The following is a 57,671-nucleotide window of genomic DNA, read 5'->3' as shown; positions in this document are numbered from 1 at the left end:
CGCGCAATTGTTGCGTCAATTGTGATGCAAAACTACCACCGCCTAAGCGGTAATTCATGATTTGAACAGGATAGAAATCCGTATCAGTAGCAGCAAGAGCAGGATATCCAATTCGGATTACGGATTGTTTTGCACCTGGAACATCATAAAAATAAATTTTTGAGGAAGCTATCGTATTTGTAGTTAATGCTTTAGGAACCATAATTTTTTTAGCCTCCCAATTTTTATTTAAATCTGCTAATGAATTTGTCACATCTGCTTTTGAAATAGCACCCACAATTTGAAAATTAGTAACTGATGGAGTAGTGTTTTTAGTATAGTAATTTTTCAAATCGGCAATTGTAATGCTATTTACTGAATTTTCAGTACCAATGCGGTTGTTCGCTAAAATAGATCCGTTTCCATAAATTAATTTTTTAAATTCATTTCTGGCAATACTATTTGGATCTGCTTTCTGTTGTGTGATTTGGCTTAACGTACTTTGTTTAATCAAATCAAATTCGGTACTATCCCAGCGTGGTTGTAAAATTATTTCCTGAACTAATGCCATAGTTGCAGCGTAATTTTTGGCTAAGGTATTTCCTGAAATAAATATAGATTCATCACTTGCATAAGCTCTTATGGTTGCTCCCAGACTTTCAATCGCATTTTCAAGTAGCTCAGGAGTTTTGTTTTTAGTTCCTTTTGTCATCAGTTCCGCCAGCATATTCGAAACTCCTATTTTATTTGCTTCTTCAAGCAACATTCCGCCTTTTATTTGCAATTGAAATTGAACAAGCGGCACTTCGTGGTTTTCAATTCCTAATGCGTTTAAACCGGATGACAACTTGCTTTTCCAAACTGTTGGTAATTTTACATCGGGGTTTTCTCCATAAGCGGGTTCAACGCTTCGGTCAAATTTAGAAGGTGTTTTGTCATACGTTGCCACAATGCTGGCATCAAACGCATCTTCTTTACCTTCAATGATTTTTTCCTCCACAACTGCGGCTAATGTTGAACCATTCAAAATTAAATTGGCCTCTCCTTTTGGAACAAAACTGGTGGCTACAAAATGTTTTCCTTTGATGTATTTTTGATAAACACGCATTACATCTCCGGTAGTTACGGCAAGAATATTTTTGACATCTTGATTGATATAATCCGGAGTTCCAGCGAAAATTTCATATTGCGCCAGCTGAAATCCTTTTCCTAACACACTCGATAAATTGGTGTAAAAAGCAGTTTCTTGTCCAGCCTTAATACGATTTAAATCACTTTGAGAAATTCCTTCGGCTTCAAAGTTTTTAAAAGCTTCGTTTACGCCATTCATTACGTCATTCAAATTTGTTTTTTCAAAAGCGGTTACGCTCAACATATACTGACCTGCTATTTCTGAATTGTATTGGAAAACGTCTGTTGCATCCGTTACTTTTTTGTCTTCTACCAAGGTTTTGTACAAAGGTGCTTTTTTACCTTTGGAAAGATAACTAGCCAAAACTTCTAAAGCATAACTGTCAGGATGGTATTCGTAAACTGATGGCCATGTTAGCGTGAGTTGAGGCAACTTAGCAAAATTATCCTCGTAATACAGTTTTTTAGTTTCGGACAATATCACAGACTGCTTTTCCATTTTTGGAATTGCTTCTCCGCGTTTGATCTCTCCAAAATATTTTTGGACCCAGGCTTTAGTTTGTTTTACATCAAAATCTCCAGCAATTGTCAGCGTAACATTGTTTGGTACATACCAGCGGTTATAGAAACTTTTTACATCTTCAAGCGTAGCATTTTGTAAATCTTCCAAAGAACCAATAACGTCCCAGTTATACGGATGCGTTGCCGGATATAAATTTTTAGAAATTACTGAAAAATTATGACCATACGGTCTGTTGTCATAACTCTGTCTTTTTTCATTTTTAACAACCTGTTTTTCTTTGGCTAAAACTGGTTCAGTAACCGTATTGATGAAATAACCTAATTTATCGGCTTCGGCCCAAATCATTTTTTCTAATGCATCTTTAGGAACGGTCTGAAAATAATTAGTGCGATCTCTGCTTGTAGAACCATTTGCACCTTCACCACCAATACGTGCACTCATTTTATCCAAGCCTCCTTTTCCTAAATTTTCTGATTCCAAGAAAAGTAAATGCTCGAACAAATGTGCAAATCCTGTACGGCCTTCTTTTTCTCTGGCGGAACCTACATGACTCGTCAAAGCAACCGCAACTACAGGGTCTGAGCGGTCAATATGCAAAATAACTTGTAACCCATTTTCGAGTGTGAATTTTTCAAATTCTACTTTGAATTCTTTTGATTTTTGATTTTGAGAGTTGGAGGAAAAAGTACTAAAAAGTAGTAAACAGAACGCTAATAACTGGATTGGTTTCATTTTTTTAATTTAGGTTCAACGATATTTTTAACAATAAATGAAGTTTTTGCTTTAGACATTAAAAGTAAGAAAAAATAAAATAGTAAAACAGTAGAAAGCACGCAATTGAATTTAGGTTTATGGCTATCTTCCAGTTAACATGGCAATTGGTAGATTTTAATTTGAGCGTAAAATATTTTTCAGTACTAATCTAATATCGTTTATATTTGGTTGTCTTTAGTTTACAACACTAAAATGAATGCAATATGGATTTAAACTTTTCACATACGCTGGTTCTGGAGGACGAAACCGTTTTGTTGCGTTCCTTACAAGAATCAGATTTCGAAAATTTATTGGAAATTTCCATTAATGAACCCGAGACTTGGGAATATTCTTTGGTACGCGCCAATGGCAGAGAAAATCTGGAAAAATACATTCAGATTGCGTTAAAAGCCAGAGAAATGAATACCGAATTTCCCTTTATTGTTTTCGATAAAAAATCTGGAAAATATGCCGGGAGTACTCGTTTTTATGATATCAATCTTCAGTTTAAAACCTTGCAATTGGGCTACACTTGGTATGGAAAATCATTTCGAGGAACAGGACTGAACAAGCATTGTAAATATTTACTTTTACAATATGCATTTGAAACGCTTGGAATGGAGCGTGTTGAATTTCGTGCTGACAATAATAACGAGCGAAGTATTGCAGCTATGAAAAGCATAGGTTGCAAAGTAGAAGGTATATTGCGCAATCATATGCCCACTTTAGGAAGTGACGCTCGGAGGGATAGTATTATTTTAAGTATTTTAAAAAATGAATGGTTTGATGAAGTGAAAGAGAATCTTAAAACGAGATTATAGCATAAATAATCCTTTGCAAATATGGCTTTCAAGTTTAAAGCATTGTATCAGTATTTCCTTTTCGGAAACCTATTAATTGTCGGTATTTTGATTCAGATTCTTTCAAATCTTCCTCCATTTGTTTGTATTTACTGATGTCTTTTATGGTTACAACAGCTGCAACTACTGTGTTGTTTTGATCTACTAACGGGCGGCCGCTAATTAGTACTCTTTTCTTTTCCTGCGCTACGGGATTCCAAAGAATGATTTCGACATCAGTTGTGACTTCTCCGCTTAGAGCACGTTCCATAGGTAAATTTTGAGATGGAAAAATAGTTTTTTCATCCGGAAAATACAGCTCGAAATGATTGCTTAAATTCGTTGAAATTTTGTCGTCTTCTTCGATTCCAAAGATCTCGTTGGCCATGTTATTGGCCATTATTATCTTTTTATCGGCATTAGCCACAATAATTCCTTCGCTGATATTTTCGACTATTAATCGTAATTTTTCCTCATTTTCATAGAGATTGTCTATGGCTGTTTGTTGTTCGTTTTCTAACTCCACTAGCTCCGTAACATTTCGGGCAACGGAATAAAACACACCGTTTTTAACATCAATGTTACTATTCCAATCCAGCCATTTAAACGAGCCGTCTTTACATAGAAACCGTGTTCTGAAATTGACAACGGATTCTCCTTTTAAATGTCTTTGCAATATTTCGCCAGCAGTTTGTTTGTCATCAGGATGAATTAAATCTATGAATTTAATGCGGTTCATGTCGTCTTGATTGTAACCAAGCGTTTTTGTAAAAGCGGGATTTATTTTAATGAAATGCTCCTCTTTGGCCACTGTTAAAATATCGAAAGCCATGTCAAAAAACATATTTGCTATTTTCAACGATTCTTCATTTGCAATCAATACGGATACATCGCGTGCAACAGCGTAAATAATTCCGGTTTGAATATCGATTGTGCTGGTCCAGTCAAACCATTTATAGGAGCCATCTTTCAAGCGTTCCCGAACTCTATGGGTAACCACAGAATCACTGATTCTTAATTTTTTGACACCATCCATAAAGATTGCAGTATCATCAGGATGTATGAAACTTAAAAACGGTTTGTTTATTATCTCTTGCTGATCATATCCTAAAATTCGGGTAAATGCAGGATTTACTTTTACAAAATTCTCGTCTTTAATCACGACAAACATATCAAATGACATGTAAAAAAATGTGTTGGCAACATTTAGAGCGTTTTCAATTTCTTTTTTGTCGGTGATATCACTAGCTACGGCATATAGTAATCCGCTTTTCACATCTGGGAATACGGACCAGACGAGCCATTTGATAGATCCGTCTTTACAAATATATCGGTTTTCGAATTTAATAGACGCAGCTCCGGTTTGAAGTTTTTGAACTTCTTTTTTAGTGATTTCTATATCATCTGGATGCGTAAATTCCAAGAAATTTTTGCGTAAGAGTTCTTCCTCTGGATATCCTAAAATTTTACTTACAGCCGGATTTACTTTCACAAATCTTTCCATGGATGAGATAATCATCATATCAACTGACATGGTAAAGAATTTTTCAGCGGCCGTGAACGACTCTTCCAGTTTTTTTCTTTCGGAAATATCAGTGAAAATTCCACCTATCGCATAAATCCTATTAAATGAGTCGTATAGAGGAAACTTCACGGCAATGTAGGTATGTTTCCCGTCAGGTTGTTCTATAACTTCCTCTGTTTTTAATTCTTTCAAAACCTTAACAACCTCAAAATCGGTATTGCGATAAGCATCTGCTACGTTTGGAGGTAGAAAGTCATGATCGGTTTTGCCTATAATTTCCTGATTTGTAATTTTAAATAGAGATTCAAATTCCTTATTTATAAGCAAATATTCTCCATTTATTTTTTTTATGAAAATTGGACTCGAAGTATTGTCAATAATAGATTGTAGTAATTGTTTGTTTTCTAAAAGTAAATTCTGAGAGCGATTTTTTGCTCGAAGTTGGGAACGAATAATAAAATAAACAACGGTCAGCAAAATAAGGGATAGAAAAATCAAAGAAATTTCAATCCAATTCAATGAATTATCTAACTCTTGATTTCTTTCTTTATTAATTCGTAAAATAAAAACCCCAGCTATCGCAAAAACAACAAACAGGTTGAGGATGAATCCAATGATTATTTTTTTTTCTAATGAAATTTTCATATTCGTGCGGTATAAAAATTAAAAGAAGTTCGTTCGATATACTGAATCTATGATTCGGTATAAGTACATGAAAGTTAGTGAATTAAATTGAATTAACAAGTGCTTTAATAAGAATTGTTACCGAGTATCTTATAAGTTTATGGAAGTAAAATACTGTTTATAGGCAAGATATTCACACTCGTTTCAGTGGGTGTGATGTCTTATTACTTGGTAACTTTTGGGAGTTCAAATAAAACAATGTTTGGAATCACAAAAAAGCTTTTTGTGTTGTTAACTCAATATTTTGTATACAATTCACGATATTAATTGTAGATTTTTAGCAAGTTTGGGGAATAAAGTAGTTCGTAACTACTTAGATTTAATTATTAAAAATCATTTATTTGTACGAATGAGTTGGATAAAAACTATCAAAAAAAAGACAAAAAATAGCCAATCATTGATGCCATAAATTGCATAATATATACCTGCCATTTTATCTTTCGCAAAAACTTCCGAAAGCGTATTGTTTAACATCCAGTTTGTCCAATGCGTTGCATAAATCAATTTCTCGATAGCAAACACGCCGATTAGCCATTTTACTTTGTAATATATTTTGGAAACCGATATAAAAACACATCCCCAAACTACAATCATTAACAGCCCAAAATTCGACATGGCTTGGGTATCATATTCTGGAATAACAGCATTGCTGAAAAACTGCGAAAAAACTAGTACTCCAATAATGTTCATCAATCCAGAGAGTATAAAACCTTTTGTTATAAGTCCGTCTTTTATATTCATTTATAATTGATTTTAAGATGTATAATGTTATAAAATAGTATTTAACTACGGTCCCCCGAAGGATCGGGATAAAAATCTATACATGAAACCTATTTGGTTGATCAATAAGTAAATATATGTGATTTAAACTACAATAAAAATTATTTAAGGAAAGAAAGTTAAAAGTTGGTATTGAATGAAAAAGAGAAAAATGGACATAAATTACTCCAAAAAAAGAGGACAGTAAATCATCTTGAATTTCACTCAAAACTTTACGATAACTCCATAGTTCCTTCCAGTGACCGGTTCCGTTCAACCTGAGTTTCATTGTTCGTGCTGCGCACGCAACGAATCTCTAGCTGTTGTGTGAAGCTGTTATTATTCAATTTTTGTTACCATAAAACTTTCAGCAATTATATATGGTTGAAATAAATTATAGTCATTTGGACAAACTTCTTCATTCCCAAAAATTAATAATTTAGCATTTGGTCGGTTTGTATATCCTTTTTTATGATTTTTTTTGATGTTTTCAATATTAAATTCTACTTTATGTTTAAGACAAACTTTTTCAAAAATATCTTTTACAGATTTAGGAATAGAAATAGTTGTTGAATTATTCATTTTGTAGTATTCTTTTATGTTATGTATAAATTCATTTAAGTTTAACCAATTACCTGTTAAGTTTTCAAATTCAAAATGTAAATCACCTATAAACTCATTTGGTTTTTCAGGAAAACCATTTAAAACACATTCATAGTTATCTTCGTGAAAATTCCATAATAAAGGATGATTTTCTATGATTTTAATTTTTACATAAGGTAATAAATTTGAGTTGTGAAAATTTTTAAATTCAATTGTACGGTTAGAAATTATTTTCCACAAAGTTGATTTTGCCATATTTCCATAAATATCTCTTTCTTCAATAATAAAAGTAAATTCAGCAACATTATGTTCTCCAATTTCACTTTTTGTATTTATTAAGTAAATATTATCATTTTGATAAAACTCTTCTTTGTTCGTTTTTTCGATAAGTTCATTAATCATTTTTCTTACGGAAGATTAAGTTTGTTTTTTTAAATAATTTTTCTGCGAAATTTTGAAATACAGTTTCACACAACTTGTCTATAGGTCTAATAAAATGAGACCTATCCCCCTAATTAGGTCGCTTTGTCTCATAAAGTCAATGTTTGTTTATTTTCAACTATATTTAAATTTAGTATTTTGTTTAAATTTTTTAAAGTATTTTCTTTAAAAAATAAACACAAAAAAAGCCGCAATCAAGGGACTAATAAAAAATGAAATTATTTTTTCAATTTTTCCTTAAAAAAATCAATGGTTCGTGTCCACGATAAAGTGGCGGCTTTTTCATCGTATCTGGGGGTCGTATTGTTGTGGAAACCATGGTTCACACCTTCGTAGAAATAAGCGACATGTTCTACTTTGTTCTTTTTGAGAATAGCTTCAAAGGCAGGCCAACCTTCATTTACACGGGTGTCTAAACTGGCATATTGTGCCATGATCGGCGTTTTTATTTTTTCAGCTTCGGCTGCAGTGGGTTGACCGCCATAATACGGCACTGCGGCACACAATTTTGGTATTTTTACGGCCATCATATTAGCAATCCAACCGCCAAAACAAAATCCCACCACACCAATATGTCCATTGCAATCTTTGTGAGATTTTAGGTATTCGTATGCCGCAATGAAGTCTTCGAGCATTTCCTCACGGGTGCGTTTTTTTTGTAATTCTCTTCCATCATCATCATTTCCGGGATAACCGCCCAGTGGGGACAAGGCATCGGGTGCCAAAGTGATAAATCCTTCAACGGCGGCTCTTCGTCCTACATCTTCAATATACGGATTTAGTCCTCGGTTTTCATGTACAACAATGATTCCGGGTAATTTCTTTTTGGTTCCAGTGGGTTGTGACAAAAGTCCTTTTATTGTTCCGCCACCTTTTGGAGATTCATAAGTGATGAATGCTGATTTTAGCCTTGGATCTCCGGGTTTTATCAAGATAGAATCGATATAATTTGGTGTCATAAAACTCAGAAGTGACGGAAGTGTCAGCGTTCCTATTGCAAAAAGCGATAGTTTCTCGACAAATTGTCTTCTTTCAATTTTGTTATGGGCGTAATCATCGTACAAGTCAAATACTTCCTGACTGATATCTTCTTTGGTTAGTTTTTTCATAGCATTTTTTTGATTCAACTAATTTAGGAAAAAAAGCGATTGTTTTTAGTATTGGTCTAGCTTTCCTTTTTTTAATAGATTAATTTCCAAAAAGGAAGCCACTAATTACCCGAATTAATGAGTGTAAATTCGTAAAATCTGTGGCTAAGTATGCTATTCACTATTTGCGTGGTACTTATTTTATTTGTCTTCTACCAAATCAAAATTCACCATCCAATTGATGCCAAATTTATCAACGAAGGTTCCAAAATAGGCATTCCAAAAAGTGTTTTCCATCGGCATGATAATTTTTCCGCCGGCTGAAAGTGCATTGAAGAACTTATCTGCTTCTTCCTTGCTTTCGGTATTAAGTGAAAGCGAAAAGTTATTGCCGTAAATAGTTTCATTTCCAAAGGATTCGAAACTATCACTCCCCATAATCGACGTTTCAGCACTGATAGGAAGCGAAACGTGCATGATTTTCTCGGCTTCTCCTGGAGGACAGTTTTGGCCTTCGGGTATTGGCATGTCTTTAAATCTTCCAAAATAAGAGAATTCACCACCAAAAACGGATTTGTAAAAAAGAAAAGCTTCTTCGCAAAAACCATTAAAGGTGATGTAGGTGTTTACTGTTGCCATGATTCTAGTTTTAATGTGATTAATCAATTAACTTTTTAATTTAAAGGAAATAAATCAGACTTGAAATCTAAGATCTAATTTAGTTAGCGAATGCCAGATTACTATTTCGTCAGATACTTTTTGTACCAATCGATGGCTAAATCTGCGACTTGCTGCAATTTTCCAGGTTCTTCAAAGAGATGGGTTGCCGCTTCAACGATTTTCATTTCTTTTGGCGCTTCTAATGTGTCATAAGCCATTTTATTCATGCTGATGACCGGAGTGTCAAGGCTGCCCACAATCAGCAGCGTAGGAGCGGTTACTTGAGGCAGATCTGATATTGCTAAATCTGGACGACCGCCACGGGAAACCACCGCTTTTATTTTTTGCTTAAAATGCGCAGCGGCCCGCAATGCAGATGCAGCACCGGTACTTGCCCCAAAATATCCTATTGGCAGTTCTTTGGTACTTTCTTGTTCCATCAACCATTGCGTCGTTGCTATCAATCGGTCACTCAGCAAATCAATATTGAATCGATTTTCATTTATTTCATCTTCTTCCTCCGTAAGCAAGTCAAAAAGGAACGTACCTATGTGGTGTTGCTGAATCAGTTCTGCTACCATTTTGTTTCGGGAACTGAATCTGCTGCTGCCGCTTCCGTGCGAAAAAATGACTATTCCAGTAGCATTTTCTGGCACAATCAAATCTCCTTTCAAGGTAACTGACGCTAACGGAATATCTAAATCTAATTTTTCCATGATTTCTAATTTTAGTATGTTTAAAACTTTAAAATTGATTACTCAGTTGTATTTATAACGCTCAGCATCTTAATTACTTCCTCGTCGTCCACCTGATCGAATTCTTCATATAAACTTCCCACTCCTCGGAAATAAGAGGACGCAATCAAATAAATAAATTCATCGGCATTTTTCTCAATTATCGACACGGTATCATACGGCAATACAGGAACTGCAACAATTATTTTTGCAGGATTTTTTTTTCGGAGCATCGCAATACTGGCAAGCAAGGTGTTTCCTGTCGCAATGCCGTCATCTACGAGAATCACATTTTTATTCTCAATATCAATTGGTTTCCGGTTGCCATTATAGAGTTCGTATTTCTCTTGGAGGAGTTGCCGGAGTCGGTTAATTTCATGGTCGATGTACTTTTTTGGGACTTCAGGATGCTCGTCAAGAATCATGGAATCCATGGAAACAGCGCCTATTGCAAATTCCTTGTTGTTGGGATGTCCAATCTTTTTAGAGAGTACAATATCTAAAGGAAGGTGTAAGGTTTTCGAAATTACAAATCCCACAGGAACTCCGCCTCGGGGAACGGCAAGAATTACGCTATTAGTATTTTGGTATTTTTTTAATTTCTCGGATAATAAAAAGCCCGCTTCTGTTCTATCTTTTAATTGCTGCTTGTACATAACGGTTGATTTTATAAAATTTCAAAAAATAATTTATGTAAAAATACTGATTTTCAATAATATAGACTAAATTTATGCTGTTTTACAATTCGAAAATTTTAGTTGTAAAATTAGAAAGTCACTATTTGTTTAGTATACAGGGACTATTTCATTTTTTTAATATTGTGGCAGAATACGCATTACTTTTTTACTCGTTCCTTACTATTAATTATCCTTAACTCCAAAAAAGGAAATTCGCATTTCAATTCTTTTCATTGAAAAAGTGCAAATCGTAAGTCACTGCGAGTCATACATATAAATCAAAAATTTTAATGATATATTAGTAATTAATTTATTTCATAAATAATTGATTATCAGTATTTTATGTTTATTTTTTTATTAAATTTATACTTTAATTTAACAAGAAATCAAATCATGAAAAAATTGTACATTACTCGGCTTACTGCAATTTCAAAACTTATTTTGTTAATTGTAATGATTACTTCTTATTCCGTTACGGCGCAAACTTTTACGGATAGTAATCTCCCTATTGTTATTATCACCACTGATAATGACCCGAACACAGGTTTACCTCTTGAGATTGTCGATGATCCCAAAATTTTGGCAACCATGAAAATCATCAAGCGACCGGACGGAACCAGAAATTATCTGACGGATCAGAACACGACTGGGTTTTTAAACTACACCGGCAGAATTGGCATCGAGATTAGAGGTTCTTCCACACAAACGCTGCCCAAAAAACAGTATAGTTTAACCACTTTAAAAGCAGATAATACTTCTAATAACAACGTAAGTATTTTTGGGATGCCAAGTGAAAATGACTGGATTTTAAACGGATTAGGCTTTGATCCTTCTTTAGTTAGGGATTATTTAGCCTATTACATGTCCAGAGAATTAGGGAATTATGCCTCTAAAACAGAATACTGTGAGGTAGTGATTAACGGGGATTATAAGGGACTGTACGTTTTTCAGGAAAAAATAAAATCCAATGAAAACAGGGTTAACGTTTTAAAGATTGAAGTAACTGATAATGCGCTACCAAATATCACTGGCGGATATATTACAAAAGCTGATAAAACCACCGGTGGCGATCCCGTAGCGTTCTGGATGGACGAAACTAAATTTGTGCATGATTTACCTAAGCCTGAAAATGCGACACCTGAACAAACTCAATACATTGAAGCTGAGTTCAACAGAATGCAAGATCACGCCTACGATGATGATTTGGAAGACGGATATAGAACGATTATTGATGTGCCTTCCTTTGTAGATTTTATGTTAGTAAATGAGTTGTGCTCAAATGCAGATGTGTATCAATCCAGCACTTTTTTCCACAAAGACCGTGGGGGGAAATTGAGAGCAGGTCCAGTTTGGGATTTTAACCAAAGTTTTGGGAGTACATTTACAAATAGCAGTCACGTAGATAAATGGCAATTTAATAACGGGAATAGAATAGGGCCACCATTTTGGAGCTATTTATTCGATAATAGCGATTTTAAATGTTACCTCTCCAAACGATGGAATGAAGTAAAAGCGCCAGGCAAGCCGTTGAACAAAGATGTGCTGATTACTTATATGGATAATGCCTTAAGCTACATTAGTGAAGCTATACCGCGGGAACAACAAAGATGGGGAACACTAAACGATCATGATGTTGATGTAAACCGAATTAGAACTTTTATTGTTGACAGAACCACTTGGATTACAAATAATATAGGATCTTTTACAAACTGTGCTAATGTTTCGTTGCCACCTTTGGTAATCACTAAAATCAATTATAATCCTAAAACGTCAACCAGTTTTCCGGTTAGTAATGATTTAGAGTTTATAGCTTTGCAAAACATTAGTGATCGATCCGTAAATCTTTCCGGGGTTTATTTTAGACAATTAGGATTGACGTATCAGTTTCCGTTCAATTCGACTATTGGAGCAAATGAAACCATCTTTTTGACCAGTAATAATACTACTTTTCAAAGTAAATATGGAATAGTTCCTTTTGGTCAGTTTGTCCGAAACTTATCTAATAAATCTCAGAAAATTGTTTTGGCTGATGCCGATGGAAATATAATAGATTCAGTAGAATATTTTGATGCGGCGCCTTGGCCAACAACACCGGATGGCGGAGGTACGTATCTGGACTTGATAAGCACTACTTTAGACAATAATTTAGCGTCAAGCTGGGTAGCAACTAATAATGATACTTTAGCAAACCGTTCGTTTTTAGCTTCTTCAACGCTTACTATTTATCCAAATCCAGTTTCAAATACACTACGAATCCAAGCAAGTAAACCGATGACTGGTGTTAAAATGTTTAATATTTTGGGTGCTTTAGTGCATGAAATTAAAACAGATTCCGAAAATATAAATATGGATTTGAGCGCGTATTCCAGTGGTATTTATTTTTTAACGATTTATAATGATGAAGGTTTTACCAGCAGAAAAATAATCAAAAAATAATTTAAAGATCCTGTTTTACAAATAGGGAAACAGATAAGTAATAGTGTGAACTGTTACTTATCTGTTTTTTTGTGAGTAACTGTCAGTATATTTAGTTGTAATTATTTCTGTAAATTATTGTTTTAGAATAATTTTATTACAAGATGCTTTCTAATTGTAAAGGACTATTATTTAAACATGAAACAAACGTTAATTAATAATGTAATGATTCAAAGGTCAAATTATATTTCAATTTAGTGGTTTTAAAATATTGTTAATGAAGTTTTTAGAAAGTAGTGACTGAAAAAAAACATACATGAAATCAGTATTTAACATTTGTGTAAGTGTCGTTTTAACTTATTTTGTGTGTAAGTGAATTAGAAGTATTTGTATAATTAAAAAAAGTTTAAGGCTGATTATAAGCGTTTATAATAAAATTTATTTTACATTTGTTTATTAAATTTAGATAAACGATGAACAATATAAAAAGTGTGTTTAGTATAAAAGATCTTGAAAACCTTTCCGGGATCAAAGCGCATACGATACGAATTTGGGAGAAAAGATATGATATTCTTCAACCGATGCGTACGGATACTAACATTCGTTTGTACGATTTAGCCAGTTTGCAAAAACTGTTAAATATCACATTGTTAAACGATTACGGCTATAAAATTTCGAAAATAGCGACTTATCCGCAAGAAAAAATACCGTCTTTAGTGCGAGAAATAATTTCGAGCAAAACAGCCAAAAGTCACGCTATTAGTGAGTTCAAAATGGCGATGATGAACTTTGACCAAGAGCTTTTCTTTAATACTTACAATTGGTTAATCGCGGAAAAATCATTCAAAGAAGTATTTCATCAAGTTTTCATTCCCTTGATGAACGAATTGGGATTATTGTGGCAATCCGATACTATAACGCCCGCTCACGAACATTTCATCAGTTATTTAATTAAACAAAAATTACTGATAAATACTGAAAAGCTTCAAATTCTAAAGCAAACCAAACTTGATAAAGTTTTTGTATTGTCTTTGCCCATGAATGAAATTCACGAATTGGGCTTGATGTATCTCAACTATGAAATTTTATTGCATGGATATAAAACCATTTATTTAGGGGAAAGTATGCCGATTGAAAATCTAAAAGATTTGAAAAAGCATTTTGATTCCATTGTTTTTGTGTCGTACCTAACAGTTCAGCCTGAAAGAGATATATTAGACAGTTACATCCAAAAAATGTCTGATGAGTTATTGGATGATACTACTGAATTATGGTATCTTGGTAGAATGGTTGAGTTTATTAAAAAAGAAGAACTTTCGGATCGAATTTCAATTTTTAATTCAATCACGGAATTAGTCGACTGGATTTAATTGTTTTTGTTTAAACAATTAGTATATTTGCTAAACAAATGAAGAAAATAAAAAAAATTACAATTATAGGTTCTGGGTTCTCCGCATTGGCAGCTTCGGCGTATTTAGCGCAAAGCGGTCATGATGTTACTGTTTATGAAAAAAACGCAACAATTGGAGGACGAGCACGACAGTTAAAACGAGAAGGTTTCACTTTTGATATGGGACCAAGTTGGTACTGGATGCCAGATGTTTTCGAACGTTTCTTTGCTGATTTTGGAAAGAAAACAACTGATTATTATGAACTCATCAAACTGTCTCCTGCCTACCGCGTGTATTACGGAATCGACGATTTCATATCAATAGCAGATAATTTGCCTGATATTATATTCGCTTTTGAAGCTATCGAAAAAGGAAGCGGTAAAATCCTGAATGACTTTATGGCTGAGGCCAAAAGTAATTACGACATCGCCATCAAAGATTTGGTTTACCGTCCGGGAGTTTCTCCGCTCGAATTGATAACAGTGGAAACAGCGTTGAAAGTGGGACAATTTTTTAGCAATATCAGTAAAGATGTTCGCAAAAAATTTAAAAATGAAAGGCTGATTCAAATATTGGAATTTCCGGTATTGTTTCTTGGCGCAAAGCCATCAGACACGCCTTCGTTTTATAGTTTTATGAACTATGCTGATTTTGGTCTTGGAACTTGGCATCCTAAAACAGGAATGTTTGATGTTGTTCGTGGAATGGAAAGTCTAGCGCGCGAGTTGGGAGTGAAATTTCAAACTAATTCGAACATCGAGAAAATAATCGTCGAAAATAAAACTGCGGTAGCCCTTCAGGTCAACGGCGAAATTATTTTTTCAGATTTAATTTTGAGTGGTGCTGATTATCATCACACTGAAACTTTGTTGGATCAAGAACATAGAGCGTATTCTGAAAAATATTGGGACAGCAGAGTTTTTGCACCATCGTCATTATTATTTTATGTAGGTTTTAATAAAAAAATTGAAAATATTTCGCATCATGCATTGTTTTTTGATGTTGATTTTTACCAACATGCTAAAGATATTTACGATGAACCCCAGTGGCCAAAAGAGCCATTGTTTTACGCTAATTTCCCATCGGTAACAGACAAAACTGCTGCTCCGGAAGGAATGGAATCAGGCTTTTTTCTTGTGCCGTTGGCGCCTGGAATCAATGATACTGAAGCGTTGCGAGAAGAATATTTTGATAAAATAATGGATCGTTTTGAAACATTAACAAAGCAAAGTGTAAAAAATAATATTATATTTAAGCAATCATTCTGTAAAAATGACTTTGTGTCGGAGTACAATTCATACAAAGGGAATGCTTACGGAATGGCAAATACATTATTGCAAACGGCATTTTTGAGACCAAAATTAAAAAGTAAAAAAGTTAAGAATTTATATTTCACCGGTCAATTGACCGTTCCGGGACCAGGAGTTCCGCCAGCATTAATTTCTGGAAAATTAGTGTCGGAATTAATTAATAAGCAATTTTCAGAACAATAGTATGAAGCAATTATTTGATGATGTATCTTTTAAATGTAGCAAGTTAGTTACAAAAAACTATAGCACCTCTTTCTCGCTGGCAGTTTACATGCTGTCGCCAAGTATTAGGGATGCCATATATAGTATCTATGGTTTTGTCCGTTTTGCAGATGAAATCGTGGATTCGTTCCATGGTTTCGATAAAGAGAGTTTGATCACAGAGTTTGAGGATGAATACTACAAAGCCTTTGATAGAGGAATAAGTTTAAATCCCATATTGAATTCTTTTCAACAAACAGTAAAGCAAAACAACATATCTGATGATCTTATTCAGGCTTTTCTTAAAAGTATGAAATTAGATTTGATAAAATCAGATTATCACAGCAAAGCAGAGTACGATGATTACATTTACGGTTCTGCGGATGTTGTAGGTTTAATGTGTCTTAAGGTTTTTGTAGCCGGTGACAATAAACGTTATGAGCAACTGAAAGATGAAGCTATGCGATTGGGTTCTGCGTTCCAGAAAGTGAATTTTCTTCGGGATTTAAAGGATGATAATTTGGTTTTGAATCGTAATTATTTTCCTGGAGTCGATTTGAATTCGTTCGATGAAAATGCAAAAACCGCAATCATCAATGAAATCGAAGAAGATTTCAGAGTTGCTTATGAAGGAATTGTAAAACTTCCTATCGAAGCTAAGTTTGGCGTGTACACAGCTTTTGTGTACTACAAAAAACTATTAAAAAAATTAGAAAACACACCTTGCCACGAAATAGGAAACGCAAGAATCCGAGTTTCTAATTACACTAAAGCTGGTCTGCTGGCAAAATCTTTTGTGTCTTATAAATTAAAGCTAGTGTAATTGCAGCTTGTTTTTAAAGGATTGTTATACTTAAATACAGAATAAAATGATATTTTTTTTGATTTTTCTAGGAACTTTTTTAATAATGGAATGCGTCACATGGCTTACGCACAAGTATGTAATGCACGGTTCAATGTGGTATTTTCACGCTGATCATCACCAACCCAAATACGCGAATGTTTTCGAACGAAACGATATCTTTTTCGTCATTTTCGCCATACCAAGCATCGTTCTTTTTTATTACGGTGTCGAAGGCGGTTTAAACTATAAATTCTTCATCGGACTTGGAATTATGTTTTACGGTATGTGTTATTTCATGATTCATGACGTCTTAATCCATCAGCGTTTCAAGTGGTTCAAAAACACCAATAACAAGTATTTAATAGGCTTGCGAAAAGCTCACAAAGTACATCACAAACATTTGGGCAAAGAACACGGAGAGTGTTTCGGAATGCTTTTCGTACCTTTCAAATACTATAAAATATAAAGTTAAATTTGGGCGTGACCCAACTTTCACTAGCGTTACAGCGGGGTCGGGCTATCCGTTCCCGCTTTTTTATAACTGGTCTCGTTCTGAAAAAAACGAGACCAATTATAAAAAGAGCTCCACTTTTATCCCTCACGCGAACTTAGTGTTCCATGACGTTATTTGTTCTTAAAACACAACCATGAAAATATACAAACAAGAAACCGTTCAGCATGTAAATGCAACTGTTGAAGAATGCTGGTCCTTTTTTTCGAATCCAAAAAATCTTCAGAAAATCACACCGGAAGGAATGGGTTTTCAAATCACCGATTTTGATCAAAAATCCATGTATCCGGGACAAATTATTCAATATAAAGTAACACCCCTTTTTGGAATTACTTTATCATGGATGACCGTAATCACACAAGTAAAAGAAAATAGTTATTTCATAGACGAACAGCGTTTTGGTCCATACAGTTTTTGGCATCACAAACATTTTTTTGAAGCAACACCAAACGGAATTAAAATGACGGATGTCGTGCATTACGGATTACCGCTTGGTTTTCTGGGCCGAATCATGAATACTTTAGTTGTTAAAAATAAATTGAAATCCATTTTTGAATACCGTGTAAAAAAGGTGGACGAAATGTTTAATGCAAAGTAATGAGCAAGCAAGAAGTTTCTATTTTTTGGTTCAGACGTGATTTGCGTCTGGAAGATAATGTTGGTTTATTTCAAGCGTTACAGTCCAAATATTCAGTAGTTCCATTGTTTATTTTTGATGATTCTATTTTGGATAGTTTACCAAAAAATGATGCCCGAGTAGGTTTTATCCATGATTCACTTTCGAAAATAAATACGCGATTACAGGAAATTGGAAGTTCACTTTTGGTCAAAAAAGGAAAAACTTTTGATGTTTGGCAATCACTTTTAAATGAATATGATGTCAAAGAAGTATTCTTTAACAAAGATTATGAACCGTACGCAATACAACGTGACACAGCAATTTGTGAACTTTTGGAAACAAAAAAAACCATTGCTTATTCTTTTAAAGATCAAGTGATTTTCGAGGAAAAAGAAATCACAAAAGCAGATGGATTGCCATATACGGTGTACACTCCTTTTAAAAATAAATGGCTGGAAAAATACAAATCAATGGCGCCGGTTCAGGAATACGATACGGAATCGCATTTTTCTAATTTCCATAAAAATAGTTTTGCTTTTCCTTCTTTGTCGCAAATAGGTTTCGAAGAAAGTCCTATAAAAGTAAAACCACACAATTTAAAATTCATTGTAAATTATCAAGATATTAGAGATTTTCCAGCCTTGGATAAAACCTCTTATTTGTCGCCACATTTGCGTTTTGGAACTGTAAGCGTACGGAAATTAGTCAATTGGGCATTTCATAAAAACGATGTCTTTTTGAGTGAATTGATTTGGAGAGAATTCTTTATGCAAATCTTATTCAGTTTTCCAAAAGTCGTTACCCAAAACTTTAAATCGGCTTATGATGGGATTCAGTGGCGCAATAATGAAGAAGATTTCAAGCGTTGGTGCTCGGGAACAACTGGTTATCCTATGGTTGATGCCGGAATGCGCCAACTTAATGAAACGGGTTACATGCACAACAGAGTCCGCATGGTGGTAGCGAGTTTTCTCTGCAAGCATTTATTGATTCAATGGCAATGGGGTGAAGCCTATTTTGCCGAAAAATTATTGGATTACGAGATGTCTGCCAATGTTGGAAACTGGCAATGGGCAGCTGGAACCGGCTGTGATGCTGCGCCTTATTTCCGCGTTTTCAATCCGGAGATTCAGCAAAAGAAATTCGATGAAAAAGGAATCTACATCCGAAAATGGATAAAAGAATTCGATTTAGGATATGGTAAACCAATGGTGGATCACGCTATGGCAAGAGATAGAGCTATTGCCACGTACAAAGCCGGAATTTTAAAATAAAAGATACAAATTGAACAGATTTAAAATCTGTTCAATTTGTATTCTCCTTTTTCCAGTAGGTACAGAAAAGGATATTTGTTTACTATTTAATCAATTTCTTCAGCATTCCTTCGAAAATAAATCCATGAAATGGCAAAACGGAATACCAGTATAGTTTCCCCCAAATTCCTTTTGGTCTAAAAGTCGCCGCTTGATACAAAGTATTTCCGATAATTTTAAATTCTAACCAAGCTTCACCTGGCAATTTCATTTCGGCAAATAAGATTAATTTTCCCTCTTCTTTATTGGCATACAAAACGCGCCAAAAATCCAAAGCATCACCAGAATGGATATCATGTCGGTTTGTTCGTCCTCTTCTGGAACCTACGCCACCGTATAATTTGTCTATAAAACCGCGTAAATCCCAAAGCCAATCCCCATAATACCAACCCGTGTCACCACCGATGGACCAAATTCTACTAATGGTAAAATCTCGGTCTATGATTTCCATTTTACGTCGGTCGATGTAGCAATTCTTTTTTGGAACTTTCAAATATTCCGACATATTGCTGCTAAAACGTCCGCTGATTAAGGAATCTTTCCAGCTCGAAGCTACTTTGTCTTCGTCTACTTTTATCAAAGCACGGGAAAGCGCCTGTTTGTAAGACATAGGCGTAACATTCAATAAAGCATTGATTCTGTTGTCACTGCAAACGACTTCGACTTTCATGCTGCTAACCAGAGCTGACGCGAGTCTATACGATGTTGAGGTTACAAAATACAACCAATACGAAGATAATTTTGGTGTCATCATTGGGACAGTAAAAATCCGTCTCTTTAGTTTCTTGGCTTCCGCAAAACCCAAAAGCATTTCTTTATACGTCAAAATATCCGGTCCGCCAATGTCAAAACTCTGATTGTACGTAGGGGGATTTAATAATGATTTGGATAAAAAATCAAGAACATCCGGAATTGCAATTGGCTGGCATTTGGTATTGAGCCACTTTGGAGCAATCATAATGGGAAGTTTATTCACTAAATCCCTAATGATTTCGAATGATGCGCTTCCAGAACCCACAATGATTCCTGCTCTTAAAGTTGTCGTAGCAAAAGTTCCAATATTTAAAATTTCTTCTACTTTTTTTCTCGAAGATAAATGTTTCGATAATGATTTGTCATTGATAATTCCGCTTAAATAAATAACTTGTTTTGCTTTGGTTTCATTCAAGCGTTGTACAAAATTTAGTGCCGATACGCTTTCTAATTCATCAAAATTAGCAGCAGATCCTGACATGGAATGCATCAGGTAATAAGCCGCATCGATATCAGTCGGAATGGCTGCTATTGTTTCTTGTTTTAGAAAATTAACTTCAATTGTCGTAACACTTTTTTGAAATTCTATGGGACAATAAAACCTGTTTTTATCTCTCACACAACAGATTATTTCATGTCCTTGTGCCACCAACAAAGGCAAAAGTCGCTTTCCAATATAACCTGTTGCGCCTGTTAAGAGAATTTTCATGGTTTTGTATTTAAATGATAAAAATTAACTCAGTTTATTAGAAACTAAACTGATAAATTCTTTTCTGGTTTTGTCTTTTTCGAAAGCTCCTGTAAAGGAAGAAGTCGTGGTAACCGAGTTTTGTTTTTGAATGCCTCGCATTTGCATACACATGTGTTGCGCTTCAATTACAACTGCTACACCTAATGGATTCAAAGCGTCCTGAATACAATTTTTAATCTGGTCTGTCAATCGTTCCTGTACTTGCATTCTTCTTGCAAAAGCATCTACCACTCTTGGGATTTTACTTAAACCTACAATTTTTCCATTTGGAATATAAGCCACGTGTGCTTTTCCAAAAAACGGTAACATGTGGTGTTCACACATAGAGTATACTTCGATATCTTTTACCACAATCATTTGTTGGTGATCTTCGGTAAACATTGCTGATTTTAGTATTTCCAAAGGATCTAATCCGTAACCGTGTGTTAAATATTGCATGGCTTTGGCCACGCGTTCTGGTGTTTTTTCTAGTCCTTCACGAGTAACATCTTCTCCTAAATTCTCAATGATTACTTTGTAATTATCCGCTAATGCATCTGTAATTTCCGTATCGTATTGTTCAATTTTCTCGTAACTTTTCATTTCTTTTATCATGGTATGCAGTATTTCAATTTTAAGTTTGCTAATTATTTTTTTAGATTTTAAATGTCACTATTCCGTAATCCATTTCGAATATCTGACCTGAGATTGATTTGGCATTTTCTGAAATCAGGAAGTTTGCCATATTAGCGACTTCTTCGGGTTTTAGATATCCTTTCATCGGGTGGCGTTCCACCATGTTTTCTTTCATTCGATCATTTCTTAAAATACCTGCCGAAAGTGATGTTTCGGTAATCGTGGGAGCAATGGCGTTGATGCGTACTACCGAAGCCAATTCCGCTCCCAGCGATTTCACTAATCCTTCAATTCCAGCTTTTGCGGTAGCAATACTAGCATGAAACGGCATTCCTAATTTTGCGGCTACGGTGCTAAACAAAACAATCGATGGATTAGTCCCCTTTTTTAAAACAGGTAAATATTTCTGAATGGCCTTTACAGCGCCAATTACATTAATTTCGAAATCATTTCTGAAATCATCAGCACTAAGACTTCCGATGGGTTTCAAATTGATGGAACCTGGACAATAAATCAAGGTGTCAATAGTTTCAATTTCCGGAAGCGAATCCTGCAATACATCTACAGAAAAGTGTTTCAGGTTGGGATGTGTTAAGTCTGGAGCATTTCGGCTAATGTTGTACACCAAATTGGTTTCTAATTGTTGCAACAAAATGGCACTACCAATTCCTTTACTACCACCAATGATTACTATGTTTTTCATTTTTTATATGTTGTTATTTTAACAGATTACTGTTCACTGAATACTAATTCTATCGCTTGGAAATTTTGTTATTATTGATTTGTCTTTGCATGGTACATTTAAAACGGCCTTCTCTAAAATCCCTTAATTTCTCATGCTTTGTTTTTCGGCCTTGCACTCTTTCGCGCCACATTCTAAAACTCGAAGGTTTCATTTCGGTACGCATCAGGTCGATCACTTCTTGTTCTTTTAACCCAAATTGCATTAAAATCGCATCAAACGTGGTACGGTCTTCCCAAGCCATTTCTATGATTCGGTCTTTGTCTAAATCAGTAAGTTCTTTTTTTTCAGTCACGAGATTCTATTTTTTTGAAATTGCTATTGATTTTTTTTGAAATTGATGTTGAAAATTATTCGCTATCGCCAATATCTGCCATAGTATGAAGTTTTAATATCCGCGAACTTTCTTCTTTTACCAAGGGATTTTTCTTCATTTTCCATAAAAAATCACTTGCAAATTTTCTTGTTCTTTCCATGTTTACAATTGGTTTTGGATAATTAACTCCAACTTCAAAATCGCTAAATTTTTGATCCAAATAAGTCATTTTATAGGGTTCATGTACAAAAGCTCGAGGTAAATCGCGTAATTCAGGAACCCATTTTTTTATAAATTCTCCATCGGCATCGTGTTCGTAACTATTCTTTATTGGATTGTATATACGTAACATATTGATTCCGGTTTCGCCAGCCTGCATTTGCAACTGCGGAAAATGTATTCCAGGTTCAAAATCAAGAAACATTTGTGATAAATGCTGCGTTGCTTCCTGCCAGGGTTGCCACAAATTATGGGTGAAAAATGAGACCAACATGGCACGCATTCTAAAATTCAAATAACCAGTTTCATTGAGGCAACGCATGCATGCATCAATCAATGGAAAGCCGGTTTGTCCCTTTTTCCAAGCTTCAATGTAATTTTCATTGACTTTCTTTTTCAACGAATGGAATCCTTTATTGACACTTTCAAACTCCATGACTTCTTCCATTTCAAATTTTTGAATGAAATGAGCTTGCCATGTCAGTCGCGATACAAAGGAATCAATTTGTTTTTTGTTATTGCAGGTCAATCGGAACGTAGCTGCTTTTTGCAGCACTTGTCTGGAAGATAAATTTCCCCAAGCGATGTAGGGTGATAATCTGCTGCAGCTTTTTCGAGCCAATAAAGGTTTCGAAATATGTGAATTATAATTGTGATACCGTTCGTCAAAAAATGTTTGTAAATATTTCCCGGCCATAGTACTGCCTCCCTTTTGGAAAATAGCATCCGGAACAGTTTCTAAATTGGTTTTTTCTAAAGCTTTTTCGAGTTGCAATATTGCTTCTGTATTTAGAAAATTTTCTGGTTTACCATCAAAAATAAATTGCGGTTGATTCATGTAGTCTTCCCATTTTGCAACCCAATTTGTTCTATTTCGTAATGCTCTGAAAATTCCGTTGTTGGTATTTTCAACCCAATTGATTTGATTGTTTTTGCAAAAGCGTTTGAAGGTTTTATCTCTTTCGTAAGTTATTTTTAAACCAGTTTCCTGATGTGAGTACACGGTTTCAATTTTGTACGTTTCTTCAAGAATATTGAAAACTTGAAGCACCTCTGAAGATACCGCTAACACCTGTGTGTTCGATTGTTCCAGTTGTTTATTGATGTCTACAAGAGACTGTTTGATAAAATTCCAATGTCTTGGGCTGTAATGCGAATCATTTTCTAAAGATTTTTCGAATACATAAAGCAACAATGTGGGTATGCCAGTTTTTGTTGCATTAAAAATCGCCTCGTTATCCTGTAAACGAAGATCCCTTTTGAACCAAACTACATTAATATGTTTTTTATTAGTATTCATTTATCTTTTTAAAATAATTGTTGTTGCAACCATAATTTCTGGAATTTTGATTGTCCATCGTAATTGGATGCTTGTAACTTAATGTTGAATTTTCGGTCTCTTGGATCGTTACCAACACCGGAAACATACATCCAATTGCCGTAATTGCTATGCACATCGTAATCAATTAGCATCGCTTCAAAATAGGCAGCTCCAATGCGCCAGTCTATCAGCAACTCTTTTGCAAAAAATGATGCTACATTTTGTCTGCCGCGATTGCTCATCCATCCTGTTTGTTGCAATTCCATCCTGTTTGCATTTACAAATGGTTCGTCTGTAGTGCCGTTAATCCAATTGTTTATGTCTGATGGACTGGTTTTCCAAACGTATTTTTTGTCTAAAATCCCTCCAATTTTAAAAATCGAATTCCCGTTTTTCAACGATACATATTTAAAATAATCCCTCCAAATCAGTTCAAAAATCAACCAATAGGTGGATTCATTTTTCCCGATTTGTTGTTCGTATTTTATAATTTCCCAATAAATAGTCTTTGCCGAAATAGAACCGTTTGCCAACCAAGGTGAGAATTTCGAACTAAAATCAGTACCTATTAATCCGTTTCGAGTCAATTTATAAACACTTAGTTTTTTGGTTCCCCAAAAATAATTTTGCAATCGTTTTATTGCCTCATCTTCACCACCGCGAAAAGGAAACGCCGTTCTGGAATCCATTTCAAAATCAGCAAAACCTAATGTTTCCATGCTGGGAATCACAGTTTCGTTTGTAATTAAATTGTCTTCCAGCAGTGGTTCAGTCGTAAATTCAGAACGGATTTTTGTTGATTTTTCGCACTTATTTCTAAATTGTGTAAAAACATTAGGAATCGATGCAATGTCAAACGGAATATCTTCAGGATGAAATAAGAACTGATTGTAGGTGCTTTTAAAAGCTACTGAATCTGAATTTTTCGATTTTACATTCTCTAAAACTTCCATTTCTTCAGTCGTCCATTCTTCTTGAAAGTAAATAGAGTCAATTTCGTTTTTAATAATAATTTCAGGAATCGAATCTTCCGGTGTTTGGTGATAAACCAAAAGCGGAATATTCAATTTTTCCAGATTTTGTTTCAATGCCGTTACCGATTCAATTAGAAATTTAGCCCGAAACTTTTCTGTTTTTTTAAATCCAAAATTAGTATTCTCAAAATGCCTTGGATCAAAAAAATATACTGCAATTACAGTTTCATTTTCTTGAATAGCATTTGTCAACGATTCATTGTCATGCACTCTCAAATCATTTCTAAACCAAACTAACCCTTTTTGTTTCTTTTGCATTTTTCGCTACAATATTTGACTTCGTCCCAAACTTTTTCCCATTTTTTCCGCCAGCTAAAAGGTCGGTTGCAAACCAAACACATTTTTGAAGGCAGGTTTTCCTTCTTCACTATTTGTATTTTTCAAATGCATTAACCACAATCGTCGCTTTTAAATCATACATCAAATTGTACAAACCAAAAAACGTTCGGTTCATGTAGATAAAATGTTTTGAACCTCGATTTCCATTCATTTTTCTCAAATTGGTATCTTTTGAAAAACGCTCTCCTAATTGTGCGATGCTTTCAAAAAAAGATTCATCCGAAAAATCGAACGTTTCTGCTTGAAACGGTTTTGTAAACAAGGACAGTAAATCATGGAACATTTCGGTGAAATAAGCTATTTCCTCTTGTGAATCATCCACACGTAAAATTTCTAATTCAAATAATTTATCGTTGAAAATTTTCGGATCGTTAATGACTTTTTTGTCAATCAATTCAAAATATGGGGTGTAAAAATCATTTGGAATTTGTTTCATACAACCAAAATCGAGTGCTACCAATTGGTTTTGATCATTCACCAAGAAATTTCCCGGATGCGGATCAGCATGTACTTTTTTCAAAATATGAATTTGGTACATATAGAAATCCCACAAAGCCTGACCAATTTTATTAGCCACTTCCGGATTAGTATTTATTTTGGTAAATTCCGAAAGGTGCTTTCCTGTCATCCAATCCATCGTGATGATTTTTTCCGATGAGAATTCAGAATAATAATTTGGAAAAACTAAATTTTCAATTTTTTCGCAAGCCGCAACTACTTCCTGACTTTGTTGTAGCTCCAATAAATAATTGGTTTCCTCAATCAATTTGTCCTCAACTTCTTTGAAATATTTATCCGAATCTTTTCCTTGAAGGTTAAACATTCTGATGGCAATAGGTTTTACCATTGCTAAATCTGATGAAATGCTGTTCGCAACGCCTGGATATTGGATTTTTACCGCTAGTTTTTTACCGTTTTTTACCGCAACATGAACTTGCCCGATACTGGCGGCATTTACGGAAGTGGCGTTGAATTCATCAAAAATTTCATAGGGTGTTTTTCCAAAATTTGTTTTGAATGTTTTCAATACCAATGGAGCCGAAAGTGGCGGTACTGAGAACTGAGATAATGAAAATTTTTCAACGTAAGCTTGTGGCAAAAAACTTTTGTCCATGCTTAACATTTGAGCAACTTTCAATGCACTTCCTTTCAAACTTTTCAACCCGTCATAAATATCTTCAGCATTGTCTTCATTTAGTTTATCACGGGTCAAATCAGAATTGACCATTTTCTCTCCGTAATATTTCAAGTAGTTCACGCCAACTTTTGCACCAGTTTGTACCAGTTTTGTAGCCCTTTCAATTTTTGAAGTAGGGATGTAGTCTATCGTTTTCATTACTTATTGTATATTTTTTCTTTGAAAATAAATTTTCCAAAATCGATTAAGCTGTCTATAGGAGCAATATTCATTAATTCAAAAGTCACTTTTACTGATTTTTCAATATAAATATCTGTTTTCTCAAAAGAAGGTGACGAATCATCTAGCCAGAATTTCAGTGTCAATAAAAGTTGAATCCAAGACGTTTCCTGAAATGTTTTCTCTTGAAAATTTTGTAATTTTTCCTGTTGTGTTCTAAATTCATCAGAAATGATTTCAGTAAGGAAATTTTTGAAACTGTTTCTTAGCCCGGAAAGCTGCATCAATTTTTTCAACTGATTGTTGTGCTCTTGCAATACAAGTACAACGTAACTTCTGTTGGCAGTTAATATTTCAAAGAAAGTGAAGTAAAAACTTAACATTTTGCTTTTCATGTCATACATCTCGTATTCCTTGTTTTTGTTCAGCAAATCGATAGTTTTCTCTACAAACATTTTGAAAATTTCTTTTTCAATACTTTCTATAGTTCCAAAAAATGCATAAAATTCCGTTTCTGTAAAATCATTGATTTTTGTAAAATGATATACTGATTTTGGTTTTTCACTATGATCTAGTACATAATTCATGTACATCGAAACTATTTTGTCTTTTGTTATTGGGGTTTTTTTAGTAGCCATTTTTGATGTGTTTCAAATTAGAGTATAAAGGTAGTGAATGTTTAACTATATATTAATAAAGTTAAACAAAATTTAATATAATTTTATATCGTTATAAATGATTAGCTTTACACTATTATGAAAAAGAATGTTTTAATAAGCGGCGGTTCGGGATTTATCGGAAGAAATTTGACTACTTTGTTGTTAGCCAAAGGATACTCTGTTTCCATCTTAAGTAGGAGTGAAAAACAGAATAAAGGAGATGTTTTCTATTACAAATGGGATGTTGCAAAGCAGACTATTGATGAAGAAGCAATTTTGAAAGCAGATTATATTATTCATCTGGCAGGTGAAAATATAGCAGAGAAAAGATGGACTGCGAAGAGAAAAGCAGTTATAATTGATAGTCGGGAAAAATCCACTCAATTATTGTATTCCGTTTTAAAAAAGCATTATAAAAAATTAGATGCCTTTGTTTCTGCTTCGGCGGTGGGGATTTATGGTGCTGTAAATGGGGAGGAAATTTGTACGGAAGATATGAAACCAGCAAATGATTTCTTGGGCTATACGTGTCAAAAATGGGAAGATTCTATTGACTTCATTGAGAATTTGAATATTCGAACAGTTAAAATTCGTACCGGATTAGTATTAGGGAAGAATGACGGTTTTTTAAAGAAGCTAATTCCTTTGTTTAAATATAGATTGGGTTCAGCATTGGGTTCCGGGAAGCAATATATGCCGTGGATTCATGTAGATGATTTGTGCGCTATTTATTTGCAAGCTATTTCAGATGCAAGTATGGAAGGACCTTATAATGCAGCTATTTGTGATAATACGACCAATACTGTTTTTTCAAAAACATTGGCTCGTGTTTTTGGCTATTCTATTTGGTTGCCTAATGTGCCTGCTTTTGTATTAAAATTAGTAATGGGCGAAATGGCTAAAATTGTATTAACGGGAAGGAGAGTTTCCTCAGATAAAATTGAACAAACTGGTTTCAAATTTAAATTTAACAATTTGGAAGAAGCATTAAGGAATTGTTTAACAAAATAGAGCTATTCTAAGACACAAATAATTTGAGTGTTCACGTTTTTTGATATTTTGCTGCGGACAATAAAAGGAATTTCTATATTAAAATCATCTGTGTTTAAAGGAAAGGCGGAATAAAGTTCTATTCCTTTATCCACTTTTTTAAGAGTTCCGTTGATTACAATTTTTTTAGTTCGTCCACGAATCGTGATTTTTCCTGTAATTTGATACTGATTGTTGGTTGTGGTAAGTTTTTGAAAATCAAATTTATCGATTTTTCCTTTAAAAACTGCTCTTGGATAACGGTTGCTTTCCATATAGTTTTTATTGAAATGCTCTTGCATCAAATCTCTTTTAAATTTAAAATCTTTAATGTTGATCCAACAAGCGATTTCTCCCGTTTTTGTTATTAAAATACAGGTGGTTTTTTCATTTATTGCTTTTACTTCTTCAAACAAGGGAATTGAAGCCTCAAAATTTGTGATTCCCATGTATGACACCATTTTTTCTTGGGCTGTAACTGCAATTGCAATGAAAAGCAGTACTATTTGGGTAATTTTTTTCATAACTATTTATGAATTAAATTACTTAAAGTTACAAAAAAAATAGTTGAAATAAAAGTAGTGAACTAATGAAAAATCATGGGTTTTAGTTAATTTTTGAGTACATTTTTAATCAGAAATTCCAATGAAATTATACTTCTAAAAAATTATAATACTGCTTTTCTCTGATTAGAAATTTAGTTGCATTTATAGTTCTAACTTGACATTATATTTTTTTAAACTTTCTAATGATTCTTCCGAAGTATAATCAAAAACTTCTTCATGAATGTTTTGTTCCTTTTTCAAGGAAACTTGCTTGATGCAATTGAAATAACGACGTACATCTTTCATATTAGAAAGAATTAAACCGGGAACTGGCGTGCTTTTGCCTTCGCTATCTTTTGCCACCATTGTAAAATACGAAGAGTTGCAATGTTTGATTTTTCCAGTCTGAATATTTTCTGCTTCCACTCGGATACCCACAATCATGGAACTGTTTCCTACATAATTAACACTGGCTTTCATCGTTACCAATTCCCCGACTTCAATAGGTTTTAAGAAATTCACAGTGTCTACGGAGGCAGTTACACAATAGTTGCCGGAAAATTTTGAGGCACAAGCAAATGCGATTTGATCCAGTAAAGATAAAATATATCCGCCATGGATTTTACCACTAAAATTCGTATTAGAAGGCAACATTAACTCGGAAATACTAATGTCTGAGGAAGCTACGGTTTTAAAAGTGCGATTCATCTATTTTATTTTAAATGGAGAATTTACTTTTTTGACTTCCGTAATAAAATAACGAGTATCGCCCCACCATGGAAACGTTCGGTAACGCTCAACATAATTTACCTGCACGTATTGCCCTTCGAATTCTTGAAGGTCCGCAATTACTTTTTCTTCGCTATCTAGTACCGAAAAAGAAAAGATTTGCGCACCAGAAATTCCCTGACTTATTTCGCCTTCCCATGTTTTGAAAGCCACACCTTTATTACTCACCTTAATCAATTCGCCGGAACGAACTCCTTCGCTGTACGTGGCGTTGTATAAAAAAGTAAAATAACCTACAATAGACAATACTACTATTACAGTGGTAACCATTAAAAATTTTCTCATTTTCTGTTTAATTTAAAAGTTGATTTTCGTCTTTTTCAGCTCTGTTTAATATGCTTTCCGGAAGTGCTTTCTTGGCTTTAGCTCCCATTTTTTTCAATTTTTCAACACTCACAATCAGGTTTCCTTTTCCTTCTACGAGTTTATTCATTGCGCCGCTGTATTCTGTTTTACTTTCGTCAATTTTTTTACCAATTTTGATTAAATCTGCCACAAAACCTTCAAATTTATCATACAAAGCACCCGCTTGTCGCGCAATTTCGAGTGCGTTTTCTTGTTGTTTTTGATTAGTCCACATACTATCAATCGTTCGCAAAGTCGCTAATAAAGTCGCAGGTGTAACAATGACAATGTTTTTCTCAAATGCTTTGTTGTACAAACTTGTATCTTCATTCAGCGCCATTGCAAAAGCGGGTTCTATAGGGATAAACAACAATACAAAATCCGGGCTTTCTATTTGGTACAAATCATGATAATTTTTATTTCCTAATTGCTCTACGTGACGTTTGATGGAATTGACATGTTCTTTTAAATAACTTATTTTTAAAATATCATCTTCTTCATTAATGTATTTTTCGTAAGCCGTCAAAGAAACTTTAGAATCGACAATCATCTTTTTTCCATCAGGCAGATTAATGACAACATCAGGAAAAACACGGTTTCCATCTTCAGTTGTGAAGGCTTGTTGCACTTCGTATTCACGACCTTTCTCTAATCCTGATTTTTCAAGAACGCGTTCCAAAACTAGTTCGCCCCAATTTCCTTGCATCTTGCTGTCACCTTTCAAAGCCTTGGTCAGGTTGATGGTTTCTTTACTCATCTGGATATTCATTTCTCGTAAACCCAGAATCTGTTGGCGCAAAGCCGCATGATAATCAATACTTTCTTTGTGAGTATCTTCTACTTTCTTTTCGAACAGTTGAATTTTATCTTGTAAAGGAGTCAGAATATTCTTCATATTTTCCTTGTTCTGCTCCGTAAATTTATTGGATTTTTCGTCTAATATTTTGTTGGCCAGATTCTCAAATTCTTTGGTGAATTTTTCCTGTAATTTCTCGACTTCTTCCTTTTGTTCTTTGTTTCGTTCCCAAAGATTTTCAAAATCAACTTCCTTTTTCGAAAGCTGAATGGCCAAACTGTCTTTTTCGCTTCGAATGTTTTCTTTTTCTGTATTGGTATTTTCTAATTGCTTTTCGAAAGTGGTTTTGTCAGTAATAATCTGCTCTTTCAGTTGATTGAATTGAGAATTTAAAGCGATTAATTTCTCTTCTAAACTGATTTTTTCGGATTGGAATCTAGCAGAGAAAATGAGTTTGCCAATAAAAACACCAATAGCGAGTGCAACGATGAAAATCAATAAAAACGGAAGCATATTTGACATAGAATTTCTTTTTGTAAGATTGTAAAAATAAACAAAAGTTTTTTGGTTTCCTTTTAGAAAGCAAAATAGTAACGGAAGTTTTTTAATAGAAAGGTATTACTTGAGATTATTCAAAACGTTTGTGTTTAAAAAAAAATTAAATAAAAAGAGCCAGATTTCATTTTGAAATCTGGCTCTTTTTTAATGCTAAAATCGATATTTTATTTTTTAACTATTTTGTCTTTGAAAACTACTTTATTTCCATTGGAAAGCGTGTAGATATATATTCCTACTGGCAATTTAGCAATGTCTATTCGAGTTGCATTTTGGCTGTTAGCACCTTTTAGTTTAATTGGAGCTGCCATTGATCTTCCTAAAATATCGTAAATGTTAAGCTTTAAGTCTTGTGCATTTTCTGAATTGATTACCACGTTGAATGATTCTGAAGTTGGATTTGGATACGCAACTACTGATAATCCGTTTGTTGCAATCAAGTCATTTGTTGATAAAGTAGCATCTGCTTTAAGCTCAAAACGTGCAATCACCGGACCATGATCTGAAGTAGTATTAACATAATTTGCTACATCTAATCGAGGGTCGTAAACAAAAGTTGAATTTGGTACATAATCCGGAGTCAACTCATTTGAAATTGTAATATGATCTAAGAAACCACCTGAAGATAAATAGCTGAAAGCTCCCGCTTTACTAATTTCTAGGGTTAAAGGGTTATAACGTGCGGTATCTTCAACCATTTTTTGGAACGATGAAGGACTTCCTGCAATCACAGATTCATCTACATCATCATTGTAGTCTCCTAAAATTATTAAATTGGCATCAGGATAATTAACATCTAAACTATCTTTCAACAATTCAGCATCATATTTTCTCATGTTGTATCTTGCGATATCGCTTCCACTATTTGCTCTGGCGTGAACGTTAATAATTTTTATATCTTTTTTTACACCGCCAATATTCGTTTCAATTTCAACCATTTGCGGTAAGCGACCAGAGGAATAAAAACTTTCACTATTACCGCCCGGGTAATTAGGTAAAGTTATGTTTCCTGCGCGAATATCATCATACAATTTACTAAACATTACGCGACTCTTTTTTACTGTAGTCGTTTGAGTGTTGTATAGAACTACTAATTTTTGAGCAGGGAAATCAGCTTCCGGAGCATTGAACGAGTAGGACCAAGCTGGAGAAATTACTTTGTCAAAAGTTTTTCCGTTAATGCTTATTTTTTGAATTAATGTTTCTAATGAAGCATCGTCAGAAACTTCCTGAACGGAATAAACATCAGCATTTAATGTATTCATTACTTTCGCTACATTTTCAATTTGTAATGCATCATCAGTTGGACCAAATTCAGTTCCCGTTGAACCGATTACATTGCTTCCAAAAAATTCTAAATTGTATGTTACGATATCAAATGTTTCTGTTTTAGGTAATGAAGAGCCCTTAAATGAACCTATTTCTTGGTTCAATCCTGTTCCAACAACTGTCAAAGGACCTGAAATACTCAATGCTTTTGAGGAAGGAGAAAAACGAGCATAAATTATTTTACCCGCAACGCCATCAGCTGCTGAAATTACTAAACTGGATTGGAAATTACTATTGTCAACAGACAACTGATAATCAACAGGAGCCGTAACTGTAATATCGCCGTAACCGCCTGCCATGAAATTAAAAGACTGACTCGTTGATGTTGTATTTGGTGCTACTTCTCCAAAATTTAAAGTAGGATTTGAAGCTAAAAATGTTCCTTCATTAGAGATTTTTACGTCATCAACTGTCCATTCGGCAGTGTCAGTACCACCAGAAACAGTAGATTCATATACCCAAGCAACGTAAGTATGATTGGTTTTATACCCTTCCAGATTAATGTATTGTGACTGTTTGAATGTTCCAGTAGTTGTTGGAAAATCTCCTTCAAGAGCCGCCCAAGTTGCTGTTTCAGGGTTGCTTTTTCCATCGTAATCAACTGAAACCATTAATTTAAGTGCTGCTCCTGCGAAGAATTTACGGGAATAAAAAGACAATAATGGGAATTTGTCAAAAGTATCCAAACGTAAATTAGGAGAAATTAACCAGTCCTTACTAGCTCCAGTTTCTGAATATCCATTCATTTGTACTGCCGCAGGTGAACTGTTAAAACGCGTATTGGTGCTCACCCATTTAATCTTGTCACCGGCTACACTATATTCTGTCCAACCACTGTTTGTAAGAACATTTGCGTCATTGAAATCCTGAATGTACGGATTAATTCCCGTTCCTGATAAAACTACTGTTTTAGTAGAAGCGCCAGTAGATTCATGCGTGATTTGTCCTGAAAAAACACCAGTTGCAGTAGGTGTAAATCGTACATAAACAGCAGGAGTTGTATTATTAGTGAAATCTTCTGATGGGAAAACCAATGTATTTTGGAAATCAGTAGTTTCATTCTTCGAAATTGTAAAGTTCCCGGATGCTGTAAGGGTTACCGCTCCAGTAAGATTAAGCGCCTCAACTTTATAGTTTAATACAGTTGAATTGAAATTTTGCTCTGTAAAACTAAAATCTAAAGCAGTTTTATTAGTTGATAAAGAAGGAACTACAACGCTTGAAGTTGTTACATCCAGTTTGTTGCTTTCCCCTTGAATGTTACCGGTTGCATCTTCAGATATAGAATATACGACATAAGCAGTTCCCAATGTTAATCCCGTAATGTTTTTTACATAGACAACATTAGCTTCTGTAATTTCGATTACACCCGCTTGTAAAGCCGCTGTATCGGTAGCATTTGTTCCTGCTTTTATCTGCGCTGCGCTTGGGGTTGCACTTCCTGAAGGCAATACAACATAATAGGTTTTTCCAGTTTCATTCAGTTGCGTAGAAAAATCAAATCCATCAGATAGGATGTTGCTAATTTTTGGAAACCCATCCGCATTTACAGGAGGCGTAACATCATTATTCACACTGATGTTGTCAACGGCAAAAGAAGGACGAGAACCACCACCTGAAACTTGTCTTGAAATCCATCGGATCTGAATGACTTCTTTATTGTCACATTCAGTTGGCAGAACAACTTTGATTTTTTGAATATTTTGTCCTGTTGTACCCGAAGTTTGTCCTGTTACACCGCTCGAATATGCAGTTGGTAATAAAGTAATAAAAGCATCAGTAGTACCAACTCTATATTGTAGCACTAACTCGTTGATTCGATTATTTGTACCTCCGTTATAAGGATTGCGAATCACCATGGCATCATATTCTACTGCAATTCCTGATTTACCAACTGTTTTGAAAGCAAATCCTAAGGCTAAATCTAACGAACCAGTATTCAGAAAACCAATTTTCCCGTTGTAGTTATGGATGTTTCCACTAGTTGTAGCAGCTGTACTACTGGCAACTAATGCTCTGTCTGCAACTAATGTAGCTGTTGTATTGAATGCACTTCCAGGAGCTGTACTTGCTGTCCAACCTTGAAATCCAGCAGGATATGTAGCAGAGGCCACATCTAGAGTTGAAAAATCCTGAGAGAAAGGTAAATCTTGTGCTGTTGGCGCCGTTCCTTGGGCAAAAATGGTGGCCGAAAAGCAGCAAATAAAACTTAAAAAAGCCATTAAATGGCGCAAATGGTAATTGTGTTTCATAGGTTTACAATTGAATTAAGTCGCAAAAATAATATTTCTAACGTTAAGAGAATATTATAAATTCAACTAATTTAGACTGTAAATGAAACTGTATTCATATTTAAGATTTGTTTATTAATTCTTAATTATAAAGCTATATTGAAATAATTTCAAAAAAAAAAGCCAATAAGAATTTACATTCCTATTGGCTTTTTAAAAACAAAATCAATTGTTATTCATCCAGTTTAATATTTCCTCTGTCTTCCTTATTATCAGGATGCTCATTAGGATATCGGTTTGGAATGATGTCTGAGTTATGATCTTTATTTTCAATCATTTTTTTAGCTTGTTCTTCAGAAACATTCGCGGTATCAGAACTTAAATTTATAGGAGTGCTATCTTCATTTTGTTCTAAAGTTCCTTCTATATTTCGTGCTCTTTGTACAATTTTTTGATTCCCATGTGCATCAGTTTCTACTTCTGATTTCAAATGGGAAACCTCAGGATTTGTATTTTGGGCTAGATTCTGACCGCTAAATCCTTCGTTTGTATTTTGTTTATTATTTGTTTTCTTTGAACCTAAATCGTTGCTTTCCATATGCTGTAATTTTAAAAATTAATTCTGATAACTTTTATAATAGTACGTCATTATTGCGATATAATCGAATTTTTTAACATAGCTTTTGGTTTAAACCAATAAATGTATGGCATCACTATTTTAAAACCAGCGAAAACAGAACTATCTTTGCGCGCACAATTAACTCAATACAATGTCTCATTCGCATTTCATTATTCACAAACCCTATGGGTATTTAAGTCAGTTTATTTACGAGTTAAAAAGAAAAAAGAAACTGCTGGGTGAGTTGTATGATTTTCCGAAAGGAACCATGGCAATTGGTCGTCTTGATGAAGATTCCGAAGGATTATTGTTGCTCACAACGGACGGAATGATGAGCGAAATCATTCGAAGCAAGAAAGTAGACAAGGAATATTATGTTCAAGTCGATGGCATTATCCATCAGAACGCGATTGATGAATTGCAAAAAGGAGTTGAAATAGGTTTTAACGGAACCAAGTATATCACAAAACCATGCAATGCTTCTTTAATACATGAAATTCCGGCTTTTGGTGCCAGAGGTAAAAAAATTCGTGATGAACGTCACGGTCCAACCTCTTGGGCTTCGATTACGGTGAATGAAGGGAAGTTTCGTCAAGTCCGAAAAATGACCGCTGCTGTTGGTTTTCCTACATTGCGCTTGGTTCGTGTTCGAATAGGAAACGTACATCTCAATGATTTACAGGCTGGAGAAGTAATTGAAGTAGAAAATTTTCAAATAGAAATTTAAAGGATTATATGAATTTTTTAATCTTTTAATTTTTCAATCTTCTAATAAAGTATAAAATGTTAAACATCGTTTTAGTAGAACCCGAAATACCAAATAATACTGGAAATATTGGCCGACTGTGTGTAGGTACGGAAAGTCGTTTGCACTTGATTCATCCTTTTGGATTTGTCATTAATGATAAAAACCTAAAACGTTCCGGTTTGGATTATTGGGTGCATCTTGATGTGACCGAGTATCAAAATGTAGCCGAATGGAAATCGCAAATTCCTGATTTATCTCGTGTTTTTCTAATGAGTTCACATGCCAAAAAATCATATCTGGAGACTAATTTTCAAGATGGAGATTGGTTAGTTTTTGGAAAAGAAAGTAAGGGTTTGAGCGAAGCTGTTTTAAATGAATTTCCCAATCATCTTACCATTCCAATGTCACCGTTGATAAGAAGTTTCAATATCGCTAATTCGGTAGCGTTTGTCATTGGCGAAGCAAAAAGACAAATAGGATTGAAGCTTTAAGAAATAACAAATTTCCCTTTGGACGCATCAAAAATAATATGCTCGTCTTTGAAAAGCGTATTAAAAGTTCCTTTTAGAATCAAATTACACGGTTGATCTTGCACTATGTTTTCTGGAGTCATAATGATCATTTCATCACTCAATTGTATCGCCATGTCGATATCGTGAGTGGAGAATAAAATACATTTTTGAGTTTCTTGAGTGAGTTTTTTTAATAGTTTAAACAATACCACTTTATGCAGCAAATCCAAGTGAGTTGTGGGTTCATCCAAAATAATTAACGGTGTGTCTTGCGCCAAAGCTCGTGCAATTAAGACTATTTGTAATTGTCCGTCGCTGATTTCGTAGTGTCTTTTAGCAGCTAGATGACTAATTTGAGTCAATTCTATCGCTTCATTCACTTTTGTGATATCTTCAATAGTTAATTTTCCAATCCAGTTTGTGTACGGTTGTCTTCCCAAAGCAATGAGTTCAAAAACAGTCAAGTTGCTTGGAGGCAATTTTTCGGTGAGAACTACACTTAGATTTTGTGCCAATGTTAAAGCGCCTATTTCTTGAATGTTTTGACCATTGAGTAAAACAGTTCCTGAAATTGGTTTTTGAATGCCTGTTATGGTTCGCAAAAGCGTCGATTTACCAATACCGTTGGCACCGATTAAAGCAATAAGTTTTCCTTTTTCTAAACAAATATCAATGTTAGAAGCAATAATGGTTTTTTCTTTTTTATGAGAATAACCAATGCTGATTTGTGAACCCTGTAAGATGATTTTATTTTCCATTATCCCATCATTTTGCGTTTTCGGATTAGCAGCCAAATAACAATAGGTGCTCCAAAAATAGAAGTTACGGCATTAATTGGTAACGTCAAATCACTGCCAGGAAGTTGCGAAATACTGTCGCATATGAGCATGATAATCGCCCCAAAAAGTATGGTACTCCAAAATAAAATTGTGTGATTGCTTGTCTGAAAAACTAGCTTTGCAATATGAGGAACTGCTAATCCAATAAAAGCAATTGGACCTGCAAAAGCAGTGATGCTTCCGGCCAAAATACTGGTGGCAAAAATGATAATCAGTCGTGATTTTTTATAATTTAACCCCAAACTTTTGGCATAATTTTCACCCAGAAGCAATGAGTTCAACGGCTTGATGCTAAATACACTGAGCAATAATCCAATAGCTACGCATATGGTTAAAAGTGAAATAGAGGTCCAAGATAAATTACCAAGATTTCCAAGTGACCAGAATGTGAATTTCTGTAATTGTTCGGCGGTGCTGAAATACGTTAGCGTTCCAACGATGGCACTAGTCAAACTCCCAAACATAAGTCCAACAATTAAGATGGCCATAGTATCCCGTAATCGATGGGAAACTGCCAATACAGCCAGTAAAACGGTGAAGCTTCCTAAACTGGAGGCCAAAATAATTCCGTAAGAAGAAAGTAAAAGTGTTGCTAGGAATGGCGGTAACAGCGCTGCACCTAAAATAACGGTTGCAACACCTAAACTGGCTCCAGAACTCAAACCTAATACATAAGGTCCTGCCAGCGGATTTCTAAACAGTGTTTGCATTAATAAGCCGCTTATGGATAACCCCATTCCAACAAGAATAGCAGCAATAGCTTTCGGTAAGCGATAGTTGATAAGGATGTATTCCCAGGTTTCTTTACTTGCAATTCCGCCAGTTAGACTTCTGAAAACTTCTTTCATAGGAATGGAAACAGAACCTAAACTGATATTTATGACAAACAAAAATAGCATCCCAAAGGTTAGGATGATGAAAAGCACTGTATTTCGGTTAGTTTTAGTCAATTTATTCTAATTTCTGAAAGAAAAAAAGTTTGTGATCTGGCAATAATTCAGGATGAAAAATTGTAATTAAATCTTTTAAAACCCAGTCGGGGCGGGTAGGAGACCATTCGAAATATAAAATCCCACCTTTTGCCCCCTTGTTTATGCCGTACGAATATACTTTTTTATTTTTAAAAGAGGCAAATTCACTATAATGCGGATTGCTGTCACTCATTTGTTTCAACGAAGAAAAATCTCCGGGAGCAATCCAATATTCAGCATTTTGCGCTTTCTCTAGAATTTTTTCAAATGGTAAAGGTAAACTACCTGTTCCCTTCGTGTCAGCCCATAAATAATTAGATTGTGCATCTTTTAGAAACAGCGAAGCCCAACTCTCTCCTTGCGGCACATACCATTGATCTTGAAACATTGCACCGCTTAGAACAGTAGGTTTTGATGTTGCTTTTTTGGCTAAAGCCAAAGTGTTTGTATATTCTTTTTCGATTTCAGAGAAGATGGTATTTGCTTTGGAATCCAATCCATATAAGGCCCCAAAAAACTTAATCCATTCCGCTTTTCCAAGTGGGGATTGTTCAGCCCAATCGCCATTCAAAAGTACTTTTAAACCACTTTTTTGAAGATTATCAAGCGTTGGATTACTATCATTCAAACCAAAACTGACAATGACATTTGGAGCCATATCAATCAGAACCTCGGTATTTAGAGTTTCGTTCGTTCCTACTTCTCTAATATTTCCGGAATCAATGCGTTTTCTGGTTTTCTCAGAGGAAATGTAATCAGTGTTTGGGAAACCAACTAAAGTGTTTTCGACACCTAACATTTCAAGAGCCGGAATATGCGTGGTTGAGGTAACAACAATGGATTGTATTGGAACGGGAATGATGGAAAACTGCTTCAAACTGTCGGGAATAATGCTGTTTTTTTCTTGTAAAACATAAGTGAAACTTTCTTTGGCTTCAGGCCAAGGTCGGGTAATTTTTACGATAGAATACCCTTGATATTTGTAAATTTCTAATCCCTCGGCATATTGAATTTCATTAGCAGAGGCTGTATTTCCGGTAGTAGGATTCTTGTCATTTTGTTTGCATCCACCAATGGAAATGACAAATAAAAAGAGCGTAAATGGTAATAAAAAAGATTTCATAACATGTTTTTCAAGAACTGCAAAGGTATATTTAATCCGTTTTAAAAATCAAATTTTATTTTTTATTCCAATCATAAAGCTATATTTGCACCCGTAATGAGGTTGTTGTTTTGTTTTTTCAAACCAGCATTAAAAGGGAAGAGAGTGATTGAAGATTGTTGATTGACGATTTTTGATTTCAGATTTAAAATCTGCAATCAATTTTCATAAATCCAAATTCAAAAATCTCACGCTGTACCCGCAACTGTAAGCTATCAAGCTTGTTGTTATCTACAAAACCACTGTTCGTCAAGACGAATGGGAAGGTAAACAACAAGACGCAAGCCAGGAGACCTGCCTATTACATCGAGTATCAAACTTTCGGGAAAAAAGGTTTGGGTATGGGTAATTCTATGCTTTTCTCCCCATTTTTAGTCATGTAACAGAAAATTACTGTTACTAAATGTTTAATTAAAATGAACAAAAAAATCGTTCGTATTAGTGCGTTATGCGTACTAATGACAAGCTGTGCTTTTGCGCAACAAAATGAAACTATTTCCTCTCAAGATGAATTGAAAGAAGTGGTAGTTTCCGACTCCAAATTTGCTTTGGCAAAAGAAAAATCAGGAAAAGTAATCACTAAAATTACTGCTGAGGATTTGAAAAACAAAGCCGGACAAAGCCTTGCAAATGTCTTAAGTTCTGTTGCAGGTGTAGAAATTAACGGGAACCAAAGCGCTGCCGGAAAAAATTTAGGGTACTACATTCGGGGTGGAAAAAACAATCAAGTGCTGATTCTTATTGATGGAATTCCGATGAATGATGCTTCAGGAATTAGTTTTGAGTATGATTTGCGTTTGCTTCCGGTGGAGCAGGTAGAAAGCGTTGAAATTATGAAAGGAGCATCGAGTACGTTGTATGGTTCAGGTGCCGGAACAGGAGTAATTAATATTACTTTGAAAAAATCAGGCAAGAAAGCTATTGAAGGGAATGCATATGTAAATATGGGAACCAATAATACTGCAAATACTGACAAAACTAGCGCTCAGAATTATAATCAAGGTTTTTCGGTAAATGGAAATGCGAATAAAGTGAATTATTTTGCGTCGTTGAACAGTACTGAAATAAGCGGAATGTCACAGATTGCTCCTGTTAATCCTACGGATAATTATGAAGAAGATCGTTTTTCCAGAATCAATTATCTGGCGAAGTTAGGGTATAAAGCAACGGATAAGTTGACACTAGATTTCTTTGGTAATTATGATAAAATAAGTTCCGATTATGATGCATCGTTTGATAATACCGGTGCAAATGATACCAATTTAAATTCAACTGAATCAGAACAATTTCGTTTTGGCTTTTTGCCAAAATACAAATATTCTAAAGGGGAATTTGTTTTGAATTCCAGCTTTAACAAAATTGTACGAACGTATAATGATTTCGATTTTTATTCCAATAAACCAGGGTTTTCAGAGTATGAATCCCGAAGTGTCAACGTTGATGGTTTTAATAAATACGAATTTTCAGAATCGTTTTTTCTTGTTGCCGGAGCACAATATCAGTTTCATGATATGAACAGTATAACTCCTTTTGGTGGAATATTGAAGGAAGCGACTAAATTCAATATGATTGATCCTTACATTACTGGAGTTCTTTCCACGGATTTTGGATTGAATCTTAATGCTGGTGCGCGATTGAATATTCACAGTCAATATGGAAATCAATTGGTTTATAATGTGAATCCTTCTTATGATTTTAAATCGGTTCCATTGAAGATTTTGGCTTCTTACAGCACCGCTTTTGTAACGCCAAGTTTGTACCAATTGTATTCTGAATATGGAAATGCGGATTTAACACCGGAAAAAAATAGAACTGTGGAAGCAGGTTTTGAGACGCATTTTTTAGATAAAAAAATCAAACTGAATGCCGTTGCTTTTTATCGTGAGCAAACTAATTTCATTGGATTTTATTTCAATCCGGTAACTTTCGATTCGAACTACATAAATATAGATGGAATGAATAAAGCAAAAGGAGTAGAAACCGAATTCTCTTTTGCCTTGAGCGAAAAAATCAAATGGAATTCAAATTATACGTTTACGCAAGTAGATAAAGCGCTGGATCGATTGATTCCGAAACATAAGGTGAATTCAGCTTTGGACTTTCAAATCAATGAAAGATTGTTTTTCAATGTAGACTATAAATATGTTGACAGTAGAAATGATGCTTTTTTTGACGGAGCTACTTTTGCTACACAGAATATTGTTTTAGACTCATATCAGTTAGTAAATTCGTCCGTTCGTTATGAATTAGTGAAAAATAGATTGTCCGTTTTTGGAGCGGTTAGTAATATTTTGAACGCTGATTTTGTTGAAAATGTTGGCTATAATACTTTAGGAAGGAATTTTAAATTGGGTGTGAATATCAAATTGTAAATCGGAATTTCCATCAATAAAAAAAGGCTTTCATAACTGAAAGCCTTTTTTTGTTTGTAAGAGTTATTGTTATTTTAATTCTGAAATGAATTCTAAGATGGTTGCTGCAATTTTGTTTTGTTGCACGTCATTGGTCAAATATTCTCTGTCATCAAGATTAGACATATAACCCAGTTCAACAAGTACTGCAGGTACTTCTGATTTTTTTAAAATATGAAAGGGTGCGTACTTTATTTCAGATGATTTTATAGCAGTATTGCTGATAAATTTGTTACGAAGTTCTACCGCAATTTCATTTGACCTTTCTTTCGTAATAGATTCTTTGGCTACATAAAATTCCATTCCTGATTTTGCTACATTCAAATTTTGATTGACATGCAATGACAAAACTAAATCTGGTTTGATCTTGTTGATTAGTGCAGAACGGTCGCTCAAAGAAAGAAATTGGTCGCCAGTTCTTGTTAGGTGAATGGTCACTTTTTCGTTTTTATTAAAAAATTTGATTTTCTCCGTGATTTGGGCCACAATTTGTTTTTCATTGGCGCTACTGGAAGTTACTCCAAAATCGGATCCGCCGTGTCCGGCATCAATTACAACATTTATTTGTTTTGACTCAATAGTATTCGGAATTACGAATGCAAAAGAGACAAAAGTAGCAACAGTCAGAAACAATGGAATTACTTTTTTCATGTGGTTTTGTTTTAATTGGTTATTCAATAATAACTTACAAAAAAGCAGTTTTATTGTGTAGCCTTTTATTTTATTCCAAAGCTTTCAAAAGCCCTTCTGGTGCTTTCTCAATATACATTTGATTTTGGATTCCTTTTATTGATTTTGCGTCAGTAAAAAATTCAAATTCTTTTCCAGGAATTTGTTTAGACATACGAGATGTCCCAGTTATTTTTCCGATAGCTGTGCTTAATAAAGGTTCAGCCGTATTACCAAGAACGCCTAAAGTACTTAAAGTTTCTTTTTGTAGAAAATCAGGTTTCAAACCGTTGAAATAATCTCCAAAACCAACTGAATTGACAATTTTCAATACAATAGGCTGCATGGCATATCTGTGATTTGGATTTCTATTTTCTGCACCAAAACTTGGAGAATCGTATAGGGTAACTGATCCAACATTTTTTCCTACCGTTACATCTCCTATTTGGATTACGTTGATGTGTGGTTCTAATCCGTTAATTACTAATTCACTTGCTGATGCTGAGCTTGCGCTAGTCAGAATATAAACTTTAGTCAAGTTTAAACTGTTAATCGTTGTGCTTCCTATTTTATCGGTAAAATAATTGTACAAAGCATCTGGATTTTCAGCTTCGAAATAATCATTAATTTTTTTATTCCATTGTTGTTTTGCAAATACTTTCCCTGTGAATTGTCCAGTAATCATACTCGCCAATCGCGTAGCAGTTTGCACAGAACCACCTCCGTTATATCTTAAATCTAAAACCAAATCAGTAACTCCTTGTGATTTTAAAGATGCAAAAGCGTCATTTAATTGGGTGTCAAAATTTGCGTAAAAGCCATTGTACATTAAATATCCTATTTTGTGAGTACCTGATGTAATTACTTTATTAACCAAGATTGGATTTTCCGTTAACACTGTTTTGGTAAGAGAAACTGATTTTCCATTCCCAACAATTGTACTTCCGTTAAAATCTGCAAGATTTAGCGTGTAATTTTCGTTTGAACCATAAAGTAAGGATTGATAATTACTAACGGTCAGTTGCGTTCCATTTACAGCAGTGAAAAAATCACCACGTTTGATGTTTTTAGTAGAAGCATCGGAATTTTCAATGATATAGCGTACGTAACCAAATATTTCAGTCGTACTTCCTGGTTTATAACTTAAACCAAAATCGATACCGTTGTTTTTAGTTGTTCCTTGAAGACTTCCTTCTAGTTCTAAATAATCGCTTACAATCCAACTGAATTTGTCAATAGAAGAGCTAACTCTCAAAGCGTCAAATAATTCCTCAGGAACAGGATATTCTCTTAGAAAAGAGTTTAATGCTGTTTGATCCGCAAAACGGTCATCGGCTAAATTAGGGACATCAGCTTGCCATAAATAATATTGGTTCATTCCTTTCCAGATAAAATCCTGAATTTCTAAACTGGCTGGCGGTGCAATATCATCGTTATCCTGACAGCTTTGTAAAGTAAAAGTAGCAATGAATAATAAAAGTGTAAATTTGAATGCGGTTCTCATATATTTGTTTTAATACTTAATTAACGTAAAAATACTAACTTTAGTTTTATTTTTTGTTTTTATGTTGCAAAAATATATTTGATTCGTCTTACTTATATAACCAGTTTAATACCAGAATTTTTATGAACCAAAATGAGTTTGTGCTGATGGTGGCTCCATTCAAAGACAAAGTCTTCAGGTTAGCCAAGCGATTGCTGGTTAGTACCGAGGAAGCCGAAGATGCCACTCAAGAAGTTTTGGTGAAATTATGGAGCAAAAATGGAACTTTGGCGGGCTACAGCAGCGTTGAAGCTTTTGCGATGACGATGACAAAAAATTATTGTTTAGACCAATTGAAATCCAAAAGATCCGGAAATCTCAAAATTGTTCATACCAATTATACAGATTCAGCGCCCGCATTAGATAAAAAACTGGAAGATTACGATAGTTTGAATTGGGTTGAAAGAAGTATCAGTCAATTGCCGGAGCAACAACGAATCATCATTCAGCTCCGTGATATTGAACAATATGAGTTTGATGAAATGGCCAAAATGCTTGATATGACTGAGAGCGCTATTAGAGTAGCACTTTCCAGAGCACGAAAAACGATAAGAGAATACATGACAAAAACACATAATTATGGAATTATATAAAGTAGAAGCGTTACTTGAAAAATATTTTGATGGTGAAACTTCAATTGCAGAAGAGAAAGAATTACAGGATTATTTTTCGACTCAGCATGTTGCTCCACATTTAGAAAAGTATACCGCAATATTTAACCATTTTGCTGTTGCAAAAGAACAACAGTTTGTTCAGGAAATCCCGGTGTTACAAATTCAAAAGGATGAAAGCAGGAATCAAAAACGGAATTTAAGCTGGATTTCAATTGCAGCTTCGGTTGTTGTTTTGATGGGAATTGGAACGTATGTTTTCTATAATTCGGAGCCGGTGAATAATAGTAAAGATTTAGGAACGTATGATGATCCTGAAGTAGCTTTTAAAGAAACTCAAAAAGCACTTTCACTATTGTCAAAAAATGTAAATGTTGGCATAGAAAGTGTAAAGTATGTTGAAGAATATCAAATCGCAAAAAATAAAGTATTCCGAAAAACTAAAAATAAATCTAGAGGTATTTAATTGCTTTTAGAAAACGATAATCACGGCGTAAACGCTAAAATCAATTAAAATAATGCTAAACAAATTAAAAAAAATGAAATCAATCAATCCCAATCCAAGTTTTTGCACACCAGCAAATCAGATTCAAAAGAACAGCCGTTTAAGTACAGCTAAAAAGTTTTTAATCACCGTAATGTTAGTTTTTATTGCGAGTCCAATTTTTGCACAAGCGGCTTTTGATAAATTTGACGGACAAGATGATGTTACTTCTATTATTGTCAATAAAAAAATGTTTGACTTAATGAGTAAAGTAAAAGTGGATGCCTCAGATAAAGAAACCCAACAATACTTAGTGTTGATTAAAAAGCTTGATAATTTAAAAGTATTCACTACAAAAAGTACTCGAGTAGAAGGGGAAATGAAAATAGTTGCGGAAAAATACATCAAATCAGCCGGATTAGAAGAGTTGATGCGCGTGAATGAAAATGGCAGAAACATCAAAATTTTAGTAAAATCTGGTGCAACAGATTCTCAAATCAGAGAGTTGTTAATGTTTATTGAAGGTGCTAAAAATGATGATACAGTTTTGATGTCGTTGACCGGTAATTTCGATTTGAATGAAATTTCTATCCTTACCGATAAGATGAGAATTCCTGGAGGCGATGACTTGAAGAAAGCAACTAAAGGTAAAAAGTAAGATGAAAACAGGATATGGAATTTTACTGCTGTTTAGTTTGTTCCTGATCAGCTGCAATTCGGAACCGACGTTGCAAAAGTATTTTGTAGAAAATACAGAGAACAAAAATTTTATTGCACTCGATGTTTCTCCTAGTATTTTGAATGTGGATAAAACAAAATTGTCAGTAGCTCAAAATGATGCTTTAAAGTCTTTTGACAAGATGAATGTTTTAGCTTTCAAATTAAATGATAAAAACAAAGCGGAGTTTGAAATGGAACGCGCTAAAGTTGACTTAATTTTGAAGGACAAAAAGTACCAGCAATTGATGAAATTTGGATCTGGAAAGGAAGGTGCTTCTGTGAGCTTTGTAGGAACTGATGAACACATCGAGGAATTTGTTTTTTATGCTAATAAAAAAGAAAATGGTTTTGCAGTAGTCCGCATTTTAGGCAAAGACATGAACCCGACAAGTGTGATGACAATGATGAGCGTGTTACAACAATCTAATATTGATTTGGAACAACTGAAACCGCTGCAACAATTAATGAGTAAGTAAATTAGTTCCTCTAAAAAAGTGAAGCGTCTTGATTAAGTTCAAGACGCTTTTTTTTTGGTGAATTCTAATATTTTTTGAAAAAGAATTATTTACAGAACATTTTTTTGTTTTTAACGGCACTTTGACTACCCAACTGTATTGCTTTTGTAAAATCGGCGCAAGCGTTCTTCTTATTTTGTGCATGAAAATTAGAAAGACCTCTTAAATTATATGCGATATAATCCTTTTCGTTTAAACTGATAGACATCGTGCAATCTTCAATAGTACTCTTGTAATCCTTAGCTTTATAGTTTATATCGGCTCTTGTAGTGTATGCATCGCTTCTTTTAGGTTCTATTTTTATTGTTGTGTTAACATCGTTTAAGGCGCCTTTGATATCGCCTAATTTTTGTTTCAAAAGCGCTCTGTTTAAATAAGCTGAGGCAAACAAAGGATCAATTCGAATCGCTTTACTGTAGTCATCGATAGCGCCTTTAGTGTTACCGACTTCTGCTTTCTTTAATGCTTTGTCAAATAGGTCGTAAGCGATTGGATTTTGACTCCATCCTGCAAAGGAACTTAGTAATAATACGAGTAGGACTAATTTTTTCATAAAAATTTAAGGTTTGAAATTGGGGTAATTTCTTTAATAATAAATGGGTGAACGATTAGATAAAGGTACAATTCTTTTTTTAGTTATTTTATTAACGAATAGAAATCGATTTTATTTTAAAGAACCGATTTTGATCAAAAAATCACTAAAAGTTGGTATTGTGAAAGCCTTTTATAACCTGTAATTTTGCATTAATAAAGATTTTAATTGGATCATTATCTATCAAATTAATACAATACTAAAGATGGGAAGCACAGCACCAGAAAGACAAAATAACAAAACTGTGAAAGAAAAAAATAATACAGCATTTTTATACATTGGAACTTTCTTTTTGTTTGCAGGAAGCTTATCTGTGGGAATTTTGATGGTTATGTTTTTTTTAAATACTTTAGGGAAAATTTTTTAAAACTTAACAGTTAGATTCTTCTTAATTTCTATAAAGCGATTTTTTTTTTAAATAAAAATGCTTCTGAAATCGTCAAGTAAACTTGATTTTTCAGAAGCATTTGCTTTTGTGACTCTGTTGGGAGAATTCTCGAACCTTTTTAGAAGATTTGAAGATCTTTAGTATACTATGACAAAGTAATATAGCTAGCAAAAAATATTAAATTTATTCTTAACGGTATATCCACTTTAAATATTAGGTTCAGTATGTCAAAAAAAAAGAAATTGTCTAGATAATGCTATTATCGAAAAATTCTTTGGAATATTAAATTCTGAAATGTTTTATATTCAAAAATTCAAATCTATGTAACAATTAAAACAAGAAATCAATAAGTATATTAATTAATATAATAACGAAAAAATCAAATCAAATTTAAGCAAAATGAGCTCGATAATATATCGAGCTCATTTTTATCCAAATTAATTATAAATTTATCTAAACTTTTGGGTACAGTCTATCATGATTTAGGCTTTGTACTATTCTATACTATAAAAATAGAGCTCACTTGTTTCATTTTCTAAAAAGGAACGTCGCTATCATCATCCGGATCATTCAAATTACTTCCAAAAGCATCATTAGCAGATGGTAAATTTTTAGTAATAAAAGGATTGTCATCCTGATTCATACTGGATGGTAAATCATCATAGCCACCACTGTAATCTTCCAGATTATCAAATTTTCCTAAATGTCCAATAAACTTCAATCGCACGTTTTCAATACTACCATTACGGTGTTTTGCAATCATTATTTCTGCCTGACCGGCTGTAGGTGATGCTTCATCATCATCCCATTCGTCAATTTTGTAATATTCGGGACGGTATAAAAAAGATACAATATCGGCATCTTGCTCAATCGCTCCCGATTCACGTAAATCAGATAATAAAGGTCTTTTGCTGGATCCACGCGTTTCTACCGCACGCGACAATTGCGAAAGTGCAATTACAGGAACGTTCAATTCCTTGGCTAAAGCTTTTAAATTTCGGGAAATCGTTGAAATCTCCTGCTCTCTATTTCCACCGCCTTTTCCATTTCCACCGGCCGTCATCAATTGTAAATAATCGACAATGATAATTCGGATTCCATGTTGCGATACCAAACGTCTGGCTTTTGCACGTAAATCAAAAATCGATAGGGAAGGCGTATCATCAATAAATAATGGTGCTTTTTCTAAATTTTTAACTTTAGTACTCAACTGTTCCCATTCGTGTTTTTCTAATTTTCCAGTACGCAATTTCTCCGATGACAAACCTGTTTCCGAAGAAATTAAACGGGTGATTAACTGAACGGATGCCATCTCCAGAGAAAACAAAGCTACGGGCATTCCGAAATCAATTGCCATATTTCTGGCCATCGATAATACGAATGCGGTTTTACCCATTGCAGGTCTAGCCGCTATAATAATTAAATCACTCGGTTGCCAACCAGAAGTAATCTTGTCTAACTTGTCGAAACCAGTGGCAACACCACTCAATCCTTCTTGACCGGCAATTTCCTCAATACGTTTTTTAGCTTGCAATACTAAACTTTGTGCCGTTTCAGAACTTCGTTTGATATTACCTTGTGTAACCTCGTATAATTTAGATTCGGCTCTGTCTAATAAATCAAAAACATCCGTTGTTTCGTCGTAAGAATCTTCGATAATTTCAGTCGAAATCCGAATCAAACTACGCTGAATAAATTTTTGAAGTATAATTCTGGAGTGAAATTCAATGTGTGCCGAAGACGATATCTTTTGCGTAAGCTGAATTAAATAAAAATCGCCTCCTGCCAAATCCAATTTTGCATTTTTCTTCAGTTGGGCAGAAACGGTTAATAAGTCAATAGGCTGCGTTTCTGTAAACAGTTGAACGATAGCTTCAAAAATATGTTTGTGTGCTTCTTTGTAAAAAGCATCGGGCTGTAAAATGTCAATTACATCATCCACCCCTTTTTTATCAATCATCATAGCACCCAATACAGCCTCCTCTAAATCGAGAACCTGCGGTTGCAATTTTCCTTTTTCAAGGCTTATAATAGTAGTTTTATCAACCTTCACAGGATTAATATTTCTGAAGTTTTCCATAGAGCGAAAGTAACGAAAATTAAAAAAATATGGTTGTCGAGTTGTTATAAATAAATGTTCATAACTAACTATTTTTTGTTTATAACCCAAAAAAAACCCGTCTCGTTCTAGGTTCTAGGGCGAGACGGATTATATGTAAAATTGTAAGATTTTACTCTTTATATTCGCCCATTTTGCTGTATTTATCCATCCTTTGGGCAATTAATTCTTCTGTTGATAAGTCTTTCAACTCATTAAAACCTTTCATAATATATTGCTCTACGGTTTTGAAAGCAGTTTCTCTGTCGTAGTGTGCTCCACCTAAAGGTTCTGGAATAATATCATCTACTAATTTTTGCTTTTTCATGTCAGCCGAAGTCAATTTCAAAGCCTCAGCAGCCTGTTCTTTGTATTCCCAGCTTTTCCATAAAATAGAAGAACAAGATTCTGGCGAAATAACGGAATACCAAGTGTTTTCCATCATATATACTTTGTCACCAACTCCTATTCCTAATGCACCACCAGAAGCTCCTTCACCAACAATAACGGTGATAATAGGCACTTTTAAGCGAATCATTTCAAATATGTTTCGGGCAATAGCTTCTCCTTGTCCGCGTTCTTCTGCTTCTAATCCTGGATAAGCTCCCGGAGTATCAATAAGAGTGACCACTGGAATACCAAATTTTTCAGCCATTTTCATCAAGCGCAACGCTTTCCTATAGCCTTCTGGATTTGCCATCCCAAAATTACGGAACTGACGCATTTTAGTATTGATCCCTTTTTGCTGACCTACAAACATAAACGATTGTCCATTAATTTGCCCTAAACCACCTATCATGGCTTTGTCATCTTTAAACCCTCTGTCTCCAAAAAGTTCAAGAAATGTACCTTTAGTAAGATTAGTAATATGCTCTAGTACATAAGGCCTATTAGGATGACGAGATAACTGAACACGTTGCCAAGCCGTTAAATTTTTATAAATATTCCTTTTAGTCTCTTCTAGTTTCTTGCTGATTTGTTTGCAAGTATTCGTTACATCAACATCTGATTCCTGACCAATAATGAGACATTTGTCTAACTGATCTTCTAGTTCTTTTATTGGAAGCTCAAAATCTAAATATTCCATAGGATTTTTGCGTTTTTGTTTTTATTTCGAACCGCAAATATAAAATTTTAAATCGTTCGAAAAGGTAAATATTCTATTTATGTGTAAAAGTTTGCTTCAATAAACCAGGGAACTCTTAAACTGTTTTGCCCTTTTGGTAGTGTTTAATCGCACCATTCAGGATTACCGTAATTACAATTATCAGTGCGCCAATATAAAATTCAAAACTCATCTTCTCTTTTCCGCCAAGGATGAAATACGCCAATACAATTCCGTAAACCGGCTCTAAATTCGTAGTCAGCATGACCGTGTACGGAGTTAGTTTTTGCATTACTTTCACCGATGCCGTAAAAGCATACGCAGTACAAACCGAGGCTAAAATCAGGATTAAAATCCAATTATTAGCGGTCAATACAAAAAAGTCCAATGTAAATTTCCCTTGAAATAAAAAGTAAATAGTGATGAAGGCAACGCCCGCCAAAAATTCATAAAATGAGATTACCGAAGGATCGTGATCCGCAATCAGTTTTCCGTTCATCAGCGTGAACAAAACACCTAATATGATGGATGCCAAAGCGTACAACATTCCATCAAGGTAATTGATTTCGACCTTCATAATCAGTGCTAATCCAGCGATTATTATAAGTCCAAAAAAGACTTCATACCACAAAACCTTTCGACCATAAAATAAAGGTTCTAAAATAGATGCGAAAAAAGCGCCCAATGAAAAAACCGACAGTGTTATCGACACATTAGAAACATGAATCGCTTTGAAAAAAAAGATCCAGTGTAACGCAATCAATAATCCGACGAAAATCAATTTGAGGAACGATTTTAAGGGAATTCGAAACGATTGCTTTTTAAAAACCAAAAACAACGCTAAAAAAACAGCTGCAAAAAACATGCGATACCAAACCAAAGCATCTGCTGTTATGGTGATTAAAGCGCCTAAAATGGCAGTAAAACCCCAAATAAAAACAATCAAATGGAGGTTTAAATAACTTTTTAAATTATCGTTTTGCATTTCGTAGTAAATAAATGGCTAAAATTCCAAAAGCAATATTGGGCAACCAAACCGCTAACATTGGTGGAATACTGGATTTTTCGGCTAATACACCAAAGATTTTATCAAAAAACACAAAGGCAAAAGCCAGTGCAATTCCAATGGCTAGATTTGTTCCCATTCCGCCTCTACGCTTCATCGAAGAAACGGCTACAGCAATAATGGTAAGGATAAATGCCGATACCGGAACGCTGTATTTTTTATACAAAACCACTAAATACACGTTGATATTAGAGGAACCTCTTTCTCTTTCTTTTTCGATAAAAGCATTCAGTTTTCCTAAGCTCAACGTTTCCGCAATATATACTACAGGTGTCAAATCCTCTAAATCAAAAGTAAAAACAGCCTTTTTTTCCGGCAGCTTTTCAATTTTATCATTCAGTTCACCTACCGTTCTTTTCGTGTAATCATACATCGTGTAGGTGCTGTCCTTTGGATTCCATTTGATTCTGCTGGCCGTTATTTTATGGACTAATTTCTCGTTCTTAAATTTCTCCAAAGAGAAACTAAAAGCAATTTTAGATTCCGTATTGAAACTGTTTACATAAATAAACTCATTGTCGTTGATCTGGCGATACACATCCGTATTATCACCACGCATCGCTTCTTTTCCGCCTCCTTTCAAGTACGTATATCTGAAATTATTAAAACCTTCACTGGCCGCCGGAACGACAAAGAAACCCATTAATAATACAAAAACTGAAACAATGGAAGCACCTATAATATACGGTCTTAAAAATCGTGTAAATGAAATCCCCGAACTTAAAATGGCAATAATCTCAGTATCATTCGCCAGTTTTGACGTGAACCAAATCACCGATAAAAACAAAAATATCGGAAAAAGGGAATTGGCAAAATAAACCGTAAAGTTGTAGTAATAAAGAGCAATCTCTAAAAACGGAACTTTATTTTCCAGCATTTTATTGATCTTCTCGGAGACATCCACAACGATTCCTATGGGGATAAACAACAACAGCATCACCGCAAATGTGGCTAAATATCTTTTTAGGATGTATTTGTCTATTATTGTTAACATGTTTTTGTTTAAGGTTTAAAGTTTAAGGTTTAAAGTCAGCGCTGGAACGTTAAACTTTAAACCTTAAACATTTTTTTTACAAACGTTGGCTCATATTTTTCACCATCATTTCTTTCCAAGGTCTGAAATCGCCCGCTAAGATATGTTTTCTGGCTTCACGAACCAACCACATATAAAAACCAAGATTGTGTATCGTGGCAATTTGTTTTCCCAAGTATTCATTGGCAGCAAAAAGGTGGCGCAAATATGCTTTCGTGTATTCCGTATCCACGTAAGTGATTGCCATTTCGTCAATTGGAGAGAAATCAGCTTCCCACTTTTTATTTTTGATATTGATCGTACCATTTGCAGTAAACAACATTCCGTTTCTGGCGTTACGCGTTGGCATCACACAGTCAAACATGTCGATTCCAAGGGCAATATTTTCCAAAATATTGATCGGAGTTCCTACGCCCATCAGGTAACGCGGTTTGTCTTCCGGCAAAATTTCGCAAACCACTTCGGTCATCGCGTACATTTCTTCGGCAGGTTCCCCTACTGAAAGTCCACCAATAGCGTTTCCTACTTGATTTGAATTTGCAATATATTCCGCTGACTGCTGACGCAAATCCTTATAACAGCTTCCCTGAACAATTGGGAAAAAAGCTTGATCGTAACCGTATTTTACAGGCTGCGTGTCTAAATGATTGATGCAACGGTCCAGCCAACGATGCGTCATTTTCATGGAGCGTTTCGCGTAGTTGTAATCACATGGATACGGCGTACACTCATCAAAAGCCATGATAATATCGGCACCAATGGTACGTTGAATTTCCATCACATTTTCTGGTGTAAAAAAGTGGTATGAACCGTCAATATGCGATTTGAATTTCACTCCTTCTTCCTTAATTTTTCTATTGGCCGAAAGTGAATACACTTGGTAGCCACCAGAATCCGTCAAAATATTACGGTCCCAGTTCATGAATTTATGCAAACCACCGGCTTTCTCCAGGATTTCCGTTTGTGGTCGCAAATATAAGTGGTAGGTATTTCCCAGGATAATATCCGGGTTAATGTCTTCTTTCAGTTCCCGTTGATGCACTCCTTTTACCGAAGCTACGGTACCCACAGGCATAAAAATTGGAGTTTCAATCACCCCGTGATCAGTAGTAATACTTCCCGCTCTGGCTTTGGACTGCGGATCTTTTTTTAATAAATCAAACTTCATAGTAACGTATTTCACCCGATTGTTCGGCTGGCAAAGATAGGTTAATTTGAAATCTACATCAAAAAAATGTTTATCATCCCATAAAGTAAAAAAGTGTCCCGAAAGCTATCGGGATAACAACCAAATTACGCCTGCTTTTTAAGAAAAAAATGAGACAATCATAGTGTTCAAAAATACACGTATCGTTTAGTAAATGGTTTTGGGCGTGCCCTAAAAAGGTCGGGCTATTCGTTTCAATCTTTTATTCCGCTGTGCTTCATAAAAGGATTTCCACTGTTATCCCTCACGCAAAACAGGTGTAATAAGAACTAAAATCTTCCCATTTATATTCAAAACACATCCAGTAAATTAAAAATTCTTATGATGATTTGTAAGAAAATTTTAATATATTTGAAAATCTATAACGCGAAACAAACCTTCGCCAATGTACAAGTGTTTGGGTTTATATACGAACGTTTGTTTAGCGTATATACTAGTTATACCACATTGCCGAATACGTATCTGAATAAGCATTTTCTAAACCGAAAAATATGGATAAATTATCTTTTACAACATTACAATTAATTCATGAATCTAGTAATGACGCTCTAAGGTTTAATGAAGTTAAAAAAGAAAATTTAATAAATATTCCAAGCGAATTTGAATATTCAGAAAATAACACTTTTTACAAATCATACACAGAATTAAATGATGAATATTTTTGGCTAGTTTCAGAATATGGAAAACCTAACCCACACAGAGAAAATTGGGTAGATATTGAAACTCATAAAGAAGAAAAAAACAAAAGAAAAGGAACTCAAGTTGAATTAACTCATCAATCATTTTTATTCTATTCATTTGAATCTAAACTTTTATATTTATCAAATTCAAAACATATTAAATTAATGAGTAAGATATTATCTGAAAAATCAGGTAATATCTTTTTTGCGAAAAGATTGATTGTAGATTTTGATAAATTTATAACTATAATAGAAAGTGTTAATAAGATTAAATTTACTGGGTTCAATAATTTATTTAGCGTTGATAGTAGACAATTTAAAGCACTTGAAGATTTAACAGGAACATCAGCACCAGAAACTTTTACACTTGAAGCAACTTATAAACAAAGTGCTATAAAAGAATTTTTAAAGTTCTTGCATTTATCAAAGCAAGAACATAAAATAGAAAAACTAGTAATTTGTGGGTTGGATGAAAGTGGTCTAGAAACTATTTATAATGTTGATTCTTTTACTAATCAAATTTTCATAAATTGTAGAAAAAACAATGAAGGTATTTATGAACATGAAGCAATTAAAAATGAGTTAATTAGTAAAACAACAAATTAATGAAAGGTATAGATAAAACATATTTTATTTTAATTCTATTATTATCAATTCCAATTGGTTATTTAATTTTACCTAAATACTATGGGCAATTTTCAGACTTAATTACATTTCTTTCTATACTTATTGGTTTCCAAATAACTGCAATTTCTATATTGTTTAATTCAAGAATTGTAAATGTGCTTTATGACAATAAAAACAAATCATATAAAACGGAGCTTCATAGACTAAAGTCTTATTTTAAATATGCAATCAACTATGAATTAATATCTGTCGTTCTTCTTCTAACTTTCCCAAAAGAATTTTCGTTCTCTATATTTGACTATCAATTAATATTTTACAAGAGCTACTTTGTTTTACCAATAATATTAGGTTCTATATTCTGTTTTTTAAAAATTTCAAATGAATTCTTTAGAATTTTTATTTTGCCCAGAAATGAAAAGTAGAAAAAACAACCTGGTATAACAGGCGTTTGGCAAGATTGGGAATTTTATAGTAAATTCATATTTACGTTTCGCATCAAGTTTTCATAAATCCTAAAACCGAGCGGTTACGAACTTACAGCCATCTCAAAGAGGCGAAACGTTAGCAGTCAGGCTATGATGACCAAGAAGACAACCATCAATTGACATAAAAGGAGTATAATGACGACAGAATTTCCAATAATAAAAACCGAAAAACTTTTACTTCGACAATTTGTTGAGAACGACCTTGAAAATGTTTTCAAAGGACTTTCGCATCCAGAGATTATTAAATATTATGGAGTGAGTTTTCAAACATTGGAAGCAACGAAAGAACAAATGACTTTTTTCGCTGACCTTGAAAAAAACGAAACGGGAATTTGGTGGGCTGTTTGCTCTGCAGACAACAAGATCTTTTATGGAGCAGGTGGACTAAGCAGTTTAAATAAAGAACATAAAAAAGCAGAAATAGGATTTTGGTTAATTTCAGAGTTTTGGGGTAACGGAATTATGAAAGAAGCGATGCCGTTAATTTGTAATTATGGATTTGATAATTTAGAACTTCATAGAATTGAAGGATTTGTAGAGTCAGAAAATAAGAATTGTAAAAACGCAATGGCTAAACTGGATTTCCAACACGAAGGAAGAATGAAAGAATGTGAAATTAAAAATGGCAAGTTTATAAGTCTTGATATTTATGCAAAAGTGAAGACAACTTAATGATAAGTTAACTAAAAAAATAAATTGAAAAAATCGTACCGCCCTGATATACCAAAATCGTTAGCCCAATTCTGCAAACTGTACCCACAGCAGTATGCAAATAACAAAAAAAATCAAACCTCATTTTGAACACAAACAACTGCGTTTTGGACACATTCAAATATGATAAAGTTCTAACCTTTGCACTTCACTAATACATAAAAAAATGAAGTACAAAATTTTAGGAAATACAGGTTTGAAAGTTTCAACACTTTGTTTAGGGACAATGAACTATGGCGGAAAAGGTTTTTTCGGCTATATGGGTAACCTTGATCAAAATGCAGTGGATGAACAAATTAAAATTGTAACCGAAGCAGGTGTTAATTTTATTGACACAGCAAACATTTACTCCGAGGGACTTTCGGAAATTATGATTGGCAAGGCAATCAAAAACCTTTCAATTAACAGGGACGACTTGGTTTTGTCTACAAAAGTGAGAGGTACTATGGGCAAAAGCCAAAACGACTTGGGGCTTTCAAAAAAGCACATTATCCAACAAGTTGAAGGAAGTTTAAAAAGGCTTGGTACAGATTATATCGACTTGTACCAAATTCACACGGCAGACCCACTAACGCCCATTGAAGAAACCATCAGAACATTAGATGATTTAGTGCGAAGCGGAAAAATTAGGTATTTTGGCGCAAGTAATATTATGGCTTGGCAATTAGTGAAAGGCTTGGCTTATTCTCAGTACAATCATTTAGACAGGTTTGCTTCTTTACAAGCAAATTACTCCTTGGATGTAAGAGATGCAGAACGTGAAATTATACCTATGCTTGAAGACCAAAGAGTGGGAATGATGGTTTGGAGTCCTTTAAGTGGTGGTTTGCTTACCGGAAAGTATAAAAGAAACGGACAGAATGAAGAAGGAAGACTAAATAATTTTCCGTTTCCGCCTTTTCACGAAGAAAGAGCGTATGATGTTTTAGATGTGCTTACACCAATGGCAGAGACAAAACAAGTTTCAGTTTCGCAATTGGCGTTGGCTTGGTTGTTACATCAGCCGGTAGTAAGCAGCATTATTATTGGTGCAACCAAAATACATCAACTTCAGGACAACTTAAAATCTGTTGCTGTTCTATTTACGCCAGAGGAATTAAATCAGCTGAACGAAGTAAGCAAATTGCCTGCTGAATATCCCGGAAATGTT

General features: G+C 34.3%; 53 protein-coding genes and 1 riboswitch (2 of these 54 running past the window's edge). Of the genes, 19 read left to right on the top strand and 34 right to left on the bottom strand.

Going from position 1 to position 57,671, the window contains the following annotated elements; genetic code table 11:
- Nucleotides 1-2,365, bottom strand: the 5' portion of a protein-coding gene (locus DR980_RS01570; RefSeq protein WP_113633499.1) for a M16 family metallopeptidase. The gene continues 464 nt to the left of window position 1, outside the view; the window shows 2,365 of its 2,829 coding nt (coding positions 1-2,365); it begins with the start codon at nt 2,363-2,365; the stop codon falls past the left edge of the window.
- 245 nt (nt 2,366-2,610) lie between these two features.
- On the opposite strand from DR980_RS01570, the gene DR980_RS01565 reads away from it, so the two are divergent.
- Nucleotides 2,611-3,207, top strand: coding sequence for a GNAT family N-acetyltransferase (locus tag DR980_RS01565; RefSeq protein WP_113633498.1), 597 nt, complete (start codon nt 2,611-2,613; stop codon nt 3,205-3,207).
- 34 nt (nt 3,208-3,241) lie between these two features.
- Here the strand turns inward: DR980_RS01565 and DR980_RS01560 are convergent, their stop codons facing one another.
- The 7 genes from DR980_RS01560 to DR980_RS01530 form a co-directional block, all read right to left on the bottom strand.
- A complete protein-coding gene (locus DR980_RS01560) occupies nt 3,242-5,395 on the bottom strand; it encodes a PAS domain-containing protein (RefSeq protein ID WP_113633497.1) in 2,154 nt (717 codons plus the stop codon).
- A 372-nt stretch (nt 5,396-5,767) separates the two neighbouring features.
- Nucleotides 5,768-6,175 (bottom strand): hypothetical protein, encoded by a 408-nt coding sequence (locus DR980_RS01555; protein WP_113633496.1) that lies wholly within the window; start codon nt 6,173-6,175, stop codon nt 5,768-5,770.
- 357 nt (nt 6,176-6,532) lie between these two features.
- Nucleotides 6,533-7,198 carry a hypothetical protein gene (locus DR980_RS01550; protein WP_113633495.1) on the bottom strand — a complete coding sequence of 222 codons (666 nt, stop codon included), beginning with the start codon at nt 7,196-7,198 and terminating at the stop codon, nt 6,533-6,535.
- Between the two features lie 257 nt (nt 7,199-7,455).
- Nucleotides 7,456-8,346, bottom strand: a complete 891-nt coding sequence (locus DR980_RS01545) for a dienelactone hydrolase family protein (RefSeq protein ID WP_113633635.1) — start codon at nt 8,344-8,346, stop codon at nt 7,456-7,458.
- Between the two features lie 180 nt (nt 8,347-8,526).
- Nucleotides 8,527-8,964 carry a VOC family protein gene (locus DR980_RS01540; protein ID WP_113633494.1) on the bottom strand — a complete coding sequence of 146 codons (438 nt, stop codon included), beginning with the start codon at nt 8,962-8,964 and terminating at the stop codon, nt 8,527-8,529.
- Between the two features lie 101 nt (nt 8,965-9,065).
- A complete protein-coding gene (locus DR980_RS01535) occupies nt 9,066-9,701 on the bottom strand; it encodes a dienelactone hydrolase family protein (RefSeq protein ID WP_113633493.1) in 636 nt (211 codons plus the stop codon).
- A 38-nt stretch (nt 9,702-9,739) separates the two neighbouring features.
- Nucleotides 9,740-10,375: a phosphoribosyltransferase gene (locus DR980_RS01530; protein ID WP_113633492.1), complete on the bottom strand. Its 636-nt coding sequence runs from the start codon at nt 10,373-10,375 to the stop codon at nt 9,740-9,742.
- Between the two features lie 414 nt (nt 10,376-10,789).
- Between DR980_RS01530 and DR980_RS01525 the strand changes: the two genes are divergently transcribed.
- The 7 genes from DR980_RS01525 (at nt 10,790) to DR980_RS01495 (ending at nt 18,961) form a co-directional block, all read left to right on the top strand.
- Nucleotides 10,790-12,832, top strand: a complete 2,043-nt coding sequence (locus DR980_RS01525) for a CotH kinase family protein (RefSeq protein WP_167400522.1) — start codon at nt 10,790-10,792, stop codon at nt 12,830-12,832.
- Nucleotides 12,833-13,284: 452 nt separating this feature from the next.
- Nucleotides 13,285-14,181 carry a MerR family transcriptional regulator gene (locus DR980_RS01520; RefSeq protein WP_113633490.1) on the top strand — a complete coding sequence of 299 codons (897 nt, stop codon included), beginning with the start codon at nt 13,285-13,287 and terminating at the stop codon, nt 14,179-14,181.
- Nucleotides 14,182-14,219: 38 nt separating this feature from the next.
- The gene (locus DR980_RS01515; protein WP_113633489.1) at nt 14,220-15,695 is read left to right on the top strand and encodes a phytoene desaturase family protein; all 1,476 of its coding nucleotides are present in this window, start codon (nt 14,220-14,222) and stop codon (nt 15,693-15,695) included.
- Nucleotide 15,696: 1 nt separating this feature from the next.
- Entirely contained in the window at nt 15,697-16,536 is an 840-nt protein-coding gene (locus DR980_RS01510; RefSeq protein WP_113633488.1) for a phytoene/squalene synthase family protein, read from the top strand.
- Between the two features lie 46 nt (nt 16,537-16,582).
- Nucleotides 16,583-17,023 (top strand): sterol desaturase family protein, encoded by a 441-nt coding sequence (locus DR980_RS01505; protein WP_113633487.1) that lies wholly within the window; start codon nt 16,583-16,585, stop codon nt 17,021-17,023.
- A gap of 181 nt (nt 17,024-17,204) precedes the next feature.
- Nucleotides 17,205-17,666, top strand: a complete 462-nt coding sequence (locus DR980_RS01500; RefSeq protein WP_113633486.1) for an SRPBCC family protein — start codon at nt 17,205-17,207, stop codon at nt 17,664-17,666.
- Nucleotides 17,666-18,961 carry a cryptochrome/photolyase family protein gene (locus tag DR980_RS01495; protein ID WP_113633485.1) on the top strand — a complete coding sequence of 432 codons (1,296 nt, stop codon included), beginning with the start codon at nt 17,666-17,668 and terminating at the stop codon, nt 18,959-18,961. The genes DR980_RS01500 and DR980_RS01495 overlap by 1 nt, the downstream gene beginning before the upstream one ends.
- Before the next feature lie 82 nt (nt 18,962-19,043).
- Here the strand turns inward: DR980_RS01495 and DR980_RS01490 are convergent, their stop codons facing one another.
- Genes DR980_RS01490 through DR980_RS01450 form a run of 9 tightly spaced genes read right to left on the bottom strand, consistent with a single transcriptional unit; the run spans nt 19,044 to nt 27,085 of the window.
- On the bottom strand, nt 19,044-20,462 hold the full coding sequence (locus tag DR980_RS01490) for an SDR family oxidoreductase (protein WP_113633484.1): 1,419 nt from the start codon (nt 20,460-20,462) through the stop codon (nt 19,044-19,046).
- A gap of 24 nt (nt 20,463-20,486) precedes the next feature.
- The gene (gene folE / locus DR980_RS01485) at nt 20,487-21,098 is read right to left on the bottom strand and encodes a GTP cyclohydrolase I FolE (protein WP_244199234.1); all 612 of its coding nucleotides are present in this window, start codon (nt 21,096-21,098) and stop codon (nt 20,487-20,489) included.
- Between the two features lie 40 nt (nt 21,099-21,138).
- Nucleotides 21,139-21,822 (bottom strand): SDR family NAD(P)-dependent oxidoreductase, encoded by a 684-nt coding sequence (locus DR980_RS01480; protein WP_113633483.1) that lies wholly within the window; start codon nt 21,820-21,822, stop codon nt 21,139-21,141.
- Nucleotides 21,823-21,871: 49 nt separating this feature from the next.
- Nucleotides 21,872-22,156: a TIGR03643 family protein gene (locus tag DR980_RS01475; RefSeq protein WP_091171480.1), complete on the bottom strand. Its 285-nt coding sequence runs from the start codon at nt 22,154-22,156 to the stop codon at nt 21,872-21,874.
- A 55-nt stretch (nt 22,157-22,211) separates the two neighbouring features.
- Nucleotides 22,212-23,696, bottom strand: a complete 1,485-nt coding sequence (locus DR980_RS01470) for a cryptochrome/deoxyribodipyrimidine photo-lyase family protein (protein WP_113633482.1) — start codon at nt 23,694-23,696, stop codon at nt 22,212-22,214.
- Between the two features lie 8 nt (nt 23,697-23,704).
- Nucleotides 23,705-25,009, bottom strand: a complete 1,305-nt coding sequence (locus tag DR980_RS01465) for a DASH family cryptochrome (protein WP_113633481.1) — start codon at nt 25,007-25,009, stop codon at nt 23,705-23,707.
- Complete coding sequence (locus DR980_RS01460; RefSeq protein ID WP_082014130.1) at nt 24,985-25,119, bottom strand: DUF2256 domain-containing protein; 135 nt, start codon at nt 25,117-25,119, stop codon at nt 24,985-24,987. Before DR980_RS01460 ends, DR980_RS01465 begins: the two co-directional genes overlap by 25 nt.
- Entirely contained in the window at nt 25,119-26,426 is a 1,308-nt protein-coding gene (locus tag DR980_RS01455) for an ABC1 kinase family protein (protein ID WP_113633480.1), read from the bottom strand. The genes DR980_RS01460 and DR980_RS01455 overlap by 1 nt, the downstream gene beginning before the upstream one ends.
- Nucleotides 26,426-27,085 (bottom strand): TetR family transcriptional regulator C-terminal domain-containing protein, encoded by a 660-nt coding sequence (locus tag DR980_RS01450; RefSeq protein WP_113633479.1) that lies wholly within the window; start codon nt 27,083-27,085, stop codon nt 26,426-26,428. The genes DR980_RS01455 and DR980_RS01450 overlap by 1 nt, the downstream gene beginning before the upstream one ends.
- A 117-nt stretch (nt 27,086-27,202) precedes the next feature.
- Between DR980_RS01450 and DR980_RS01445 the strand changes: the two genes are divergently transcribed.
- On the top strand, nt 27,203-28,117 hold the full coding sequence (locus DR980_RS01445) for a TIGR01777 family oxidoreductase (RefSeq protein WP_113633478.1): 915 nt from the start codon (nt 27,203-27,205) through the stop codon (nt 28,115-28,117).
- Between the two features lie 2 nt (nt 28,118-28,119).
- Here the strand turns inward: DR980_RS01445 and DR980_RS01440 are convergent, their stop codons facing one another.
- The 6 genes from DR980_RS01440 to DR980_RS01415 all read right to left on the bottom strand — a co-directional run bounded on the left by DR980_RS01440 (nt 28,120) and on the right by DR980_RS01415 (nt 35,323).
- Entirely contained in the window at nt 28,120-28,659 is a 540-nt protein-coding gene (locus DR980_RS01440) for a YceI family protein (protein ID WP_113633477.1), read from the bottom strand.
- Nucleotides 28,660-28,842: 183 nt separating this feature from the next.
- Nucleotides 28,843-29,388: an acyl-CoA thioesterase gene (locus DR980_RS01435; protein ID WP_113633476.1), complete on the bottom strand. Its 546-nt coding sequence runs from the start codon at nt 29,386-29,388 to the stop codon at nt 28,843-28,845.
- Nucleotides 29,389-29,754: a 6-phosphogluconate dehydrogenase gene (locus DR980_RS01430; protein WP_113633475.1), complete on the bottom strand. Its 366-nt coding sequence runs from the start codon at nt 29,752-29,754 to the stop codon at nt 29,389-29,391.
- Nucleotides 29,755-29,761: 7 nt separating this feature from the next.
- Nucleotides 29,762-31,132 carry a DNA recombination protein RmuC gene (gene rmuC, locus DR980_RS01425; protein WP_113633474.1) on the bottom strand — a complete coding sequence of 457 codons (1,371 nt, stop codon included), beginning with the start codon at nt 31,130-31,132 and terminating at the stop codon, nt 29,762-29,764.
- Nucleotides 31,133-31,332: 200 nt separating this feature from the next.
- Entirely contained in the window at nt 31,333-34,746 is a 3,414-nt protein-coding gene (locus DR980_RS01420) for a T9SS-dependent choice-of-anchor J family protein (protein ID WP_113633473.1), read from the bottom strand.
- 211 nt (nt 34,747-34,957) lie between these two features.
- A complete protein-coding gene (locus DR980_RS01415; RefSeq protein ID WP_113633472.1) occupies nt 34,958-35,323 on the bottom strand; it encodes a hypothetical protein in 366 nt (121 codons plus the stop codon).
- Nucleotides 35,324-35,495: 172 nt separating this feature from the next.
- Between DR980_RS01415 and DR980_RS01410 the strand changes: the two genes are divergently transcribed.
- Nucleotides 35,496-36,071, top strand: a complete 576-nt coding sequence (locus tag DR980_RS01410; RefSeq protein WP_113633471.1) for a pseudouridine synthase — start codon at nt 35,496-35,498, stop codon at nt 36,069-36,071.
- Nucleotides 36,072-36,127: 56 nt separating this feature from the next.
- Complete coding sequence (locus DR980_RS01405; RefSeq protein ID WP_113633470.1) at nt 36,128-36,583, top strand: tRNA (cytidine(34)-2'-O)-methyltransferase; 456 nt, start codon at nt 36,128-36,130, stop codon at nt 36,581-36,583.
- Here the strand turns inward: DR980_RS01405 and DR980_RS01400 are convergent.
- From DR980_RS01400 to DR980_RS01390, 3 genes are read right to left on the bottom strand one after another with little or no spacing between them, the layout of a single operon-like run.
- A complete protein-coding gene (locus DR980_RS01400) occupies nt 36,580-37,362 on the bottom strand; it encodes an ABC transporter ATP-binding protein (protein WP_113633469.1) in 783 nt (260 codons plus the stop codon). The two genes, DR980_RS01405 and DR980_RS01400, sit on opposite strands and share 4 nt — an antisense overlap.
- On the bottom strand, nt 37,362-38,393 hold the full coding sequence (locus tag DR980_RS01395; RefSeq protein WP_244199233.1) for an iron ABC transporter permease: 1,032 nt from the start codon (nt 38,391-38,393) through the stop codon (nt 37,362-37,364). Before DR980_RS01395 ends, DR980_RS01400 begins: the two co-directional genes overlap by 1 nt.
- 1 nt (nt 38,394) lies before the next feature.
- The gene (locus tag DR980_RS01390; protein ID WP_113633467.1) at nt 38,395-39,537 is read right to left on the bottom strand and encodes an ABC transporter substrate-binding protein; all 1,143 of its coding nucleotides are present in this window, start codon (nt 39,535-39,537) and stop codon (nt 38,395-38,397) included.
- Between the two features lie 82 nt (nt 39,538-39,619).
- Nucleotides 39,620-39,892: riboswitch (cobalamin riboswitch) on the top strand.
- A gap of 100 nt (nt 39,893-39,992) precedes the next feature.
- Here DR980_RS01390 and DR980_RS01385 point away from each other — a divergent pair.
- Nucleotides 39,993-41,948 carry a TonB-dependent receptor plug domain-containing protein gene (locus DR980_RS01385; RefSeq protein WP_244199232.1) on the top strand — a complete coding sequence of 652 codons (1,956 nt, stop codon included), beginning with the start codon at nt 39,993-39,995 and terminating at the stop codon, nt 41,946-41,948.
- Nucleotides 41,949-42,017: 69 nt separating this feature from the next.
- Here the strand turns inward: DR980_RS01385 and DR980_RS01380 are convergent, their stop codons facing one another.
- The gene (locus DR980_RS01380) at nt 42,018-42,638 is read right to left on the bottom strand and encodes an N-acetylmuramoyl-L-alanine amidase (RefSeq protein WP_146779208.1); all 621 of its coding nucleotides are present in this window, start codon (nt 42,636-42,638) and stop codon (nt 42,018-42,020) included.
- A 70-nt stretch (nt 42,639-42,708) separates the two neighbouring features.
- Entirely contained in the window at nt 42,709-44,160 is a 1,452-nt protein-coding gene (locus DR980_RS01375) for a S41 family peptidase (RefSeq protein ID WP_113633464.1), read from the bottom strand.
- A 122-nt stretch (nt 44,161-44,282) separates the two neighbouring features.
- Here DR980_RS01375 and DR980_RS01370 point away from each other — a divergent pair, with 122 nt between their 5' ends.
- From DR980_RS01370 to DR980_RS01355, 4 genes are all read left to right on the top strand, one after another.
- On the top strand, nt 44,283-44,792 hold the full coding sequence (locus DR980_RS01370) for an RNA polymerase sigma factor (RefSeq protein ID WP_113633463.1): 510 nt from the start codon (nt 44,283-44,285) through the stop codon (nt 44,790-44,792).
- Nucleotides 44,779-45,276 (top strand): hypothetical protein, encoded by a 498-nt coding sequence (locus tag DR980_RS01365; RefSeq protein WP_113633462.1) that lies wholly within the window; start codon nt 44,779-44,781, stop codon nt 45,274-45,276. The genes DR980_RS01370 and DR980_RS01365 overlap by 14 nt, the downstream gene beginning before the upstream one ends.
- Before the next feature lie 172 nt (nt 45,277-45,448).
- Nucleotides 45,449-45,952, top strand: coding sequence for a DUF4252 domain-containing protein (locus DR980_RS01360; protein WP_244199242.1), 504 nt, complete (start codon nt 45,449-45,451; stop codon nt 45,950-45,952).
- A 1-nt stretch (nt 45,953) separates the two neighbouring features.
- Nucleotides 45,954-46,490, top strand: coding sequence for a DUF4252 domain-containing protein (locus DR980_RS01355; protein ID WP_113633461.1), 537 nt, complete (start codon nt 45,954-45,956; stop codon nt 46,488-46,490).
- 85 nt (nt 46,491-46,575) lie between these two features.
- Here DR980_RS01355 and DR980_RS01350 read toward each other — a convergent pair whose 3' ends face one another.
- The 6 genes from DR980_RS01350 to tgt all read right to left on the bottom strand — a co-directional run bounded on the left by DR980_RS01350 (nt 46,576) and on the right by tgt (nt 53,979).
- Nucleotides 46,576-47,082, bottom strand: coding sequence for a tetratricopeptide repeat protein (locus DR980_RS01350; protein ID WP_113633460.1), 507 nt, complete (start codon nt 47,080-47,082; stop codon nt 46,576-46,578).
- Nucleotides 47,083-48,044: 962 nt separating this feature from the next.
- Nucleotides 48,045-49,589, bottom strand: a complete 1,545-nt coding sequence (gene dnaB, locus DR980_RS01345; protein ID WP_091171360.1) for a replicative DNA helicase — start codon at nt 49,587-49,589, stop codon at nt 48,045-48,047.
- Nucleotides 49,590-49,740: 151 nt separating this feature from the next.
- Nucleotides 49,741-50,694: an acetyl-CoA carboxylase carboxyltransferase subunit alpha gene (locus DR980_RS01340; protein WP_113633459.1), complete on the bottom strand. Its 954-nt coding sequence runs from the start codon at nt 50,692-50,694 to the stop codon at nt 49,741-49,743.
- A gap of 115 nt (nt 50,695-50,809) precedes the next feature.
- Complete coding sequence (locus DR980_RS01335) at nt 50,810-51,697, bottom strand: DMT family transporter (RefSeq protein WP_113633458.1); 888 nt, start codon at nt 51,695-51,697, stop codon at nt 50,810-50,812.
- Nucleotides 51,684-52,772, bottom strand: a complete 1,089-nt coding sequence (locus tag DR980_RS01330; RefSeq protein ID WP_113633457.1) for an LptF/LptG family permease — start codon at nt 52,770-52,772, stop codon at nt 51,684-51,686. The genes DR980_RS01335 and DR980_RS01330 overlap by 14 nt, the downstream gene beginning before the upstream one ends.
- A 76-nt stretch (nt 52,773-52,848) precedes the next feature.
- On the bottom strand, nt 52,849-53,979 hold the full coding sequence (gene tgt / locus DR980_RS01325) for a tRNA guanosine(34) transglycosylase Tgt (protein ID WP_091171344.1): 1,131 nt from the start codon (nt 53,977-53,979) through the stop codon (nt 52,849-52,851).
- A gap of 530 nt (nt 53,980-54,509) precedes the next feature.
- Between tgt and DR980_RS01320 the strand changes: the two genes are divergently transcribed.
- The 3 genes from DR980_RS01320 to DR980_RS01305 all read left to right on the top strand — a co-directional run.
- Entirely contained in the window at nt 54,510-55,304 is a 795-nt protein-coding gene (locus tag DR980_RS01320; RefSeq protein WP_113633456.1) for a hypothetical protein, read from the top strand.
- A 641-nt stretch (nt 55,305-55,945) separates the two neighbouring features.
- The gene (locus tag DR980_RS01310; protein WP_113633454.1) at nt 55,946-56,482 is read left to right on the top strand and encodes a GNAT family N-acetyltransferase; all 537 of its coding nucleotides are present in this window, start codon (nt 55,946-55,948) and stop codon (nt 56,480-56,482) included.
- A 205-nt stretch (nt 56,483-56,687) separates the two neighbouring features.
- On the top strand, nt 56,688-57,671 hold the 5' portion of the coding sequence (locus DR980_RS01305) for an aldo/keto reductase (protein ID WP_113633453.1). It continues 54 nt past the right edge of the window; only the first 984 of its 1,038 coding nucleotides appear in the window; the start codon lies at nt 56,688-56,690; its stop codon lies beyond the right edge, outside the window.

Source organism: Flavobacterium psychrolimnae (assembly GCF_003312425.1).
In the GTDB taxonomy this organism is placed as follows: domain Bacteria; phylum Bacteroidota; class Bacteroidia; order Flavobacteriales; family Flavobacteriaceae; genus Flavobacterium; species Flavobacterium psychrolimnae.
This window is presented reverse-complemented; position numbering and strand designations above follow the sequence as displayed.

Coding starts and splice junctions, on each gene's coding strand:
- DR980_RS01405 (WP_113633470.1), top strand. CDS start 36,128: ATGTTAAACATCGTTTTAGTAGAACCCGAAATACCAAATAATACTGGA.
- DR980_RS01515 (WP_113633489.1), top strand. CDS start 14,220: ATGAAGAAAATAAAAAAAATTACAATTATAGGTTCTGGGTTCTCCGCA.
- DR980_RS01435 (WP_113633476.1), bottom strand. CDS start 29,388: ATGAATCGCACTTTTAAAACCGTAGCTTCCTCAGACATTAGTATTTCC.
- DR980_RS01560 (WP_113633497.1), bottom strand. CDS start 5,395: ATGAAAATTTCATTAGAAAAAAAAATAATCATTGGATTCATCCTCAAC.
- DR980_RS01310 (WP_113633454.1), top strand. CDS start 55,946: ATGACGACAGAATTTCCAATAATAAAAACCGAAAAACTTTTACTTCGA.
- DR980_RS01340 (WP_113633459.1), bottom strand. CDS start 50,694: ATGGAATATTTAGATTTTGAGCTTCCAATAAAAGAACTAGAAGATCAG.
- DR980_RS01350 (WP_113633460.1), bottom strand. CDS start 47,082: ATGAAAAAATTAGTCCTACTCGTATTATTACTAAGTTCCTTTGCAGGA.
- DR980_RS01365 (WP_113633462.1), top strand. CDS start 44,779: ATGGAATTATATAAAGTAGAAGCGTTACTTGAAAAATATTTTGATGGT.
- DR980_RS01335 (WP_113633458.1), bottom strand. CDS start 51,697: ATGCAAAACGATAATTTAAAAAGTTATTTAAACCTCCATTTGATTGTT.
- DR980_RS01510 (WP_113633488.1), top strand. CDS start 15,697: ATGAAGCAATTATTTGATGATGTATCTTTTAAATGTAGCAAGTTAGTT.
- DR980_RS01360 (WP_244199242.1), top strand. CDS start 45,449: ATGTTAGTTTTTATTGCGAGTCCAATTTTTGCACAAGCGGCTTTTGAT.
- tgt (WP_091171344.1), bottom strand. CDS start 53,979: ATGAAGTTTGATTTATTAAAAAAAGATCCGCAGTCCAAAGCCAGAGCG.
- DR980_RS01420 (WP_113633473.1), bottom strand. CDS start 34,746: ATGAAACACAATTACCATTTGCGCCATTTAATGGCTTTTTTAAGTTTT.
- DR980_RS01495 (WP_113633485.1), top strand. CDS start 17,666: ATGAGCAAGCAAGAAGTTTCTATTTTTTGGTTCAGACGTGATTTGCGT.
- DR980_RS01525 (WP_167400522.1), top strand. CDS start 10,790: ATGAAAAAATTGTACATTACTCGGCTTACTGCAATTTCAAAACTTATT.
- DR980_RS01555 (WP_113633496.1), bottom strand. CDS start 6,175: ATGAATATAAAAGACGGACTTATAACAAAAGGTTTTATACTCTCTGGA.
- DR980_RS01400 (WP_113633469.1), bottom strand. CDS start 37,362: ATGGAAAATAAAATCATCTTACAGGGTTCACAAATCAGCATTGGTTAT.
- DR980_RS01385 (WP_244199232.1), top strand. CDS start 39,993: ATGAACAAAAAAATCGTTCGTATTAGTGCGTTATGCGTACTAATGACA.
- DR980_RS01550 (WP_113633495.1), bottom strand. CDS start 7,198: ATGATTAATGAACTTATCGAAAAAACGAACAAAGAAGAGTTTTATCAA.
- DR980_RS01390 (WP_113633467.1), bottom strand. CDS start 39,537: ATGAAATCTTTTTTATTACCATTTACGCTCTTTTTATTTGTCATTTCC.
- DR980_RS01330 (WP_113633457.1), bottom strand. CDS start 52,772: ATGTTAACAATAATAGACAAATACATCCTAAAAAGATATTTAGCCACA.
- DR980_RS01535 (WP_113633493.1), bottom strand. CDS start 9,701: ATGGAAAAATTAGATTTAGATATTCCGTTAGCGTCAGTTACCTTGAAA.
- DR980_RS01480 (WP_113633483.1), bottom strand. CDS start 21,822: ATGAAAAACATAGTAATCATTGGTGGTAGTAAAGGAATTGGTAGTGCC.
- DR980_RS01430 (WP_113633475.1), bottom strand. CDS start 29,754: ATGAGAAAATTTTTAATGGTTACCACTGTAATAGTAGTATTGTCTATT.
- DR980_RS01445 (WP_113633478.1), top strand. CDS start 27,203: ATGAAAAAGAATGTTTTAATAAGCGGCGGTTCGGGATTTATCGGAAGA.
- DR980_RS01520 (WP_113633490.1), top strand. CDS start 13,285: ATGAACAATATAAAAAGTGTGTTTAGTATAAAAGATCTTGAAAACCTT.
- DR980_RS01455 (WP_113633480.1), bottom strand. CDS start 26,426: ATGAAAACGATAGACTACATCCCTACTTCAAAAATTGAAAGGGCTACA.
- DR980_RS01380 (WP_146779208.1), bottom strand. CDS start 42,638: ATGAAAAAAGTAATTCCATTGTTTCTGACTGTTGCTACTTTTGTCTCT.
- DR980_RS01540 (WP_113633494.1), bottom strand. CDS start 8,964: ATGGCAACAGTAAACACCTACATCACCTTTAATGGTTTTTGCGAAGAA.
- dnaB (WP_091171360.1), bottom strand. CDS start 49,589: ATGGAAAACTTCAGAAATATTAATCCTGTGAAGGTTGATAAAACTACT.
- DR980_RS01410 (WP_113633471.1), top strand. CDS start 35,496: ATGTCTCATTCGCATTTCATTATTCACAAACCCTATGGGTATTTAAGT.
- DR980_RS01450 (WP_113633479.1), bottom strand. CDS start 27,085: ATGGCTACTAAAAAAACCCCAATAACAAAAGACAAAATAGTTTCGATG.
- rmuC (WP_113633474.1), bottom strand. CDS start 31,132: ATGTCAAATATGCTTCCGTTTTTATTGATTTTCATCGTTGCACTCGCT.
- folE (WP_244199234.1), bottom strand. CDS start 21,098: ATGATAAAAGAAATGAAAAGTTACGAGAAAATTGAACAATACGATACG.
- DR980_RS01505 (WP_113633487.1), top strand. CDS start 16,583: ATGATATTTTTTTTGATTTTTCTAGGAACTTTTTTAATAATGGAATGC.
- DR980_RS01530 (WP_113633492.1), bottom strand. CDS start 10,375: ATGTACAAGCAGCAATTAAAAGATAGAACAGAAGCGGGCTTTTTATTA.
- DR980_RS01375 (WP_113633464.1), bottom strand. CDS start 44,160: ATGAGAACCGCATTCAAATTTACACTTTTATTATTCATTGCTACTTTT.
- DR980_RS01465 (WP_113633481.1), bottom strand. CDS start 25,009: ATGCAAAAGAAACAAAAAGGGTTAGTTTGGTTTAGAAATGATTTGAGA.
- DR980_RS01500 (WP_113633486.1), top strand. CDS start 17,205: ATGAAAATATACAAACAAGAAACCGTTCAGCATGTAAATGCAACTGTT.
- DR980_RS01470 (WP_113633482.1), bottom strand. CDS start 23,696: ATGAATACTAATAAAAAACATATTAATGTAGTTTGGTTCAAAAGGGAT.
- DR980_RS01415 (WP_113633472.1), bottom strand. CDS start 35,323: ATGGAAAGCAACGATTTAGGTTCAAAGAAAACAAATAATAAACAAAAT.
- DR980_RS01355 (WP_113633461.1), top strand. CDS start 45,954: ATGAAAACAGGATATGGAATTTTACTGCTGTTTAGTTTGTTCCTGATC.
- DR980_RS01440 (WP_113633477.1), bottom strand. CDS start 28,659: ATGAAAAAAATTACCCAAATAGTACTGCTTTTCATTGCAATTGCAGTT.
- DR980_RS01320 (WP_113633456.1), top strand. CDS start 54,510: ATGGATAAATTATCTTTTACAACATTACAATTAATTCATGAATCTAGT.
- DR980_RS01370 (WP_113633463.1), top strand. CDS start 44,283: ATGAACCAAAATGAGTTTGTGCTGATGGTGGCTCCATTCAAAGACAAA.
- DR980_RS01545 (WP_113633635.1), bottom strand. CDS start 8,346: ATGAAAAAACTAACCAAAGAAGATATCAGTCAGGAAGTATTTGACTTG.
- DR980_RS01490 (WP_113633484.1), bottom strand. CDS start 20,462: ATGAAAATTCTCTTAACAGGCGCAACAGGTTATATTGGAAAGCGACTT.
- DR980_RS01565 (WP_113633498.1), top strand. CDS start 2,611: ATGGATTTAAACTTTTCACATACGCTGGTTCTGGAGGACGAAACCGTT.